The sequence below is a fragment of the Streptomyces sp. UF-297 genome (genome assembly GCF_058245575.1).
On record NZ_JBSIBZ010000055.1, the window covers coordinates 1 to 56467 of the forward strand.

The 56467-nt window shown below is 69.9% G+C and carries 52 protein-coding genes, 2 tRNA genes and 1 pseudogene (1 of these 55 cut by a window edge); 32 read left to right on the forward strand and 23 right to left on the reverse strand.

All coding sequences use genetic code 11. The features are described 5' to 3' along the window. Together AC4IJH_RS26970 and nudC are read left to right on the forward strand one after the other, a co-directional pair. A partial coding sequence (locus tag AC4IJH_RS26970; RefSeq protein ID WP_490854462.1) for a M20/M25/M40 family metallo-hydrolase occupies positions 1-1297 on the forward strand: 1297 nt, incomplete at its 5' end. 74 nt (positions 1298-1371) lie between these two features. Next, a complete protein-coding gene (gene nudC / locus AC4IJH_RS26975) occupies positions 1372-2307 on the forward strand; it encodes an NAD(+) diphosphatase (protein WP_490854463.1) in 936 nt (311 codons plus the stop codon). Positions 2308-2331: 24 nt separating this feature from the next. Here the strand turns inward: nudC and AC4IJH_RS26980 are convergent, their stop codons facing one another. Continuing rightward, positions 2332-3288: a trypsin-like serine peptidase gene (locus AC4IJH_RS26980; protein ID WP_490854464.1), complete on the reverse strand. Its 957-nt coding sequence runs from the start codon at positions 3286-3288 to the stop codon at positions 2332-2334. 112 nt (positions 3289-3400) lie between these two features. Continuing rightward, positions 3401-3496 (reverse strand): annotated as a pseudogene (locus AC4IJH_RS26985) (thioredoxin domain-containing protein); the annotation flags it as partial. 68 nt (positions 3497-3564) lie between these two features. Between AC4IJH_RS26985 and AC4IJH_RS26990 the strand changes: the two are divergent. The 5 genes from AC4IJH_RS26990 (at position 3565) to AC4IJH_RS27010 (ending at position 10791) form a co-directional block, all read left to right on the forward strand. Beyond that, on the forward strand, positions 3565-5154 hold the full coding sequence (locus tag AC4IJH_RS26990) for a recombinase family protein (protein ID WP_490854465.1): 1590 nt from the start codon (positions 3565-3567) through the stop codon (positions 5152-5154). An 876-nt stretch (positions 5155-6030) separates the two neighbouring features. Continuing rightward, a complete protein-coding gene (locus AC4IJH_RS26995; RefSeq protein ID WP_490854466.1) occupies positions 6031-6336 on the forward strand; it encodes a hypothetical protein in 306 nt (101 codons plus the stop codon). 1686 nt (positions 6337-8022) lie between these two features. Next, the gene (locus AC4IJH_RS27000) at positions 8023-8505 is read left to right on the forward strand and encodes a hypothetical protein (protein ID WP_490854467.1); all 483 of its coding nucleotides are present in this window, start codon (positions 8023-8025) and stop codon (positions 8503-8505) included. 2 nt (positions 8506-8507) lie between these two features. Beyond that, positions 8508-9347, forward strand: coding sequence for a hypothetical protein (locus AC4IJH_RS27005; RefSeq protein WP_490854468.1), 840 nt, complete (start codon positions 8508-8510; stop codon positions 9345-9347). Positions 9348-10581: 1234 nt separating this feature from the next. Then, the gene (locus AC4IJH_RS27010; RefSeq protein ID WP_490854469.1) at positions 10582-10791 is read left to right on the forward strand and encodes a hypothetical protein; all 210 of its coding nucleotides are present in this window, start codon (positions 10582-10584) and stop codon (positions 10789-10791) included. A gap of 236 nt (positions 10792-11027) precedes the next feature. On the opposite strand, the gene AC4IJH_RS27015 is transcribed toward AC4IJH_RS27010, so the two are convergent. From AC4IJH_RS27015 to AC4IJH_RS27030, 4 genes are all read right to left on the reverse strand, one after another. Beyond that, positions 11028-11858, reverse strand: coding sequence for a helix-turn-helix domain-containing protein (locus AC4IJH_RS27015; RefSeq protein ID WP_490854470.1), 831 nt, complete (start codon positions 11856-11858; stop codon positions 11028-11030). Then, complete coding sequence (locus AC4IJH_RS27020; RefSeq protein ID WP_490854471.1) at positions 11855-12367, reverse strand: DUF6879 family protein; 513 nt, start codon at positions 12365-12367, stop codon at positions 11855-11857. Before AC4IJH_RS27020 ends, AC4IJH_RS27015 begins: the two co-directional genes overlap by 4 nt. Beyond that, the gene (locus AC4IJH_RS27025; RefSeq protein WP_490854472.1) at positions 12351-12557 is read right to left on the reverse strand and encodes a hypothetical protein; all 207 of its coding nucleotides are present in this window, start codon (positions 12555-12557) and stop codon (positions 12351-12353) included. The genes AC4IJH_RS27020 and AC4IJH_RS27025 overlap by 17 nt, the downstream gene beginning before the upstream one ends. Before the next feature lie 199 nt (positions 12558-12756). Next, positions 12757-13014 (reverse strand): mycoredoxin, encoded by a 258-nt coding sequence (locus AC4IJH_RS27030; RefSeq protein ID WP_490854473.1) that lies wholly within the window; start codon positions 13012-13014, stop codon positions 12757-12759. A 117-nt stretch (positions 13015-13131) separates the two neighbouring features. Between AC4IJH_RS27030 and AC4IJH_RS27035 the strand changes: the two genes are divergently transcribed. From AC4IJH_RS27035 to AC4IJH_RS27055, 5 genes are all read left to right on the forward strand, one after another. Then, positions 13132-15522 (forward strand): ATP-dependent DNA helicase UvrD2, encoded by a 2391-nt coding sequence (locus AC4IJH_RS27035; protein WP_490854512.1) that lies wholly within the window; start codon positions 13132-13134, stop codon positions 15520-15522. 142 nt (positions 15523-15664) lie between these two features. Next, complete coding sequence (locus AC4IJH_RS27040; RefSeq protein ID WP_490854474.1) at positions 15665-15988, forward strand: hypothetical protein; 324 nt, start codon at positions 15665-15667, stop codon at positions 15986-15988. 120 nt (positions 15989-16108) lie between these two features. Further along, a complete protein-coding gene (locus AC4IJH_RS27045) occupies positions 16109-16462 on the forward strand; it encodes a WhiB family transcriptional regulator (RefSeq protein WP_490854475.1) in 354 nt (117 codons plus the stop codon). Continuing rightward, the gene (locus AC4IJH_RS27050; protein ID WP_490854476.1) at positions 16459-16776 is read left to right on the forward strand and encodes a putative WhiB-interacting protein; all 318 of its coding nucleotides are present in this window, start codon (positions 16459-16461) and stop codon (positions 16774-16776) included. Before AC4IJH_RS27045 ends, AC4IJH_RS27050 begins: the two co-directional genes overlap by 4 nt. A 132-nt stretch (positions 16777-16908) precedes the next feature. Next, entirely contained in the window at positions 16909-17121 is a 213-nt protein-coding gene (locus tag AC4IJH_RS27055; protein WP_490854517.1) for a hypothetical protein, read from the forward strand. A gap of 230 nt (positions 17122-17351) precedes the next feature. Here AC4IJH_RS27055 and AC4IJH_RS27060 read toward each other — a convergent pair whose 3' ends face one another. Both AC4IJH_RS27060 and AC4IJH_RS27065 read right to left on the reverse strand, forming a co-directional pair. Beyond that, positions 17352-18737, reverse strand: a complete 1386-nt coding sequence (locus AC4IJH_RS27060; protein WP_490854477.1) for an ABC1 kinase family protein — start codon at positions 18735-18737, stop codon at positions 17352-17354. Between the two features lie 34 nt (positions 18738-18771). Continuing rightward, positions 18772-19920: a ThiF family adenylyltransferase gene (locus AC4IJH_RS27065; RefSeq protein WP_490854478.1), complete on the reverse strand. Its 1149-nt coding sequence runs from the start codon at positions 19918-19920 to the stop codon at positions 18772-18774. Positions 19921-20251: 331 nt separating this feature from the next. Between AC4IJH_RS27065 and AC4IJH_RS27070 the strand changes: the two genes are divergently transcribed. From AC4IJH_RS27070 to AC4IJH_RS27085, 4 genes are all read left to right on the forward strand, one after another. After that, the gene (locus tag AC4IJH_RS27070; RefSeq protein WP_490854479.1) at positions 20252-20878 is read left to right on the forward strand and encodes a M48 metallopeptidase family protein; all 627 of its coding nucleotides are present in this window, start codon (positions 20252-20254) and stop codon (positions 20876-20878) included. A 204-nt stretch (positions 20879-21082) separates the two neighbouring features. After that, positions 21083-22855 carry a TerD family protein gene (locus AC4IJH_RS27075; RefSeq protein WP_490854480.1) on the forward strand — a complete coding sequence of 591 codons (1773 nt, stop codon included), beginning with the start codon at positions 21083-21085 and terminating at the stop codon, positions 22853-22855. A gap of 23 nt (positions 22856-22878) precedes the next feature. Continuing rightward, the gene (locus AC4IJH_RS27080; RefSeq protein WP_490854513.1) at positions 22879-23559 is read left to right on the forward strand and encodes an AIM24 family protein; all 681 of its coding nucleotides are present in this window, start codon (positions 22879-22881) and stop codon (positions 23557-23559) included. 16 nt (positions 23560-23575) lie between these two features. Beyond that, complete coding sequence (locus AC4IJH_RS27085) at positions 23576-24334, forward strand: AIM24 family protein (RefSeq protein ID WP_490854481.1); 759 nt, start codon at positions 23576-23578, stop codon at positions 24332-24334. Between the two features lie 86 nt (positions 24335-24420). Here the strand turns inward: AC4IJH_RS27085 and AC4IJH_RS27090 are convergent, their stop codons facing one another. Together AC4IJH_RS27090 and AC4IJH_RS27095 are read right to left on the reverse strand one after the other, a co-directional pair. After that, positions 24421-24951 carry an NUDIX hydrolase gene (locus AC4IJH_RS27090; RefSeq protein ID WP_490854482.1) on the reverse strand — a complete coding sequence of 177 codons (531 nt, stop codon included), beginning with the start codon at positions 24949-24951 and terminating at the stop codon, positions 24421-24423. Further along, a complete protein-coding gene (locus AC4IJH_RS27095; protein ID WP_490854483.1) occupies positions 24948-26423 on the reverse strand; it encodes a zinc-dependent metalloprotease in 1476 nt (491 codons plus the stop codon). The genes AC4IJH_RS27090 and AC4IJH_RS27095 overlap by 4 nt, the downstream gene beginning before the upstream one ends. A 192-nt stretch (positions 26424-26615) precedes the next feature. Here AC4IJH_RS27095 and AC4IJH_RS27100 point away from each other — a divergent pair, with 192 nt between their 5' ends. From AC4IJH_RS27100 to AC4IJH_RS27115, 4 genes are all read left to right on the forward strand, one after another. Then, positions 26616-27794, forward strand: coding sequence for an SDR family oxidoreductase (locus AC4IJH_RS27100; RefSeq protein ID WP_490854484.1), 1179 nt, complete (start codon positions 26616-26618; stop codon positions 27792-27794). A 121-nt stretch (positions 27795-27915) separates the two neighbouring features. Beyond that, complete coding sequence (locus tag AC4IJH_RS27105) at positions 27916-28386, forward strand: molybdenum cofactor biosynthesis protein MoaE (protein WP_490854485.1); 471 nt, start codon at positions 27916-27918, stop codon at positions 28384-28386. A gap of 261 nt (positions 28387-28647) precedes the next feature. Beyond that, positions 28648-28818, forward strand: a complete 171-nt coding sequence (locus AC4IJH_RS27110; RefSeq protein WP_490854486.1) for a hypothetical protein — start codon at positions 28648-28650, stop codon at positions 28816-28818. 112 nt (positions 28819-28930) lie between these two features. Next, positions 28931-30031, forward strand: coding sequence for a YlbL family protein (locus AC4IJH_RS27115; protein ID WP_490854487.1), 1101 nt, complete (start codon positions 28931-28933; stop codon positions 30029-30031). 18 nt (positions 30032-30049) lie between these two features. On the opposite strand, the gene AC4IJH_RS27120 is transcribed toward AC4IJH_RS27115, so the two are convergent. Beyond that, positions 30050-30604, reverse strand: a complete 555-nt coding sequence (locus AC4IJH_RS27120; protein WP_490854488.1) for a PPA1309 family protein — start codon at positions 30602-30604, stop codon at positions 30050-30052. A gap of 136 nt (positions 30605-30740) precedes the next feature. Between AC4IJH_RS27120 and AC4IJH_RS27125 the strand changes: the two genes are divergently transcribed. From AC4IJH_RS27125 to AC4IJH_RS27140, 4 genes are all read left to right on the forward strand, one after another. Beyond that, positions 30741-33641, forward strand: coding sequence for a UPF0182 family membrane protein (locus AC4IJH_RS27125; RefSeq protein WP_490854514.1), 2901 nt, complete (start codon positions 30741-30743; stop codon positions 33639-33641). A gap of 50 nt (positions 33642-33691) precedes the next feature. Beyond that, positions 33692-33765, forward strand: a tRNA-Met gene (locus AC4IJH_RS27130). 205 nt (positions 33766-33970) lie between these two features. After that, positions 33971-35791 carry a tetratricopeptide repeat protein gene (locus tag AC4IJH_RS27135; protein WP_490854489.1) on the forward strand — a complete coding sequence of 607 codons (1821 nt, stop codon included), beginning with the start codon at positions 33971-33973 and terminating at the stop codon, positions 35789-35791. A gap of 100 nt (positions 35792-35891) precedes the next feature. After that, positions 35892-35965, forward strand: a tRNA-Met gene (locus AC4IJH_RS27140). A 133-nt stretch (positions 35966-36098) separates the two neighbouring features. Here the strand turns inward: AC4IJH_RS27140 and AC4IJH_RS27145 are convergent. Next, a complete protein-coding gene (locus AC4IJH_RS27145; protein WP_490854490.1) occupies positions 36099-36515 on the reverse strand; it encodes a Fur family transcriptional regulator in 417 nt (138 codons plus the stop codon). A gap of 139 nt (positions 36516-36654) precedes the next feature. Between AC4IJH_RS27145 and AC4IJH_RS27150 the strand changes: the two genes are divergently transcribed. Beyond that, positions 36655-38136 (forward strand): catalase, encoded by a 1482-nt coding sequence (locus AC4IJH_RS27150; protein ID WP_490854491.1) that lies wholly within the window; start codon positions 36655-36657, stop codon positions 38134-38136. 68 nt (positions 38137-38204) lie between these two features. On the opposite strand, the gene AC4IJH_RS27155 is transcribed toward AC4IJH_RS27150, so the two are convergent. From AC4IJH_RS27155 to hisN, 4 genes are all read right to left on the reverse strand, one after another. Then, positions 38205-38606 (reverse strand): CBS domain-containing protein, encoded by a 402-nt coding sequence (locus AC4IJH_RS27155; RefSeq protein WP_490854515.1) that lies wholly within the window; start codon positions 38604-38606, stop codon positions 38205-38207. Between the two features lie 224 nt (positions 38607-38830). Then, on the reverse strand, positions 38831-39709 hold the full coding sequence (locus tag AC4IJH_RS27160; protein ID WP_490854492.1) for an alpha/beta fold hydrolase: 879 nt from the start codon (positions 39707-39709) through the stop codon (positions 38831-38833). 91 nt (positions 39710-39800) lie between these two features. Further along, positions 39801-42770, reverse strand: coding sequence for an AfsR/SARP family transcriptional regulator (locus AC4IJH_RS27165; RefSeq protein WP_490854493.1), 2970 nt, complete (start codon positions 42768-42770; stop codon positions 39801-39803). Between the two features lie 11 nt (positions 42771-42781). After that, the gene (hisN, locus tag AC4IJH_RS27170; protein WP_490854494.1) at positions 42782-43576 is read right to left on the reverse strand and encodes a histidinol-phosphatase; all 795 of its coding nucleotides are present in this window, start codon (positions 43574-43576) and stop codon (positions 42782-42784) included. Positions 43577-43777: 201 nt separating this feature from the next. Between hisN and AC4IJH_RS27175 the strand changes: the two genes are divergently transcribed. After that, on the forward strand, positions 43778-44446 hold the full coding sequence (locus tag AC4IJH_RS27175) for a TetR/AcrR family transcriptional regulator (protein WP_490854495.1): 669 nt from the start codon (positions 43778-43780) through the stop codon (positions 44444-44446). A 13-nt stretch (positions 44447-44459) separates the two neighbouring features. Here the strand turns inward: AC4IJH_RS27175 and AC4IJH_RS27180 are convergent, their stop codons facing one another. From AC4IJH_RS27180 to AC4IJH_RS27195, 4 genes are all read right to left on the reverse strand, one after another. After that, positions 44460-44783, reverse strand: a complete 324-nt coding sequence (locus tag AC4IJH_RS27180; protein WP_490854496.1) for a DMT family transporter — start codon at positions 44781-44783, stop codon at positions 44460-44462. Positions 44784-44873: 90 nt separating this feature from the next. Beyond that, on the reverse strand, positions 44874-45881 hold the full coding sequence (rsgA, locus tag AC4IJH_RS27185) for a ribosome small subunit-dependent GTPase A (protein WP_490854497.1): 1008 nt from the start codon (positions 45879-45881) through the stop codon (positions 44874-44876). A gap of 13 nt (positions 45882-45894) precedes the next feature. Beyond that, positions 45895-47259 carry a 3-phosphoshikimate 1-carboxyvinyltransferase gene (gene aroA, locus AC4IJH_RS27190; protein ID WP_490854498.1) on the reverse strand — a complete coding sequence of 455 codons (1365 nt, stop codon included), beginning with the start codon at positions 47257-47259 and terminating at the stop codon, positions 45895-45897. Between the two features lie 150 nt (positions 47260-47409). Next, the gene (locus AC4IJH_RS27195) at positions 47410-48123 is read right to left on the reverse strand and encodes a M50 family metallopeptidase (RefSeq protein ID WP_490854499.1); all 714 of its coding nucleotides are present in this window, start codon (positions 48121-48123) and stop codon (positions 47410-47412) included. 35 nt (positions 48124-48158) lie between these two features. Between AC4IJH_RS27195 and AC4IJH_RS27200 the strand changes: the two genes are divergently transcribed. Together AC4IJH_RS27200 and AC4IJH_RS27205 are read left to right on the forward strand one after the other, a co-directional pair. Continuing rightward, positions 48159-48977 (forward strand): SOS response-associated peptidase, encoded by an 819-nt coding sequence (locus tag AC4IJH_RS27200; protein ID WP_490854500.1) that lies wholly within the window; start codon positions 48159-48161, stop codon positions 48975-48977. Positions 48978-49033: 56 nt separating this feature from the next. Beyond that, complete coding sequence (locus tag AC4IJH_RS27205; RefSeq protein WP_490854501.1) at positions 49034-49663, forward strand: alpha/beta hydrolase family protein; 630 nt, start codon at positions 49034-49036, stop codon at positions 49661-49663. 14 nt (positions 49664-49677) lie between these two features. Here the strand turns inward: AC4IJH_RS27205 and AC4IJH_RS27210 are convergent, their stop codons facing one another. Further along, positions 49678-50277: a helix-turn-helix domain-containing protein gene (locus AC4IJH_RS27210; protein ID WP_490854502.1), complete on the reverse strand. Its 600-nt coding sequence runs from the start codon at positions 50275-50277 to the stop codon at positions 49678-49680. A gap of 399 nt (positions 50278-50676) precedes the next feature. On the opposite strand from AC4IJH_RS27210, the gene AC4IJH_RS27215 reads away from it, so the two are divergent. From AC4IJH_RS27215 to def, 4 genes are all read left to right on the forward strand, one after another. Continuing rightward, the gene (locus AC4IJH_RS27215; RefSeq protein ID WP_490854516.1) at positions 50677-51381 is read left to right on the forward strand and encodes a sigma-70 family RNA polymerase sigma factor; all 705 of its coding nucleotides are present in this window, start codon (positions 50677-50679) and stop codon (positions 51379-51381) included. Further along, positions 51378-51743, forward strand: a complete 366-nt coding sequence (gene rsrA, locus AC4IJH_RS27220) for a mycothiol system anti-sigma-R factor (RefSeq protein WP_490854503.1) — start codon at positions 51378-51380, stop codon at positions 51741-51743. The genes AC4IJH_RS27215 and rsrA overlap by 4 nt, the downstream gene beginning before the upstream one ends. A 711-nt stretch (positions 51744-52454) precedes the next feature. Beyond that, a complete protein-coding gene (locus AC4IJH_RS27225) occupies positions 52455-53450 on the forward strand; it encodes a tetratricopeptide repeat protein (protein ID WP_490854504.1) in 996 nt (331 codons plus the stop codon). Between the two features lie 94 nt (positions 53451-53544). Then, on the forward strand, positions 53545-54183 hold the full coding sequence (gene def, locus AC4IJH_RS27230; protein ID WP_490854505.1) for a peptide deformylase: 639 nt from the start codon (positions 53545-53547) through the stop codon (positions 54181-54183). A 28-nt stretch (positions 54184-54211) separates the two neighbouring features. On the opposite strand, the gene AC4IJH_RS27235 is transcribed toward def, so the two are convergent. Both AC4IJH_RS27235 and AC4IJH_RS27240 read right to left on the reverse strand, forming a co-directional pair. Continuing rightward, complete coding sequence (locus AC4IJH_RS27235) at positions 54212-56089, reverse strand: transglycosylase domain-containing protein (RefSeq protein WP_490854506.1); 1878 nt, start codon at positions 56087-56089, stop codon at positions 54212-54214. Positions 56090-56163: 74 nt separating this feature from the next. Further along, positions 56164-56467: the final stretch of a ribonucleotide-diphosphate reductase subunit beta gene (locus AC4IJH_RS27240; protein ID WP_490854507.1), read on the reverse strand. The gene runs 764 nt beyond the window's last position; 304 of the gene's 1068 nt are visible here — the last part of the coding sequence; the start codon falls outside the window, past its right edge; the stop codon is at positions 56164-56166.

Consider the following 56467-nt stretch of genomic DNA (forward strand, 5'->3'; position numbering starts at 1 on the left):
CCCCCCCCCCCCCCCCCCCCCCCCCCGCGCCGAATGGCTCGCCGCCAAGCTCTCGGACACCGGCTTCCCGACCGCCGAGATCTGGGAGACCGAGGGCGACGGCCTGCCCGCCGTCTTCGCCGAATGGCCCTCGGGCGACCCCGGCGCGCCCACGGTGCTCGTCTACGGACACCACGACGTCCAGCCCGCCGCCCGCGAGGACGGCTGGCACACCGACCCCTTCGAGCCGACCACCGTCGAGGGCAGGCTCTACGCCCGCGGCGCCGCCGACGACAAGGGCCAGGTCTTCTTCCACACCCTGGGCGTGCGCGCCCACCTCGCCGCCACCGGCCGCACCGCGCCCGCCGTCAACCTCAAGCTCCTCATCGAGGGCGAGGAGGAGTCCGGCTCCCCGAACTTCCCCGCCCTCATCCAGCGCCACGCCGACCGCCTGGCCTGCGACGCGGTCATCGTCTCCGACACCGGCATGTGGGCCGAGGACACCCCCACCGTCTGCACGGGCATGCGCGGCCTGACCGACTGTCAGATCGACCTGTACGGCCCCGACCAGGACATCCACTCCGGCTCCTTCGGCGGCGCGGTCCCCAACCCCGCCACCGAGGCCGCCCGCCTGGTCGCCGCCCTGCACGACGAGGACCGCAGGGTCACCGTCCCCGGCTTCTACGACGGCGTGGTCGAACTCACCGACCGCGAGCGCGAACTCTTCGCCGAGCTGCCCTTCGACGAGGAGCGGTGGCTGCGCACCGCGCACTCCCACGCCGCCCTCGGCGAGGCGGGCAACACCACCCTCGAGCGCATCTGGGCCCGCCCCACCGCCGAGGTCAACGGCATCGGCGGCGGCTATCAGGGCCCCGGCGGCAAGACCATCGTCCCCTCCGCGGCCCAGCTCAAGCTCTCCTTCCGGCTGGTCGCGGGCCAGGACGCGGAAAAGGTCCAGCAGTCCGTACGCGACTGGGTCGCCGCCCGCCTGCCCGACGGCATCCGCCACGAGATCACCTTCTGGGGCGCCACCCGCCCCTGCCTGACCCCGCTGGACCACCCCGCCCTGCAGTCCGTCGTACGCGCCATGGGCCGGGCCTTCGAGACGAAGATCCGCTTCACCCGCGAGGGCGGCTCGGGCCCCGCCGCCGACCTCCAGGACGTCCTGGGCGTACCCGTCCTCTTCCTCGGCATCTCCGTCCCCTCCGACGGCTGGCACGCGCCGAACGAGAAGGTCGAGCTGGACCTGCTGATGAAGGGCGTGGAGACCGCCGCCCACCTGTGGGGCGACCTGGCGGAGAACTGGCGCCCCGCCTGAGCCCGCCCGCCTTTCCCGCGCTCCACGCTCGTACGCAGCAATCACCTTTGCCACAGGGGGAGTTGGAAACCGCAGTGACCACCTGGACCGACCACAGCGCCGACCGGCCGATCACCTTCAGCGCGGCCAGCGGCATCGACCGCTCCGCCCACCACCGCCTGGACGAGGCCTGGCTCGCGGCGGCGTGGAGCCACCCCACGACCCGCGTCTTCGTGGTCTCCGGGGGCCAGGCGCTCATCGACGACACCCCCGACGGCCGCACCGAACTGGTCATGACGCCCTCCTTCGAGGCGCCGCCCACCGAGACGCACCGCTACTTCCTCGGCACCGACGAGGACGGCGTGCGCTACTTCGCCCTGCAGAAGGACTCGCTGCCGGGCCGGATGGACCAGTCCGCGCGCCCGGCCGGGCTGCGCGAGGCGGGCCTGCTGCTCTCCGAGCGCGACGCCGGGCTCCTCGTACACGCCGTCGCACTGGAGAACTGGCAGCGGCTGCACCGCTTCTGCTCGCGCTGCGGCGAGCGCACCGTCATCGCCGCGGCAGGCCACATCCGCCGCTGCCCGGCCTGCGGCGCCGAGCACTACCCGCGCACCGACCCGGCCGTGATCATGCTGGTCACCGACGAGGAGGACCGCGCGCTGCTGGGCCGTCAGGTCCACTGGCCCGAGGGCCGCTTCTCCACCCTGGCCGGCTTCGTGGAGCCGGGGGAGTCCATCGAGCAGTCGGTGGCCCGCGAGGTCTTCGAGGAGGCGGGCGTGGTCGTCGGCGACGTGGAGTACGTCGCCAGCCAGCCCTGGCCCTTCCCCTCCAGCCTGATGCTCGGCTTCATGGCGCGCGCCACCTCCTCCGAGATCCGGGTGGACGGCGAGGAGATCGAGGAAGCGCGCTGGTTCTCCCGCGAGGACCTGCGGGCCGCCTTCGAGTCCGGCGAGGTACTGCCCCCGTACGGCATCTCCATCGCCGCCCGCCTCATCGAGATGTGGTACGGCAAGCCCCTGCCCAAGCCCTGACGCCGCCCGCCGCCGAGGCCCCCTTCAGGAGGCCTCGGCGGCCCTGCGGAACAGACCGCCCACCTCGTCACCGAAGTAGCTGCTGTACGAGGTGGTGTCGTCGCCGCCCTCGTCGTGGCCGCCCACGACCCCAACCACCGTGCCCAGCCCCGTATCCGGGTCGATACCGGTGAGCAGGGGCCCGCCGCTGGTGCCGTCGGGCAGCCCCTGGCAGCCGAGGCGCAACTGCGCCGGGCCGAGCGCGCCGGTGGTGTTCTGACAGGCGACGGGGCGCTCCTGGCCGTCCGGGTAGCCGATGACCCGGGCGGGGCGCCCGACGGGCGGGCGCAGCCCCAGCCGCTCGGCGCCGGTGACGTCCTCGATCCGGGCGTCGCCGCCGCCCGCCTCGCGGACGGTGAGGAACGCCACATCGCGGTCCGGGTCCCGGTCGCTGACCCAGCGCGGGTCCACGACGATCCGCGAGGGCACCCAGACCCCGTACGGCGCGCGACCGTCGTGATAGCCCGGCACGAACGCCAGATCCGTACGGAAACCGCCGGAGTGCACACAGTGCGCGGCCGTGACCACCACCGTGCCCGAGGCGGAGCGCACCACGCTCGCGGTGCACTCGTGGTCCGCGCCGCCCCTGCCGGGCGAGAACAGGGCGCCGACGGCGGGCACCGGCGCGGTGGGCGCGGCCCGCAGCGGACCGGAGGCCGCCAGTGCGAGCGCACTGCCGGACGGCGCACGGCCGGCGTCCGCACGCGGGCCGGGACGGCCGCCATCGAGAGCGGACCGCACCGCGGCCCCGGTCGCATCGCCCTCGGCGGCAGGCTCCACGTACACACCCGTCACCGGATCGCCCTCGGCGAGATGCCCGGCGTGCGCGGGGGACTGGTGCAGCAGGGTCAGCCCGGCCACCAGCAGGACGATCACGCTCGACGGCACGAGGGAGACCGTCGCCAGGCGCCGTTGGCGACGCAGCCGCTGCAAAGGGTGCACAGTCCCGATTCTCGCCGGGCCCCCACCCGCGCCGGTACGGACGAACGTCCCCCGCACCGGCGCACTGCCGGTCCGGGGGACGTTCGCCCGCGGCGCCGAGGACCTACCGGCCTCAGACCCCCAGCGCCTGCTTGACCTGCGCCAGCGACGGGTTGGTCAGCGTCGAGCCGTCGGGGAAGAGCACGGTCGGCACGGTCTTCGGGTTTCCCATCGACTGGCCCTGTCTGGGGTGCGTTGGTTTCCCGCCCATCTGACGATGGGACACAGGGAGCGATCATGGACACGGTTACGGGAGCCCGGCGGGCGCTTGGGGTCGTCCGGCTGAGCGTCGGCAGAGGCGGCCAGACTGGTGATGCCACGCAGCGCAAGCGAATAGGTAAGCGCGCTGATGCTGACGACTGCACTCTAGTCGGGTGGGCTGAGGACATCGACGTAAGCGCGTCCCTGTCCCCGTGGCACCGGCCGAAGCTAGGGGAGTGGCTGAACACTAAGGCAGACGATTTCGACGTTCTGTACGTGTTCAAGGTGGACCGAATAGCGCGGTCTGTGAAAGACCTCTCGGACCTTATTGAGTGGTGCGACAAGCACGGCAAGTCTCTGGTGTCGATTGAGGAAGGCTTCGACCTCTCGACCACATGGGGCCGGATGGTCGCGAAGATTCTCGCGGTGCTGGCAGAGGCAGAGTTGGAAAGCATCAAGGCCCGTATCCGGGCTTCTCGTGAGGCGATGCGGGAATCTGGTAGGTGGCCGGGTGGGCTGGTGCCGTTCGGCCGTGTAGCGGTCAAGGACGGCGACGGATTCACACTCGGTATCGATCCGGTGTATGGGCCGGTCCTGGATGAGATGATCCGCTTGTTTATGGCGTGCCGGTCGTTCGCGGTGGTAGCTGACTGGCTGAACGCGGGGGAAGTACCTACGACTCAGGATGTTGCCCGTATCCGTTCTGCGAAGGGTGAGTCCACTACTCGCCTCAATGAGGAGAAGGCCAAGCCTCGTGGCCGTAAGTGGTCTACGTCGGCTGTGAAGTCGATTCTTAGTAGTCGTTCTTTGTTGGGGGAGTATCAGAGGGCTGATGGGACGGTTGTGAGGAATCCGGATGGCACGCCGGTTATGCGTTCGGTGCCGGTGCTCACAGAGCCTGAGTTTCTGCGGTTGCAAGAGGTGATCGCGGAAGTGTCCTATTCGAAGCCGCGTAGCGAGGGACGCTCGCCCATGTTGGGCGTGCTGTTCTGCAACGGTTGCGGGTACCCCTTGTACTACGTGAAGCCGGGGAAGAACGGGTCTCGTGCTCGTTTCCGGTGTCAGGGCAATAAGGCTCGGGGCATCCCGGCGTGTAAGGGTTTCTCTTTTGTGGCGCCTGAGCTTTACCAGATGGTTGCTGATTCTCTGATATCAACAATCGGAGATTGGCCGGTGATGGAAGAGGTAACGGCGGATACGGATACGACCAGTGTTCAGCTAGCGGTGTTGGATGCCCGCTTGCAACAGCTTGGGAAAGAGTTCAGCTCAGGCCGCATGGGTGCGGCTGAGTATGCGTCTCTGGTGGCAGAGACTGCTGCGGAGCGGGAAGAGCTAGCCAATGCCCCGAAGGCCGCTCCTGTGGCTGTTAAGCGGCTGGTGCGGGTGCATTCTGAGGAATGCTCGGCGCCGGAGACGGGTGCAGTGTGCGACTGCCCGGCGCTCACGTATCGGCAGTGGTGGGCGGCGGCTGATGTGCAGGAGCGTCGGGAGAAGCTTGTTAAGTGGGGTGTGAAGGCGAAGGCTGCTCCGCATGAGGTGCACATCGAGTTGGGTCACCTGGAGAAGGTGACTACTGATGACGATGTGGCGTGCGAGAGTTTGTGGCGCTTGGGGCTTCGGCCATAAGATCCCACGTAGCAATGTACTTGAGAACCGTATTGGTGGCTTTCCCAGCTCGCTTAGCGAACATGGTCGCGCTAACCTTGCTCACGTTCATTTCTGCACGCGGAGCTGAGCGACTGCCATTCCCCGGCTCGACGCATCGCGCGGCCAGCATCGACGTTCTAGCGGGGTGTGTGCCAAGTTCCGCGTGGGCCATGCACGGCCCCGAATTGTTCATATGAACAATTACACCAAGCCTGCGCATGTGCCGCGTATGACTCTAAATTAGCAGTTCCACTAATTCCACCGCTACACACAAGCAAGCACATACCGCCCCCACCAGGGGCACAGGGGTAGGTAGCTACCCTCAATCTGGTTGAGGGTAACGTGCCGGTCCGGTTCGAGGTTTTCCATATGGAAAACCCTGGTCACCGGTGCAGGGGTCCTTGGCGGCGCCGCCAAGAATGTGCTGACCTGCGGTTTCTCCGAGGACTTAGTAGTTTTACTAACTACATTAGGCCACCTAATGGCTACCCAAACCCTTTTCTCGGGACCTTCCAGGACCATAGTCCCGATCTTGGTGGTTCACCTGCGGGTTTTACCTTTCGGATTCCTTTATGGGACACCTTCTTGGGTTGCCTAGATTTCCGTGTAGGCGGAAAGTAGGAACCAACGCCCCGTGGTGACGCGGGTAGGTCGGCCACCAGCCTTGGCATTGGTGGAGCAAAAAAACAACGGACACGAGACTAGGGGCCCCGCCGTGGGCCCCTTTCTCATGAAAGGACCAGCCATGACCCCTATGCACATGCCCCGTAAGGGCAGACCCTCGAAGTACGTACAGGGCCGGTACGCGGCCGTAGCAGCGAGAAACAATCGGCGGGCTCATGAGGCGGCCCAAGCGTGGAAGGTGATGAAGCGGTGATATCCGAGAAGGAGTGGCGTGGGCGCGTCCTGTTTTCCGGGCTATCCCACTCCGCCGTGCGGATCGGTCTGGCTTTCGGGTACCACTCCGACTACAAGACGGGCCAGAACATTTTCGTCTCGGCCCAGTCCGTTGCCGATCTGGTCGGCATGGATGAGAGCAACGTACGCAAGTGGCGAAGCGTGCTGATCAAGGAAGGGTGGCTAGCCGAGTCGGGCAGCAAGGTCGGCAAGCGCGGAAACGTGCCGATCATGCACCTTCGGCTACCCGAAGACGATGCTTAAACCGGGCGCTCTTGATGCGATTAATCCGGGCGCTGACAACCCGGTACCTAAAGGTCTACCTAAGTAGACCTAAACAGTAGTAGCTAAACCGGGCGCTCAGGATGCGGTTACATCCTGGCGCAGAACGATAGGAGCAGACGTGTCCCACGTCAGCGATTGGCAGGCAGCCTTTAAGGCTGCGGACTACGACCGGGCCACGAAGAGGCTCGGGGTTGTACTGGCAGGTACGGCAGTAAGCCGGACCGGGATAGTACGGAAGATCAACCGTGGCCTTTTGGAGAAGGCCACTGGACTTACCACCGATGGCGTCTCGCAAGGGCTCGACACCCTCACCGCTGACGGCTGGCTAAAGCCGGAAGGTGGTAGTGGGGTGAAGGTAGTGATACCGGCAGCAGGTAGTAGCAGCGGCCGTACTACTACTGCCACCGAGGGGCCCGATCGCGGCCATTGGGCACGCGATGCGACAGAAACCCGCGAGAAGGGCTTTGAAGGCCCTTCTGAGGCTGTTACGGATACCCCTCGCCCGAATGGGTCGGGGAATGCCTGGAAGGCCCCTACAGGGCCGCACGCGGCTTTTAACGGCTCTGTCATCGCTGAGCCGTTCCAGGACCTGCTTAAGCCCCTCATGGGGCACGCGTGCTGTTCCCGGCACGGCATGTACGACGGGTGCTGTGATTCCCGCTGCCCGCGCTACCACATGTACGCGAAGTGGTGCGGTGACGATGCCGCGCATTTGGCGCGGGAGATAGCCATCAGCCGCAGCGTTGCTCTCCAGCACGTAAAGGGGCAGCCGTGTAATTGCTCCGGGTACTGCGACTACCCGCCGTTCTGAGCGAACTCGCGGGCCGAAGTCTTGGAAGTGTTCATTTCTGGACGGTTCCCTTCGCCATGCCCGCTCGCTCTGCGAACTGTCGAGTGCTGACCTTAACTGCGGAAAATTCCGCAGTCCGAGGCCCCCCAGTGCCAGGCTCTACGCACCGCGCAGCCAGCATGGCGAAGTACGGCTTAGAGCCCTCCTTGCCGAACAGCACTCTTAGCTTATGAAGTGCATCACAAAATGGGTGCTTTCGTACCTGAATCCGGAATCGGTCATCTATTAACCAGGTGAGGGTGTGAGCCCTTACCTATGTGTTGGGTGTGTCACATTTGGCGTTGTTTTGCGTCAGAAACCAAACATGCACGTCTATTAACCTAGTGAGAGTCGGCCCTACTGCTCTACTCCCGACGTTCCCGCGTCGTGTTGCTTTGTGCGGCCACAGTACATTCCTTGCCCGGAACCCTGTGGCCGTTCATGGCGGCATCAATCGGTGTCGTCTTGTTTGGCTTCGCTGAGAGTGTTCTCGGCTTCCCCAAACGTTTACGTGCAAAGTTTCCCCCGCCCGATCCCAGCGGGCGGGGGTTTCTTTTTGCCCTCGTGTTCCTTTCTACCCGTCTACCCGTTGGAGGTGACACCAGGATGCGTCAGTGCGTTGTGTGTGCTGCTGAGATTTTCTATGACCACCCCAAGGGTGGGCGTCCGCCTATGGCATGTTCTAGCCGTCGCTGTGCTCGTGTCGTTGACCGTATTCGTAAGCGTGCCCGTGTGAATGGCTTTGGCCCCTATGAGGCGCCCACTACGGCTCGTGAGTGGCGTTCGGTGTACCGGAAGCATTCCCGGCCCGGTGAACTGAGTGGAGTGATCTCGGAATGATTGAGAAGAGTCCTGATGGCCTGCGAGCTGTCTTTTTCAGGCCGCTGTCTGATGACAGGGCAATGATTCCGGTGAAGGCGTTTGAGAATGAGCGGGGAGTGGGGCTCAATACTCTGATTGACATCTGCCCTGTAACGCATTTGATGGTTGCCGAGAATCCGAAGGCTGCTAGTGGCGGGAATGTCGGTGCGTGTTATGTGTTGTGTCGTGATGGTGCGGTGCGTGGCTATACGCAGCCTGACAAGTTTGTTCCTTCGACGCCGGGTATCAATCCGGTGTTTTTGGGAATTCTGTTTCCGGGTGAGAGTCCGGGCCCTTTTGCTCGTAAGGCCCGCGCCATGGGCAAGGCTCAGGCTGTGGCGTTTCAGGCACGCAAGGCTAAAGAAGCTGAGGTACAGAAGAAGATAGCCAATGAGGCTATCACGGAAATCGCTGAGGGCAACGGCTCGAAGCTTGCTAATGCTGATGAGGAGATCTGATTATGAGTAACGTTTCGCTTTATGGGATGTGGGATGAGATTGAGCGCGAAGACGAGTTCCAGCGCATCAAGGCTGAGCTTGACCGGGTAACCGATCCGACTTACCGAAAGCGGTTCGATCTCCCCGGTGTTTCCAGTAAGTATGTGGCTCATTGCACTGACGACAAGGGTGTGAAGGATGCGGCGAAGGCGATGGATGCCGCTATCTCATACCTCAAGGGGCTTGAGGATTCCCACCGTGTGCAGTCGGATGCTTTTGAGAAGCTGGCGGCCGATCGGCGGGAGGCTGAGAGCGTCTATAGGGAAGCCGCTAATGCGGCTGTGGTGGCCGGTAAGCCGGTGCCGGATGCCCCGGACTACACCAAGTCCGATAAGGCCCTCAGTGAGGCGCACAGGGCGTTGGACAAGCTTGAACTGTCTATACCCATGGCTGAAAAGCGCGAGCGGGAGTGTGTTGCAGCGTTCAACGCTGAGCGGGAGCGTCTGTATACGACTGCTGGTTACCGGAAGTGGGCTGATGCTGAGGCCGTGAAGATGACTGATGCGATGGCTAAGGCGATTGGTGAGTTTAAGCGGGTGCAGGCTGAGCGTGCCCGCATCTTTGGCAATCTCGGTAATTCTGCTCATGCGGACGCTGAGGGCGTGGCTTTCGTGGAGCCTGCTAGTCATAACAGTTTCATCAGTATCGGTGATTATGATCCCCGTACGCCTATTCAGCAGGTTGAAGATGAGGTGATTGTTGGTAATGGTGTGCGGCCGTGGATGCTTTCCCAGCTCACTCCGGAGCAGCAGGAGGATTACAAGAAGCGTGTGGCTAAGCGTGCGGCTGAGGGTGTTCATTGATGGACGGGCGTACATGGCTTCAGGATCAAATCGATTGGGAGACGATCACTGCGTGGCGGCGGGATCATGACCACCTTGTTCCTAAGGAACTCAAGCCCGATTTTGAGGGCCCGTATGAGTATGGCTCGTTTGACCCTAAGGCGTTCGTTCTTAAGCACCGGAGGCACCGGTGACGCTTACTACCCCTGCCAGTGATTGCGGTAATGAAATGGATTCGCAGGAAGAGAGTCGCTTTGTTCGTGCCCCGGCTACTTTCAACCGGATACCCCTGCATATTCCTGCCACACCGCAAGCCATAGCGTCTATGAAGCTGCTGGCTGCACTCAGCCTGAAACGTACATGGACCGACTGATAGCAGGTGATGACCGGCCCACCGGTCGTGAGGGTAGTGGGTAGGCAGGTAGGTGGTGTGCCTGCCTGTCTGCCTGCATCGTTATTGCTTCAGCTCAAACACTTTTTGATCAATTGAAACTGTTTGTTCAAGACTTTTCTGGCGAATGCAGCGTGTAGGGGGTGGGGGGTAACCCCCTTCAGCCCTCTCATGAAGACCGCAACGTGAATGCAGCCGGGTTTGCGTGCGGTGAGGCATGGACCCCCCTTTTCGACTTTGAGGCTCTATTGAGCCTTGATCTTCTTTAGGAAGGAGTTTTTGGTATGGCGAGAACACAGGAACAGATCTTGGCTGATCTGCGCGGGAAGTATGAAGAGCAGCAGATGACGCTAGACCCTCACGAGGTGACTTATGTGCAGCTTGCGGCTAGCCATCTGGCTGCGGCTGAGGGTCTGGAAGGTCAGGTGAGCCGGGATGGGCGCATGATTCCGGGTGGCAATCGTGCCGGGATGTTTGTTCTTCATCCTGCTATTGCTGAGGCCCGTATGTGTCGGGAGGCTGCTGCCCGGATTCTCGGTAAGGTGCGAATCCCTGAGGAGGGGGCTTCTCGTTCTTCCGGCCGTTTCACTTCGGATAGTGCTAGGCATGCCGCTGTGGTGCGGCATCACGGAAAGCGGGGTGCCTGACATGGCTAGGTTTATGCGTGAGCAGGGTGACGGGCCGTGCGAGTGGCATAAGGCGTTTGCCCGCGAGATGGTGAAGTGCCTTGATGATTTGTGGCCGGGTGAGAAGTCCGTTGAGGAATACGAGGCAGAGTGCCCGTTTGTGGGCGGCCGTCATGATGGTTGTAATGGTGGGCGTAAGTCGGTTCCCGTGGAGTGGCTTGACCTGTAGACTCTGGGCATGGCTGAAAAGATGGACATTGAAGTCCGTGTCAGGCAGGGAAACAAAGACCTGAACATCTCCTTTAGGGAGAAGGGAGGTGAGCCTCAGCGTATCGGGGCGAGTCTGCATGTGGATGTGGCCCACATGGCGCATATTGGCCCGCTGACGAAGGAAGAGGCTGAGGGTTTGCTATCGGACCTTGCGGAAGCCATTGGGCGGCTGGAATAGCGCGTCAGAAATCGATGCCGGTACCGTATGGGTTGGGTACAAGGTCAGCCACTGGCCGTTGTTCTTCGGGGCCGAGTGGTTGTCGGCAGTGAACGCACTTGCTGTCTGCGCTTGCGTTGTCCCAGATGATTAGGGCGCCGCATCGTGGGTTGGGGCATTTACGTACCGGGGGCATATCCATATCTTGCCCCCGGCCGTAGGGGTGGAGTTCAAATATGCGCGTTGTGGACTAAAGATCATCGTAGGGCTGATGCACAGTCCCGGAAGAACTGTCTAGCGTTCTCGCCCAAAAGGGCCCGCGCTTCGTATCCGGTGAACTCGTCAAGGTAGCTGCGAACGTCCCGTGCATCCCTGAACACCATTGCCCCCGTGGATATCTCCACTGTCGCTATGCGTTCGTCGTAGATGGTGAAGGTGTTTAAAGGCGCGGGGGTGATCCTCTCCCCGAGTGGGATTACTCCTAGCCGCACATTCGGCAGATGTGTGAGTGACGCCAGCCGGTCAATCTGTATGGCCATGGCGTGAGAGGTCACTAGCGGCCATCTAACGGCCTGTTCGGTAAGGATGAAGGTAAACCGCTTGGAAGTGTCGTATAGGACTTCCTGACGCTCCAGCTTCTTACTGATGGTCTTGCTGTGGTCTCCGGGGATGTGGGCGAGGCTGGCCCGAATGTATTCGGGGGTTGAGAGTAGGCCGGTAATCATGGACAGCATGAAGTACCGGAACTCTGTTGATGACTGTTCGAGTCCGGCTAGCTCTAGCTGTTTCTTGTCCAGGCCCTTTCGCCTGAGGGCTTTAGCGTCCTGCCATTCGGTGTTTGCGATCCTGGCCAGTGCGGTGATCTCCCCTACCAGGTTGGCGGGGGCGTCGCAGGCTCTGAGGATTTGTTCAACGTCTACGAGGGATGGGCGGACTTTGCCGTTCTCGATCCTGCTGATTTTGGATTGAGACATGTTGCAACGCTTTGCGAGCCGTTCCCCGGGGAGACCGGCCCGCTTGCGTAGGTCTTTCAGCATGGCCGCTAGTTCCTGTGTGGACTGGCCAAGCTGCCCTGGCTCGAACGTCACTCTCGGATGTACTCCAGGAACGGCACGGACTCAGCAACTGCAATCCGCTGGTATTCGAGGAACGGGGAAACGTCACCTTCGAATAGTTGCCGGTTGATCTGTGTCCCGTCCGGCTCATAGTTCATGAGGACGACGGTGGACCGGTCGAACATCCAGAAGTCTTGGACGCCGTGGAGTGGGTTTGGCCTGTCGGTGACGTCGAGGATTCGGATGTTTTCGCCGATGGGTGCTTGGTGCTGGTAGTAGCGCTCGAACTCGAACCGGAGATAGTCGGAGAGTGGACGGGTCACGATGTGGACTCTTCCGATGCTGCCCCCGGCGGCTGTGTGCTTCTGGATTAGTGCTGTCCAGGAGTCTTCGTACGGTCCGGGGAATCGCTCTCCGTTGAGGAACCTGGTGTATTCGTCTGCTTCCTGCGGTACCCGGTATTGGGGCAGGGTCTCAAGCCTCCATGCTTCCGTCTGGAAGTCTCGGAACTTGGCTTGCCATTCGTCACCAGCCAAGAGCATGGAAAGCCTCCCTCATGACGCTCTCAGGGATCTCTACGAGCCCTTCCCCGGCGGGGGCCTGGAAGGCGTTGGATACGTCGCCCTGGACGACGAAGGACCCTGTGGTGGTGCGGTAGACGTTGGGGCAGTCGTTCTGCCCGCACTCGTCGTCGCCTTCGCCGGTTAACCGTGTCAGTTGCTCGCGTGCCATGCTGAACCCCCTTTGTTGGGGCCCTTGTTGGGCCTCGGCAGGGACGTGTCCCGTCCCTGTTGACCTTGACGGTACGAGCGTCGGCTACGGGGGTCTATGCGTGGGCGCGACTATGCGCGTGTTGGCATAAACAGGGTCTGGGCATGAGAGACCCCCCGCCAGCCGTGCCGACGGGGGGTTGTCTCTGTATATAGGGGCCTCAGACCCCGAGTGCCTGCTTGACCTGGGCAAGGCTGGGGTTGGTCATCGTGGTACCGTCCCCGCCAGAGGCGGGAATCACAACGACGGTCGGCACGGTCTGGTTGCCGCCGTTGGCCTTCTCCACGAACTCCGCCGAGGCCGGGTCCTCCTCGATGTTGATCTCCTTGTACGAGATCCCCTCCCGGTCCATCTGGCTCTTCAGACGACGGCAGTAGCCGCACCAGGTGGTGCTGTACATCGTCACGGTGCCCGCCATAGGTCTCGCGCTCCTTCATGCGTGTGGACGGCCCGGGGCCGCTCGGCGTGATTGCAGGGGTCATGCAAAAGGTGAATGCAGAGGTAGAACGCGCATCCACTCCCGGCCATTCCCGCACTGGTACGACTTACAAGCCGCGCCTGTGGACAACTTTCCCGGCGGCCCCCGTGGACCTGGCAGCATGGCGGGGTGACATCAGCACCGGACCCCACTCTCTTCCCGCAGGCCCCCGGCCCCGCCCCGTACTCCCCCCAGTACGGCGCCGTGCCGCAGGACGCCGACGCGGTGCTCGAGGGGCTCGACCCCGAGCAGCGTGAGGTGGCCACCGCCCTGAGCGGCCCGGTCTGCGTGCTGGCCGGCGCCGGCACGGGCAAGACCCGCGCCATCACCCACCGCATCGCCTACGGGGTCAGGGCCGGCATCCTCCAGCCCGCCAGCGTGCTGGCCGTCACCTTCACCAACCGCGCCGCCGGCGAGATGCGCGGCCGGCTGCGCCAGCTCGGCGCCGGCGGCGTCCAGGCCCGTACCTTCCACTCCGCCGCGCTGCGCCAGCTCCAGTACTTCTGGCCCAAGGCCGTCGGCGGCGAGGTGCCCCGCCTGCTGGAGCGCAAGATCCAGGTCGTCGCCGAGGCCGCCGCCCGCTGCCGGGTGCGCCTGGACCGCAACGAACTGCGCGATGTGACGGCCGAGATCGAGTGGTCCAAGGTCACCCAGACCGTCCCCGCCGACTACCCCGCCGCCGTCGCCAAGGCAGGCCGCGAGGCGCCCCGCGACCCCGCCGAGATCGGCCAGATCTACGGCACCTACGAACAGCTCAAGCGCGAGCGCGGCACCATCGACTTCGAGGACGTCCTGCTGCTGACCGTCGGCGTCCTGCAGGACCGGCACGACATCGCCGAGCAGGTCCGCAGCCAGTACCAGCACTTCGTCGTGGACGAGTACCAGGACGTCAGCCCCCTCCAGCAGCGGCTGCTGGAACTGTGGCTGGGCGAGCGCGACAACCTCTGCGTGGTCGGCGACGCCAGCCAGACCATCTACAGCTTCACCGGCGCCACCCCCGACCACCTGCTCAACTTCCGCACCCGCCACCCGGGCGCCACGGTCGTCAAGCTGGTGCGCGACTACCGCTCCAGCCCGCAGGTCGTGCACCTGGCCAACGGACTGCTCTCCCAGGCCAAGGGCAGAGCCGCCGAGCACCGCCTCGAACTGGTCTCCCAGCGCGAGACGGGCCCCGAGCCGGCCTACACCGAATACGCCGACGAGCCCGCCGAGGCCGAGGGCACCGCCCGCCGCATCCGCGAGCTGATCGCCTCCGGCGTCCCCGCGAGCGAGATCGCGGTCCTGTTCCGCATCAACGCCCAGTCCGAGGTCTACGAACAGGCCCTGGCGGACGCCGGAGTGCCCTACCAGCTCCGCGGCGCCGAGCGGTTCTTCGAGCGGCCCGAGGTGCGCAAGGCCGGCATCGCGCTGCGCAGCGCCGCCCGCTTCGGGCACAACGACTCCCTCCTGGACGACGCCGTCGACCTCCCCTCCCAGGTACGCGCCGTCCTCAGCGGCGAGGGCTGGAGCTCCGAGCCCCCGGCCGGCTCCGGCGCCGTACGCGACCGCTGGGAGTCCCTGGCCGCCCTGGCCCGCCTCGCCGAGGACTTCCACCGCGCCCGGCCCCAGGCCACCCTCGCCGACCTCGTCGCCGAGCTGGACGAGCGGGCGAGCGCCCAGCACGCACCGACGGTCCAGGGTGTGACACTCGCCTCACTTCACGCCGCCAAGGGCCTGGAGTGGGACGCCGTCTTCCTGGTCGGCCTCACCGAAGGCATGATGCCGATCACATACGCCAGGACGGACGAACAGATAGAGGAGGAGCGCCGGCTGCTGTACGTCGGCGTCACCCGCGCCCGCCAGCACCTCGCCCTGTCCTGGTCGCTGGCGCGCTCCCCGGGCGGCCGCGCGGCGCGCCGCCCCAGCCGCTTCCTGAACGGGCTGCGGCCCGGCTCCACGGGCGCGGCCCGCCGTACGGCAGGCGGGGGCGGCGGCATCGAGCGCGGCAGCGGCGGCGGCCCGACCGGCACGAGAAAGCGCCGGGAGCGCCGTCCCGCCCACTGCCGGGTCTGCGGCAGGACGCTGACCGAAGCGGGCGAGATGAAGCTGATGCGCTGCGAGGACTGCCCCTCCGACCTCGACGAGGCGCTGTACGAGCGGCTGCGCGACTGGCGCGCCGAACAGGCCGCACAGCTGGGCCAGCCCGCCTACTGCGTCTTCACCGACAAGACCCTGATGGCCATCGCCGAGGCCGTGCCCGGCACGGACGCGGAGCTCGCCGTCATCCCGGGAGTAGGGGCGCGCAAGCTCGGCAGATTCGGCGCCGACGTGCTCGCGCTGTGCGCGGGCCAGGAGCTCGGGGGAGCGGCAGAGGCCGGGGAAGCGGAGGAAGCTGCCCCGGAGCAGACAGTGGAAGGGGCCGTTCCGGTGAGCGATCACAACGGCGCACAAAAGTCATCGGAAAAATAGTTTGCGCCCGCGGAGCGCATCCCCATAGCCTTCACAGGCACGGAGACAACGGGCCTTCCGGGATCCGATGGATTCGTGTTGTACTGAACAAGCTTGGACCGGCTTTCCCGGTCCCCCTAGACGCCGAGAGGAGGCGAGACCAGTGATCAGCTTCAACACCACCACCAAAATGACCGATCGCTCGGTCGTTGCCACCTGCTCCCTCGGCGGTTCGCTCCTGGGCACCGGTCTGTCCGGCTCCGGCCTCCTGGCCGCTGCCGAGGCCGCGCGTCCGGCGTCCCTCGCAATCCTGCCGATTCGCGAGCGGAGCGAACGACCGACACAGGCACCTGCGGTAGTGGCGAAGGCGGCTCAGGCGTATGCCCATGCCTTTGCGTCCATCAATGGTGCCGGATCCGTCGAGCAGCACAACCAGCGCAACATGTGGGCCTTCCGTGGCCTCGAACCCTGGAGAGATCCAGCCTGATCGGCATGATCAGGTCGGCACCTTCCAGGGCCGCGGAACCCACACCGGGATCCGCGGCCCTTTTGTTTTGCCAATGAGCCCAGCCACCAGCCGGGCCGAACAGACGAGGAACACACCACCGTGCAACTCCAGACGCACACCCCGTCCGTCGCCACCGACCTGATCCCCCCGCCCGACTCCCAGGAGACCTCCTTGCTTCCCCTCACCGAGCTCGACGACGAGATCGACCGCCTCGGCGCTGCCGTCCCGTGCCGCACGTACGACCCGGAGGTCTTCTTCGCGGAGTCCCCGGCCGACGTCGAGTACGCCAAGTCGCTGTGCCAGACCTGCCCGGTACGCGAGGCCTGCCTGGCCGGCGCCAAGGACCGGCGCGAGCCGTGGGGCGTCTGGGGCGGGGAGCTCTTCGTCCAGGGTGTCGTCGTGGCCCGCAAGCGTCCGCGCGGCCGCCCGCGCAAGAACCCGGTTGCGGCATGAACACCTTCGGCACAGGAACGATCGACCGTCCCGCCACCCGGGACCCCCAGAAGCAGGACCCGACCATGACCCTATTCCTCACCGACACTCCCGCCCCCGCGAACTCCGACGCGACCACCTCGCGTCAGAACAGGACCCGTGAAATGCAACTCATCCCAGAAGCCCTGGCCCGTGCTCATATCCAAGAAAGGCTGCAGGAGGCCGAGTCCGAACGCAGGGCTCACCGGCTGATCACCGCCCGGCGGATGCAGCGCCGAGCCGAGCGCGCCTCGCTCCGCGCCCGCCGGGCCCTGGCCATGGCCGTCATGCAGTAACCCGCCGGAAAGCGGCGCGGCTGGGCACCAGGGCAGCGTGAATGTCTGCGGGGTCCGCCCGACAGGGCGGACCCCGCAGCGCATGGTGCGTGGTGCCCCGCTTCACGAGGTTGACGGGGATATCGTCGGCTGGTGGACCACACGACGCAGGACCATGAGACGCCTGGACAGGCGGAGTTGGCGGCCCGGACCACCGAGTGCGCCCGCTGCGGCGCGACCGCCGAGGGCACACCGCCCACCTGGACCTGTTCCGTGGAGAACGGCACCCGCCACTACTTCTGCGACGACTGCGCGCGGGCCAACCTCCGCTCCATCGAGGGCCGCCTCGACTCCACCTTGTGGTAACCCCCTTCCCCCGGGGGCCCTCCCCCCGCCCACCCACCCCTCCCCACCCCACCAAACAGGCAGGCCCAGCCCGCCCCGCCCCACCACCCCGCTAACAGGCAGGCCCAGCCCAGCCCGCCCTCGTCCAGCCCCGCCCCGTCAGGCCGTGTCCGTGCCCGAAGGGGCGCGGGGGACCGCGTGACCAGCCACGATGTGCTCGCAGACGGCACGCCGCACATCCAGCGGAGCGCTTACGCGGTGCCCTCCTCCAGTGGCTCCAGGGTGTCGGGTTCGTCTTCGTCGGCCGTGAAGCCGGGGACCCACGCCTGGAGTTCGTCGCGCAGGCGTACCGTGGCGCCCAGCTGGCACAGGACGCCTATGGTGCTCAAGGTCACACGGTGTATCAGCAGGTACGAGGGCGGCAGGTTGAGCTGTTTGCCGAGCTGGTGGGCCGGTGAGCGGGGGTCGGCGATACGGGCCGCCTGGGAGCGCATCCAGGCGCGGGTGAAGGTGAACTCCTCGGCCTGGGCCGGCTCGATGATCGGCAGCAGGTACTCCAGTACCGCCTCGGGGTCCAGCTCGATGGAGTCCTTGACGAAGCCCTCCTCGCACAGCTGCTCGTAGACCGCGTTCGCCTCGCCCTGGAGCGTCATCCGCAGGGAGGTCCCGATCGTGGACGGCAGGCCGTCGGGCAGCCGGTCGACCGTGCCGAAGTCCAGGACGCCCAGCCGCCATTCCTCGGCGGGGCCGTCCGGCGCGTGGCCGGTCAGGAGGCGGAAGTTGCCCGGGTGCGGGTCGGCGTGCAGCAGGCCCGTGCGCGCGGTGCCGGAGAAGAGGAAGCGGGCCAGCAGCTGTCCGGCGCGGTCCCGCTGCTCCTGGGTGCCGTCCGCGATCACCTCGGAGAGCGGTATTCCCTCCATCCATTCGGTGACCAGCACCTGGTCGCTCTGGTGCACCACTGCCGGGACCAGCACATCCGGGTCGTCGGCGAACTCCTCGGCGTGGGTCTGCTGGGCCTCGGCCTCCAGGGCGTAGTCCAGCTCCTCCGAGACCCGGTCGCGCAGCTCGGTGATGAGCGGCTTGACGTCCATGCCCGGGATCAGCGGCCCCAGCAGCCGGGCGAACCGGCCCAGTTGGGCCAGGTCCGACAGCAGGGCCTTGCCCGCCCCCGGATACTGCACCTTCACCGCCACTTCGCGGCCGTCGTGCCACACCGCGCGGTGCACCTGTCCGATGGAGGCCGCCGCCGACGGCTTGTCCTCGAACTCCTCGAACAGGTCCTGCCAGTTCTCGCCGAGGCGTTCTTCCAGCACGGAGTGCACCGTGCTCGTCGGCATCGGCGGCGCCGCCTCCTGCAGCTTGGTCAGCGCCGCGCGGTAGGGCCCGGCGACATCCTCCGGAAGCGCCGACTCGAAGACGGACAGCGCCTGCCCGAACTTCATCGCACCGCCCTTGAGCTCGCCGAGCACCTTGAAGAGCTGCTCGGCGGTGCGCTGTTGAAGCTCCCGGCCGACGATCTCGGCCGATCTCCCGCCGATCCGCTTGCCCAGCCCCCATGTGGCGCGGCCGGCGAACCCCAGCGGCAGCGCGGCCAGCTTGGCGGTACGGGTGACCGCCTTGCGGGGAAGATCTGACATGCGCCCCTCCAACTCACACTGTCCCCAACCGGGGTTACTCCGTCATTGTCGCGTGTCGCCGACCAGGATCCGAGGGATGCCCGGCACTTACGGAACCGGCCGCGCCACAGACGCACTCCGGATGCGGCGTGATCCGCTCCGTTTCCCAGCCGCCGCACGGCAGCGACAGCTCCATCCGGGCCCCCGTGCACGGCGGGAGCCGCCCGTCCAAAAAGGTGAGGGCCTGTACGGCGGCCAGCCCCGCCACCATCGTCGCCAGCGCGACATCGCAGGCCGCGACCGCAGAGGAGCCACGGCCCGAGCGCCACTGGGCCAGCAGCCGGGGCCAGGCGGGCTCCTGGTCGGTGCGCCGCAGCTCCCAGCAGCGGGCACAGGCCGAACTGCCCGGCAGCACCAGCGGCCCCACCACTCCCGTGCCCTCCACCACACCCGCGTACAGATGAGGGATTCCGGCCGAGAGCAATGGCTCGGACAGCACGGGGTCGGGGGCATAGGCCGCCAGGCCGTCCCGCGGAGCGATCACCACCAGTGCCAGCCCCGGCTCGGCGCCCCCGGACGCCACCGCGCCGTCCGGCCGCGGTCTGCGCGACCAGGGCGAGGCACGGTGCACCAGCTGCCGCGCGCACGCGTCCCTGCGCTCACCGACCCGGTCGGCCGGAATGCCCGCGGGCGCCACGTCCCACGGCTCGACCTGCCCGCCGTCCAGCACCTCCACCCGGCCCACCCCCGCGGCCGACAGCAGTGCCGCCACCGACGCGCCCACCCGTCCCGCGCCCCGCACCCGAGCCCGTACGGCCCGGCGCGCCCCCAAGCGCTCCAGTCCGCCCGCCGGCTCGGGATGCTGCACGGTCAGCGACGCCAGGTCGGGGCGGAGCCGGTCGAACGCCGTGGCGTCGGCCCGCACGGCACCGGCCGCGGGACCGCCGGCCGAGGGCGCGTCCAGCAGTCCGGCCCGCTCCAGGCGCGTCACCACCTCCCGCGCCCGCCCGTCCGTCAGCCCCAGTGACCTGGCCGCCTCCTCCAGCTGGCCCATCGTGCGCGTACCGTCCAGCAGGTCCAGATAGCTGCCGGTCGCGGTGTCCACCGGGCCCAGCACCACCGCGTGTGCCGGGGCCACCCCGAACCGCACCGTCTCCCTGTCCCGCCAGCCGCGCCGCAGCGCGGGCTTGATCATCGGATGCATGAGCGCCCCCCCGTTGTCCCTGTTGTCGCCGTCGTCCCGCTGTCCTCGTAGTGCTTTCGTGCCGTCTGTGTGCCGACCGCGTGCTGACCGCGTGCCGACTTCGCGTCGTACGCGTACCGAACCCGCCCGGTCGTGCGGGTGCCGGTGCCCGTCGATGGCGGTCGCTCGTCATCGACAGGGCTTCAGCATGGGGCCGGCGGCGGTCGAGCGCGGAGAGTTATCCACAGTCGGCGGGTAATAGTCGTACAAGCCGTGCACGCCAAGGGGTGTTTCCCGCGCCAACCGTCCGAGGGGCGGGACTTCACGCACTGACAGCGGGTAACGTCAGGGCGTGCCCGCCGACCCTTCCCCCCGGTTTGCCGGGGAGACGCCATTGCACCGTGCCGCAGACACACCGAGCAGGACCGCTCCCAGCCCCCGCACCCGCGGCTCCGGGACGAGCGCGGTAGAGGTGCGCCGGAGCTCACGGCGGCGCAGAACGGTCTCCGCCTACCGCGAGGGCGACCGCACCGTCGTCCTGATCCCCGCCCGTATGTCCGAGGCCGAGGAACAGCGCTGGGTGACGGTCATGCTGGACAAGCTCGCCGCCCAGGAGAGCAAGCGCATGCTGGGCGACAGCGAGCTGGCCGAGCGCGCCGAGCGGCTCTCCGGCCAGTACCTGGAGGGCCGGGCCCGCCCCGCCTCCGTACGCTGGGTCACCAACCAGAACACCCGCTGGGGCTCGTGCACCCCCGCCGAGGGCAGCATCCGCCTCTCGCATCGCCTGCAGGGCATGCCGGAATACGTCATCGACTACGTCCTGCTGCACGAGCTCGCGCACCTGCTGGTCCCAGGACACGGCCCCAGTTTCTGGCGGCTGCTGGAGTCCTACCCGCGCACCGAGCGCGCCCGCGGCTACCTCGAAGGGGTCGTCTCGGCCGACCGGCTGCCCCACCTGCCCGCCGCCCGCGGCGAATAGCGCCGCGGCGAATAGCGCCGCGGCCCGGAAACGCCCGCGGCCCCCGTACCGTCCCCGCCCCGGGATCGCCCGCTGTCGTCGCCAGCGGTTAGCCTGACGCGCAACGCACTCAACGCATCACCGGGCGACGTACGCACCCTGCGCCACGTCCGGCCCGGCACAGCACAGACGTACACGGAGCGGAACGGGGGACGGTCGTTACGTATGGCCAGGGAATTCCAGCGCGGCCACAAGGCCAGGATCAGTGACCTGACGGCGGGGACGGATCTGTACGTAGGCGTACGGATCGCCGGCTCCGGCCTGACCATCGACATCGGCTGCTTCGGGCTCGACGGCGACGAGCGGCTGTCCGACGACCGGTACTTCGTCTTCTTCAACCAGCCCGCCTCGCCCGAGGAGTCCCTCCAGCTGCTCGGTGCGCAGGCCGGTGACACCGAGTCCTTCAGGGTCACCCTCGACCGCATTCCGCAGCACATCCGGAAGCTGTCCTTCACCGCGGCCATCGACGGCGCGGGCCAGATGTCGCAGATCGGCCCCGGCTACATCCGGATCGTCGCGGGCGGCGAGGAGGTCGCCCGCTACGCCTTCGACGGCAGCGAGTTCTCCACCGAACGAGCCGTGATGCTCGGCGACTTCTACCTCAAGGACGTCTGGCGGTTCGCCGCCGTGGGCCAGGGCTTCGACGGCGGCCTGGAAGCGCTGCTGCGCAACTTCGGCGGCGAGGTCGCCGAGGAGGAGCCCGCCGCCGCGCCGCCCGCCGAGGCCCCGGGCTTCGCCCCGCCCTCCGGGCCCGCCCCGGGCTTCGCCGCCCCGGCCGCGCCCGCCACGCCCCAGCCCGCGCCCGACTTCGGCCCGCCCCAAGGCGCGCCCCAGCCCCAGCCCCAGAGCCCGCCCCCGGCACCGCAGCCACAGCCCCAGCCGCAGCACAGCGCTCCCACCCTGGCCGCCCCTCTGGCGCCCCCGGCCGGCCCCGTCCCGCCCCCGGCCCAGCCGCCCCAGCACGGCGGCCAGGGCCAATTCCCGGGCCAGCAGCCGCAGTTCGGCCAGCCCGCCCCCGGCCAGCAGCAGCCCGCCCCCTATGGGGCTCCTCAGGGCCAGCCCGCTCCGCAGGCACCCCCGCAGGCCCCCGCCCCGTACGGCCAGCAGCCCCCGGCCCCCTACGGCGCGCCCCAGACCCCGCCCGCCCAGCCGGGCCCCTTCCCCGGCCGGCCCGCCCCCTACGGCCAACCCCCGCACCCCGGCGGACAGTTCCCCGCCCAGGGCCAGGGGTACGCCCCTGCCCAGGGGCAGGAGTACGCCCCCGCGCCGGCCGGCGGACCGGGCCTGGCGGTGGTGCTGGAGAAGTACCGCGAGGCCCCCACCGGGGCGCGCTGGACACCGCAGAACGCCAAGCTGATCCGCGCCGACCTCGGCATCGACGGGCAGCCGGTGCTCGCCCGCCAGGGCAGCATGGTGCTCTACCAGGGCAAGGTCGACTTCAGCTACAAGGGCGCCGGATTCCGCGGCCGTATCGTCGGCAACGCCACCGGCCAGGAGATGCAGCTGATGCGCTGCAGCGGCCAGGGCCAGGTCTTCTTCGCCGAGAACAGCGCCCATGTCCACCCCATCGAGCTCCAGGGCGAGGCGATCTGCGTCGCGGCCGAGTCCGTCCTGGCCTTCGACGAGTCGCTGCAGCACGAGGTCCGCCGCATCGAGGGCCACGGCATCCCCGGCGGCGCCCTGTTCACCATGCAGTTCCAGGGCACGGGCACGATCGTGGTCAAGACCCAGGGCACCCCCGTGGTCCTCCCGGTCACCCCGACCACCTTCGCCGACGCCAACGCCATCGTCGCCTGGTCCGCGGGCTCTCAGGTGATCATCTCCAGCCAGGTCAGCCTGCGCCGCAACGCCTACCCCGGCCACTCCGGCGAGACCGTGAACCTCCAGTTCCGCGGCGCGCCCGGCAATTTCATCGTCGTCCAGCCCTACGAGGTCTGAGGGAGCCCGAACTCATGCACCCCATGCACCAACAGCACCCGGGCTACGCCCCGGCCCCGTCCACCGCCCGTATGGAGAACCACGGCGAGGCGATGGTCAAGATCGCCATGCAGAGCGGTCAGGACGTCTTCGCCCGTACGGGATCGATGGTCGCCTACGAAGGCTTCGTCCAGTACGAGCCGAACCCGCCCGCCGTGCGCCAGATGGCCTCCCAGTGGCTGACCGGCGAGGGCGCGCCCCTGATGAAGTGCAGCGGCGACGGCCTGCTCTACCTCGCCGACTACGGCGCCGACGTCGTCTGCATCAACCTCGACGGCGACTCCCTGTCCGTCAACGGCACCAACCTCCTGGCCTTCGACGCCCACCTCCAGTGGGGCGTGCAGCGCGTCAAGGGCATGGCGAAGTTCGCCGGCCAGGGCCTGTTCAACGTCGGGATCTCCGGCACCGGCTGGGTCGCGCTCACCTCCCGCGGCACCCCGATCGTCGTCGACTGCGGCCGCGGCGAGGACGAGACCTACGTCGACCCGGACGCGCTGGTCGCCTGGTCGACCAACCTGAAGATGAAGGGCAAGCGCAGCTTCAAGGCGTCCTCGATGATCGGCCGCGGCAGCGGCGAGGCCTACCAACTCGGCTTCTCCGGCCAGGGTTTCGTCGTCGTACAGCCCAGCGAGGACAGCACCGACCGGCTCCGGGCCCGGGGCTGAGGGGGAAGAAGTCACCATGCAGAGCCCGCTTTTCGCCCACACCGAGGCACAGACCCAGGACCGCTACGCCCTCCAGAACCCCCAGCTGCTGCGGGTCGCCCTCCAGGGGCACGAGGACCTGCTCGCCCGTAAGGGCACGATGGTCGCCTACCAGGGGCTGCTGGAGTTCGACGGCAACTACCAGACGCCGGGGCAGCAGCACGCCCAGGCCGTCTCCGGCGAGGGCCTGGACCTGATGCGCGTCTCGGGCCAGGGCACGGTCTATCTGGCCAACCTCGCCCAGTACGTCCACATCGTCGACGTCGACCACGACGGCCTGACCGTCGACAGCAGCTACGTCCTCGCGCTGGACTCCACGCTCCACTGGGAGGTCATCTCCGTGGACAGCCAGTACGGGATCTCCGGCACCGGCAAGTACCAGCTCAACATCTCCGGGCGGGGCAAGGTCGTGCTGATGACCTCGGGCCGCCCGCTGATGCTCCAGGTCACCCCCGACAAATACGCCAACGCCGACGCCGACGCGGTCGTCGCCTGGTCCGCGTCCCTGCGCGTACAGATGCAGGCGCAGACGCACTCCTCGGGAGTGTGGCGGCGGCGCGGCGGCACGGGCGAGGGCTGGGAGCTGAGCTTCCTGGGGCAGGGCTACGCCATCGTCCAGCCCAGCGAACTGCTGCCGCCGCAGCACGCCGAGATCGGGCAGGGGGCCGCCGCGCAGTTCGGCATGGGCCAGCACGGCGCCCGCGGCGCCAACCAGGGCAACATCTTCACCAACTGACGCACACCGCACAGGAGAAGGCGCGGGTACGCAAAGCCGTACCCGCGCCTTCGAACGTCTCCATGGACCGCGGCCCCAGAGCCCGCCTACATCAGCGTCAGCGTCCGCTCCACCAGCCGCACGACCGACTCGTCGGCCACGTCCGCGACCTCGTCGTAGCCGAACCACTTCAGGTCCAGCGACTCCTCGCTGATCACCTCCGTGGCCCCTTCCGGCGCCAGCGCCGCGTACTGCACGTCCAAATGCCAGGCGCAGGGCGTCAGATGGCGGTCCAGACGCACCGGGCCGCCGGGGAGCAGCGTCAGGCCGCGCGCGATCCCCGACTCCTCACGCGCCTCGCGCAGCGCCGCGTCCGCGAGCGTGGCGTCCGCCGGCTCGCAGTGCCCGCCCATCTGGAGCCACATCTGCAACTTCCTGTGCAGCGTGAGCAGTACGCGCCCGCGCGCCGGGTCGATCACCAGCGCGCTCGCCGTGATGTGGCCGTCCTTGCAGGGCTTCCACATGCCGTCGGGATGCGCGGCCAGATGGTCCAGGTAGGCCTGGCGCAGGGCGTCCTGCCCGGATGTCGGCGCGGGCCACTCCTTGAGGACCCGCGCCGCGTCGTGGTGAAGGCTCACTTCTCCCCGTCGCCCTTGTCGTCCTTCTTCGGCTCGTCCTTCGCCGGCTCGTCCGCCTTGGACAGATCCGGCGTGCCACCGGCCTGAGGCTTCGCGCCGCCCGCCGCCTCGCCGAGCATCTTGTCCAGCTCGGAGAAGTCCAGCTGCTCGTGGTGGACAAAGCCGTCCGGGTCGTCCAGGTCCTGCGCGGTGGGCAGCATGTCCGGGTGCTCCCACAGCCCGTCACGGCCCTCCAGGCCCCGCGCGTCGGTCAGCGAGGCCCACAGCCGCGAGGCGTCCCGCAGGCGCCGCGGACGCAGCTCCAGACCGATGAGCGTGGCGAAGGTCTGCTCGGCCGGGCCACCGGAGGCCCGGCGGCGGCGCAGCGTCTCGCGCAGCGCGTCGGCGGAGGGCAGATGCGGCGCGGCCGCGGCGTGCACCACCGCGTCCACCCAGCCCTCCACCAGCGCCAGCGCCGTCTCCAGCCGGGCCAGCGCCGCCTTCTGCTCGGCGGTGTCCTCCGGCTGGAACATGCCCTGCTGCAGGGCGTCCTGGAGCTGCTCGGGGTTCTGCGGGTCCAGCTGGCCGACCAGGTCCTCCAGCTTGGCGGTGTCGACCTTGATGCCGCGGGCGTAGCCCTCCACCGCGCCGAACAGGTGCGAGCGCAGCCACGGTACGTGCGCGAACAGCCGCTGGTGGGCGGCCTCGCGCAGCGCCAGATACAGCCGCACCTCGTCCTCGGGGACACCGAGGCCCGCGCCGAAGTTCTTGATGTTGCCCGGCAGCAGCGCCGCCTTGCCGGACGGGCCCAGCGGCAGCCCGATGTCGGTGGAGCCCACGACCTCACCGGCCAGCACGCCCAGCGCCTGCCCGATCTGCGTACCGAACATCGCGCCGCCCATGGAGCGCATCATCCCCAGCAGCGGGCCCGCCATGGCCTGCATCTCCTCGGGGAGCACACCGCCCATGGCCGCGCCGACGCGCTCGGCGACCGGGTCCACCAGGTCCTTCCACACCGGCAGGGTCTCCTCGACCCACTCGGCGCGGCTCCAGGCCACGACCGTGCCCGAACCCGAGGGCAGGGAGGTCACACCGTCCAGCCACAAATCCGCCAGCCGCACGGCCTCCTCGACGGCCGCCCGCTCACCGGGCGTGACGCTGGCGTCCTTGGAACCGTTCTCGGTGCCCTGCGCGACGGTCTGGCGCGCGATGTCCTTGGCCATGTCCCAGTTCACCGGCCCGCCCTCGTAGGAGAGCATCTGGCCGAGCTTTTGGAACGCGGCGCCCAGGTCGCCAGGGTTCATCTCGCCGCCGGGGCCGCCCATGCCGCCGAAGAGCGCCGCGAACGGATTGTCCGCGCCACCGCTCCCGCCGCCGAACCCGAACGGGTTCGCGGGGTCCTGGCTACCTCCCTGGCCGCCCTTCTTCTTGCCGTTGTCGCCGTCCTCCGGCTCCTCCGGCGGAAGGCCGAATCCAAACGGGGTGTCACTCACGGGTTTCCTCGGCTCGTAGGGCCACCGGCTCGGCACCGGCGGCGACTGCCCGACATTCCCCTCCAGCGTAGACACCCGGGCCGCATAGGGGCTCGGTGCTCCGCCGTCCCGGTGCCTGCGGCAGGATGGACGCCACCTGGTACGTACGCGTCAGCACGCGTGCGTACTGAAGACAACCGCTGGAGACGCCCGGTGAGTTCCCCAGATCCGTCCGTTCGCGCAGCGCGAAACGCCGCCGACAAGACCGAGGCCAGGACCGAGAACCGGACCGGAGCCCGGACAGAAAGGGCAGAGGAGACACCAGGCGTGCCCCTGCGCCGCCCCGTCGTCGCGGTGACCGGCGCCGCCTGCGGCATCGGCGCCCTGCTGACCGCCGCCCTCGTCGAGTCCGACGAGGTCAGGCAGGTGGTGGCCATCGACGAGCGGCGCGGCGAGAGCGACGGCGCCCAGTGGCACGTCCTGGACGTGCGGGACCCGGCCATCGCCGACAAGCTGCGCGGCGCCGACGTCGTGGTCCACCTCGCCCTCGACCTGGACCTGGAGACCGACGCCGCGGCCCGCACCGCCTACAACGTGCGCGGCACCCAGACCGTGCTGACCGCGGCCGCGGCCGCCGGCGTCCACCGGGTCGTGCTGTGCACCTCCGCCATGGTCTACGGAGCGCTGCCCGACAACGACGTGCCGCTCTCGGAGGACGCCGAACTGCGCGCCACCGCGGACGCCACCGGAGTCGGCGACCTCCTGGAGATCGAGCGCCTGGCGCACCGCGCGCCCCGCGCCCACCCCGGCCTGAACGTCACGGTGCTGCGTCCCGCCGTCCTGGTCGGCGGCACCGACACCGCCCTGACCCGCTACTTCGAGTCCCCCCGCCTCCTGGTGGTCGCGGGCTCCCGCCCCACCTGGCAGTTCTGCCACGTCCAGGACCTGGTCAGCGCCCTTGAGTACGCGGCGCTGGAGAAGGTCGAGGGCGAGTTGGCGGTGGGCTGCGACGGCTGGCTGGAACAGGAGGAGGTCGAGGACCTGACCGGCATCCGCCGCATGGAACTGCCCTCCTCGGTGGCGCTGGGCGCCGCCGCCCGCCTGCACCGCATCGGCCTGACCCCCTCTCCCGCCGGGGACCTGGCGTACACCATGCACCCCTGGGTGGTCAGCGGAAGCCGCCTGCACGAGGCGGGCTGGCGGCCGCAGTGGACCAACGAGGAGGTCCTGGCCGAGCTGATGGAGGAGGTCGCGGGCCGCCACACCGTCGCGGGCCGCCGCCTGGGCCGCAAGGACGCCGCGACCGCCGCCGGAGCCGCGGGCGCCACCGTCGCCCTGCTGGGCACCGCCGCCCTGGTCCGCCGCGCCCGCAAGGCCCGCCGCCGCATCTAGCCCTGCCCGGCCCGCTCCACGGGGCTGTCCACCCGGCCTGTACGAGTCTCCATACGGGACCGCGCACGCCGGGTGGAACCGCCATTCCCCATCGCGCCCCCGGTACGGCACGATGGGGCCCATGTCTGGCACGAACGAGCCCCGCGGCGACCACCCCGGCGAGCGGGCCGCCCAGGACCCGGTCCGCCTCCTCGCCATCCGCGACACCCCGCTGTCGGTGGACGAGGTCTTCACGGCCGTCGGGGACGCGGCGGCCGGCGGCACCGCCCTGTTCGTCGGCACGGTCCGCTCCCACGACGGCGGCGCCGACGTCGACGCGCTCGGCTACTCCGCACATCCCACCGCCGAGGCCGAACTGCGCCGCGTCGCCGAGAAGGTGGCCGCCGACTTCCCCGTACGGGCACTGGCCGCCGTGCACCGCGTCGGCGACCTGGACATCGGTGACCTCGCGGTCGTCGTCGCCGTCTCCTGCCCGCACCGCGCCGAGGCCTTCGAGGCCTGCCGCCGCCTGATCGACGACCTCAAGCACACGGTGCCGATCTGGAAGCACCAGACATTCTCGGACGGCACAGAGGAATGGGTCGGCGCGTAGCGCCGTCATCTGGGGGTGGAGGTCGGGCGACGGGCGGGTGGGTCGGCGCGTAGCGCCGTCATCCGGGCGCGGTGGTCGGGCGACGGGCGGGTGGGCCGCCAACTGGGCGTGGCGGTCGGGTGGGAGGCTGCTGAACAGGGGTGAATCCCTGAGCGGTACGTTCCGGTTGCGTAACCCGCCCCCTGGCGTGAGCGTTGACCTGTCGGATGGTTAATCTGCTTATTCGTCGCTTGCGGTGGTACAAGGGGTCGGGAGGCCGCTATGGGTGCGCTTCTCTGGTTGTGCATTCCGGTTCTGGCCGCCATCGGGACCGCGGTGTGGAGCAGCTGGGCCTCGCGCAACCGCAAGACCGGTGATGTCGCCGAACTCGCCGGCTACGCCCGCTTCCGCGAGGCGATGGAGAAGTCGCACTCCGGTTCCGACGCGGCCTGACCCACTGCCCCGGATTGCCCGGCACCGGCGGCCGTACGCAACCGCAACGGCCCGGGCCCCGTACGGACGGCCCCGAAGGCCGCTTGTCACACCCGTCCCGTACTGTCGTTCCATGCCACGCCGCACCGCGACGCTGCTCGCTTCGACCCTGATGCTGATCGCGCTGCTCTGCGCCGGGGTGCTCATCCCCGTGCCGTACTCCGAGATGTCCCCGGGCCCCACGGTCAACACCCTCGGCGACCACGACGGCGAGCCGGTGCTGCAGATCTCCGGGCACAAGACGTATCCGACCACCGGCCATCTGAACATGACCACGGTCCGCGTCACCGGCCCCGAGTACTCCATGAACCTCTTCGAGGCGGTCTACGGCTGGCTCACCCGCGACAACGCCGTGGTGCCCCACAAGACCCTCTACCCCGAGGGCCAGACCCGTGAGCAGGCCGACCAGGAGAACGCCGAGGAGTTCAGCCAGTCCCAGGAGAGCGCCAAGGTCGCGGCGCTCAAGGAGCTGGACATCCCGGTGACGTCGCAGATCGTGGTCGGGTCGGTCACCAAGGACAAGCCGGCCGACGGCAAGCTGCACGCCGGCGATGTGATCAAGGCCGTCGACGGCACCCGCATCAAGAACGTCACCGACGTCGCGGGCCTGGTCACCCGGCACAAGCCCGGCGAGAAGACGGTCTTCACCATCATCCCCGCCAAGGAGGCGGCCGCGGCGGAGAAGAAGGGCCGCACCCCCGAGGGCGGCGAGCGGCAGGTCGCGATCACGACCGCCAAGGACGACAAGAGCGGGCGCACCGTGGTCGGTATCCGGCCCAGCGTGGACCACATCTTCCCGTTCCCCATCGACATCAAGCTCGCCGATGTGGGCGGCCCCAGCGCCGGGCTGATGTTCGCCCTGGGCATCATCGACAAGCTCACGCCCGAGGACATGACCGGCGGAAAGTTCGTCGCCGGTACGGGCACGATCGACGAGAAGGGCAAGGTCGGCCCGATCGGCGGCATCTCCATGAAGACGGTCGGCGCGCGGGCCAAGGGGGCGGAGTACTTCCTCACCCCCAAGGACAACTGCGCCACCGCCGCCAAGGACATCCCGGAGGGCCTCAGGCTCGTGAAGGTCGACACCATCCAGGACGCGCGCGCGTCCCTGGAGAAGATCCGCAAGGGGGACACGGCCGGCCTGCCGAGCTGCGGCACGACAGGCAAGCCGTAGTCCGGTACGGGCCCGGGGCTACGCCTCGAAGGTCGCCGCCAGGGCCTCGGCCAGGCCGGGGACGAGGTCGGAGCCGGTGAGGACCTCGGCGGTGGAGTCCTTCTCGCGCAGGCGCAGCGCCGACTCGCGGGCGCCGTCGCGCAGCACGGCCACCGTCATGCGCACCTCCTGGCGGTCGGGGTGCTGGGCCACCCACTTCGCCAGCTGCTTCTCGCTCATGCCCTGCGGCACGGAGTCCTCGGCGGACGGCGGCAGCATCATCCGCTCCACGGTCATCGCGCAGCCGGCCACCGCGTCCGGCCAGGCGATGGTGCCCAGGAACTCGTCCAGCGGGGTCCCGGCGGGGATCTCGTCCTGCTCGACGGGGGTCAGGGAGGCGGTGGCGTCCTCGTCGATGCCCAGCTGGGCGGCGAGCGAGGGTTCCTGCGTGCGCAGTTTGGCGGAGTCGACGAGGGCGAACAGGCGGGCGGGCTGGTCCCAGCCGAGCCCGGCCGCGTACTCGTCGATTTCGAGCACGGCGCGGGTCAGCGGGCTGGCGGCGAGCGGGGTGCCGTCAACGGGGAGGTTGGTCATGCTCAATATCGTGCCCTGTGGACCCCGGAAATCGGGAACCGAGTAAAGCCTTAGTAAGTTGCAAGGGTGGGTCCTACTATCGCCGGGCCTGCAATACACGACAGCGAACTTCGAGGTGCGCACCTTGGCTTTCCAGATGCCGGACCGCGGCGGAGGCCCGACAGGGCCACGGATCAGAGTCGGCCGACCGTCCCGGCGGATCCGGACCCTGCTCATGACACTGGGCGTACTGGCCGTCCTGGCCATGCTCTTTGTCATGTTTGCCGGGTTCTGGACCGACTGGCTCTGGTATCGCTCGGTCAAGTACTCCTCGGTCTTCACCACCACCCTGTGGACCAAGATCGGCCTGTTTCTCTTCTTCGGCCTGCTGATGGCCGCGGCCGTCGGATTCAATATCTGGCTGGCCCACCGGCTGCGTCCGCCGCTGAGCGCGATGTCGCTGGAGCAGCAGAGCCTGGACCGGTACCGGATGGGCATCGCGCCCTACAAGAAGTGGGTGCTGATCGCGGTCACCGCGGTGGTCGGGCTGATCGCCGGCGCCTCTTCTTCCGGACAGTGGCGTACGTGGCTGCAGTGGGTCAACGGCGTCCCCTTCGGCCAGAAGGACCCGCAGTTCGGCATGGACGTCGGCTTCTACGCCTTCGACCTGCCCTGGTACCGCTTCCTGCTCAGCTTCGGCTTCGCCTGCGCGGTGCTGTGCCTGATCGCCGCGGCGCTCACGCACTACCTGTACGGCGGGCTGCGGCTGACCAGCCCCGGCTCGCGCGCCACCGGCGCCGCCACCGGCCACCTCTCGGTGCTGCTGGGCATCTTCGTGGCGCTCAAGGCCATCGCGTACTGGCTCGACCGGTACGGCCTGGCGGTCAAGTCCAGCGGCCTGAAGTCCGCCGACGGCTGGACGGGCCTGCGCTACGTCGACGCCAACGCCTATCTCCCGGCGAAGACGATCCTGTTCTTCATCGCGGCGATCTGCGCGGTGCTGTTCTTCGCGACGCTGTGGCGCCGCACCTGGCAGCTGCCGGTCATCGGCTTCGGCCTGATGGTGCTCTCCGCCATCCTCATCGGCGGCCTGTACCCGGCCATCGTGCAGAAGTTCCAGGTCCAGCCCAACGAGCAGGCCAAGGAAGCCCCGTACATACAGCAGAACATCAAGGCCACGCGCGACGCGTACGGCATCTCCGATGTGAAGCCCGAGGGCTACAAGGGCGACTACAAGCCCGCCGACAAGGCCGCCAGTGAGAAGCTGCGCAACAGCGTGGACTCCACCGCCAGCATCCGGCTGCTGGACCCGAACGTGGTCTCGCCGACCTTCCAGCAACAGCAGCAGATGCGCGGCTACTACCAGTTCCCCTCCACCCTGGACGTGGACCGGTACAAGGACAAGGACGGCAACGAGCAGGACACCGTCATCGGTCTGCGCGAGCTGAACATCGCGGGTATTCCCGAGCGCAACTGGATCAACGACCACTTCAAGTACACCCACGGCTACGGCGCCGTAGCGGCCAAGGGCACCACCGCCGACGAGAACGGCGACCCGTCCTACACCGAGAAGAAGCTCCCCTCCGAGGGCCAGTTCGGCCCGTACGAGCAGCGGGTCTACTACGGCGAGAAGACCACCCAGTACTCGATCGTGGGCGGGCCGCAGCAGGAGCTGGACTACTCCGACAACAGCGGCGAGAAGCCCTACAGCTACAAGGGCAACAGCGGTGTGAGCCTGTCCAACCCCATCAACCGGGCCGCCTACGCCGTGGCCTTCGGGGAACCGCAGATCCTCTACTCCGGAGCGATCGGCAACGGCTCGAAGATCCTCTACAACCGCACGCCCAAGGAGCGCGTCGAGGCGGTCGCCCCCTGGCTGACCATCGACGGCGACGCCTACCCGGCGGTCGTCGGCAAGCGCATCCAGTGGATCGTGGACGCCTACACCACCAGCAACGGCTACCCGTACGCCTCGCGCACCACGCTCGGCGACACCACGGCCGACTCGCTGACCGACGGACAGCGGGCGGTGGTGGCCCAGCAGAACCAGGTCAACTACATCCGCAACTCCGTCAAGGCGACGGTGGACGCCTACGACGGCACGGTCAAGCTCTACCAGTGGGACGAGAAGGACCCGGTCCTGAAGACCTGGATGAAGTCCTTCCCCGGCACGGTCGAGAAGAAGAGCGCCATAAGCTCGGACCTGATGGACCACCTGCGCTACCCGCAGGACCTCTTCAAGGTCCAGCGCCAGCTGCTGACGACCTACCACGTCACCGACCCGAACACCTTCTACACGGGCAGTGAGCGCTGGCAGATCCCCAACGACCCGACGGCCAAGTCGGGCGACGCGGTGCCGCCGTACTACCTGAGCATGAAGCTGCCGGACCAGAAGAACCAGGCGTTCTCCCTGACCACCACCTTCACGCCCAACAAACGCGACAACCTCAGCGCCTTCATGGCCGTTGACGCCAACGCCAAGAGCGGCGAGTACGGCAAGATCAGAATCCTGCGGATGCCGTCGGAGAACGCTCCGCTGGGGCCCAAACAGGTCCAGTCGAAGTTCAACTCCGACGCCAAGATCGCCAATGAGCTCAACATCCTCAAGCGCGGCGACTCCGAGATCGAGTACGGCAACCTCCTCACCGTCCCCCTGGACGGCGGGCTGCTCTACGTCGAGCCGGTCTACCTGCGCGGCGCGGGCGTGAACTACCCGCGCCTGAAGAAGGTGCTGGTCAGCTACGGCGACGGCGACCCGGTCCTCGGCAACACCCTCACCGACGCACTGGACGTCGTCTTCGGCAAGAAGGCGCCGGACAGCGGGCCCAAGGAGCCGCCGCCGGGCGGCGACACCGGGCAGCAGCCGCCCGCCGACCAGTCCGTCGAGCAGGCCGTCAAGGACGCCCAGAAGGCGTACGAGGACGGCGAGAAGGCGCGCCAGGCGGGCGACTGGGCCGGCTACGGCGAGGCGCAGAAGAAGCTGAAGCAAGCGCTGGAGCGCGCCGTGGAGGCGGAGAAGAAGGCGAAGGAGAAGGGCGGTGGCAACACCGGCGGCTAGCGGCCGATGACGGCCCACCTTCGTACCGTGGTACTGTGGATACACAACGGCGCGGGGTGGAGCAGCTCGGTAGCTCGCTGGGCTCATAACCCAGAGGTCGCAGGTTCAAATCCTGTCCCCGCTACTGAAGATGAAGGCCCGGATCCTCAAGGATCCGGGCCTTCATCATGTGTGCATCCTGTGTGCTCCGTGATGGTCGGCCGCTACGGGGTAGGAGTGTCGCTGCGGAGGCGTTTGGGTTGTCTCTGTGTCGGGAAGTCGACAAAACGCTGAAGTGACCTCACAGGCTGCGGTATACCAGGTGTACGCGGGTTGCAGGTGGTGCGACGATGGCCCTTATGGGGGACAAGGCAAGGTTGTTGGAGACAGGCCGGTTTGTGCGTGCGCCCGCCGACGGGCGCGAATCCGAGCTGCCGGTGGACGAGATGGAGGCCGTGGAGGCCGCCGACACGTCCGACGCCGTGATCGAGACCGGCCACCGCCGGGCCGCCGAAGCGGGCGACCCTGCCGCCATGAGCGTGCTCGGCTCGCTGCTCCTGCGCCGCGGTGACCTGGACGGCGCCGAGGCGTATCTGCGCTCGGCCACCGCCGCCGGGGACCGCGCCGCCGCCAACAACCTCGGCGTCCTGCTCCACCAGCGCGGGTACGCGGACGAGGCCGCCAGCTGGTGGCGGATCGCCGCCGTCGCCGGCTCCGCCGCGGCCGCCCACGCGCTGGGACGGCACTACCGCGAGCGCGGGGACGAGCCCGCCGCCGAGTACTGGCTGCGCCAGTCCGCCGAGTGCGGGCACTGCCTGGGCGCGTACGCCCTCGCCGACCTCCTGGAGCACCGCGGCGACGTGGGCGCCGAGCGCTGGTTCAGGGCCGCCGCCGAGCGCGGGCACCGCGAGGCCGCCTACCGCCTGGCCCGGGTGCTGGACGACCGCGCGGCCGCGGGGCGGGCCCAGGGCGGCGGCGAGCCCGCGGTGCAGGAGGAGGCCGAGCAGTGGTACCGCCAGGCGGCCGCCCGCGGACACCGCCGCGCCGCGCTGCACCTGGGCACGCTCCTGGAGGAGCGCGGCGACACCCAGGAAGCGGCCCGCTGGTACCTGTGCGCGGCCAAGGACGGCGAGGCGCGGGCCGCCTGCGCGCTGGGCTTCCTGCTGCGGGACGCGGGCCAGGAGGAGAGCGCGGCGGAGTGGTGGCGGCGCGCGGCCCAGGACGGCGACGGCAACGCCGCCAACGCGCTGGGCGCGCTGCACGCCGACCGCGGCGAGCTGCAGAGCGCCGAGCGCTGGTACCGCGCCGCCCTGGACGCCGGCGACATCAACGGCGCGTACAACATCGGCCTGCTGTGCACCGAGCAGGGCCGGGCCGGACGCGGCGAGCAGTGGTACCGCAGGGCCGCCTACGCCGGGCACCGCGAGGCCGCCAACGCGCTGGCCGTCCTGCTGCTCCAGCGCGGCGACTCGGCCGGCGCCGAGCCGTGGTTCTCCAAGGCCGCCGAGGCGGGCAGCGTGGACGCGGCGTTCAACCTCGGCATCCTGTACGCCGGGCGCGGCGAGGAGCGGATGGCCCGCCAGTGGTACGAGCGGGCGGCCGCCGCCGGGCACACCGAAGCCGCCCTCCAGGTCGCCATCGCCCAGCAGCGCGACGGTGAACTGGCCGACGCCGAGCGCAATTTGCGCAGCGCGGCGGGCGGCGGCAGCGCCGAGGCGGCCTTCCGGCTCGCCGACCTACTGGACCGCAGGGCCGAGGGCGGCGCCCACGAGGACGACGAGTGCGTGCAGTGGTACGAGCGGGCCGCGCGCCAGGGGCACCGCCGCGCCCAGGTCAGAGTTGGCATGTTCGCGGCGGCCCGGGGTGAGGTCGTCGAGGCCGCGCGCTGGTACCGGGCCGCGGCCGAGGCCGGCAGCCGCAACGGGGCTTTCAACCTCGGGCTGCTGCTGGCCCGCGAGGGGAGCCTGCCGGAGGCCGCCCTGTGGTGGACGCGCGCCGCGGAGGCCGGGCACGGCAGGGCCGCGCTGCGCCTGGCCCTGCTCGCCGCCCGGCGCGGGGCGCTGGCCGAGGGGCAGCAGTGGTGCGCGCGGGCCGGGGAGCTGGGCCCGCCGGAGGTCGCCGAACGCGCGGCCCGGCTGCGCGCCGCGCTCCAGGAGGAGCTGACCGCGTGAGCCCCCCCCGGGGGCGTACGGGCCCCGGGGGGCTCACGGGGCCCGTGTGCACGGGATTTGCGCTGGTCGTCGGCCTGGGGCTAGAGTAAAGACACAACAGCGCGGGGTGGAGCAGCTCGGTAGCTCGCTGGGCTCATAACCCAGAGGTCGCAGGTTCAAATCCTGTCCCCGCTACTCAAAGACAAGGCCCGGATCCTTCAGGATCCGGGCCTTCGTCGTGCTGCGGGCCCGTGCGGCCGGCATGGAGGGGGGCAGGCCGAGAAGCCCGCGGCCCTGGGGGTGCGGGCTCAGGGCCGTGCGCGCGGGGTCAGGCGGAGGAGCAGTTCGGGCAGATGCCGCGGTAGGTCACCGTGACCTCGGAGACCTGGAAGCCGAAGCGCTCCGGCACGGGCAGGGCGGCCAGCGGGTCGCCCTCGACGTGCACATCGCGGATCGTGCCGCACCGCGAGCACACCAGGTGCTGGTGGTCGTGGTGGGCGTTGGGGTCGTAGCGCTTGGCGCGGCCGTCCGTGCTGACCTCCATCACCTCGCCCAGCGAGACCAGCTCGCCGAGGGTGTTGTAGACGGTGGCGCGCGAGATCTCCGGGAGGCGTTCGGCCGCCCGGGCGTGCACTTCGTCAGCGGTGTAGTGGACGTGGTCCCCGTCGAGGACCTCGGCGACGACGCGACGCTGTGCGGTCAGCCGCCAGCCGCGTCCCCGGAGCCGTTCCAGCAGGTCACTCATGCCAATCACCTATCAGTCAGATAAGGGCCAGGGTAGCAGCGACTCGTCCATCACCGGATCCGGTACGAGTTTCGGGTTCTTCTTGACTTAGACAATGTCCAATGTAGGATCGGAAGCGGCGCAAGCCAAGGGCAGGTAGATGACTCAGGAGGCGCACGTGTCGGTAGAGAGCACCACCGGACCGCTGACCACGGAGGCCGGGGCTCCGGTCGCGGACAACCAGAACAGCGAGACGGCCGGCATCGGCGGCCCCGGCCTCATCCAGGACCAGCTCCTGATCGAGAAGCTCGCGCACTTCAACCGTGAGCGCATCCCGGAGCGCATCGTGCACGCCCGCGGCGCCGGTGCGTACGGCACCTTCACGGTGACCGCCGACGTCACGAAGTACACCCGCGCCAAGTTCCTCTCCGAGGTCGGCAAGCAGACCGAGACCTTCCTGCGGTTCTCCACCGTCGCCGGCAACCTCGGCGCGCCGGACGCGGTGCGCGACCCCCGCGGCTTCGCGCTGAAGTTCTACACCGAAGAGGGCAACTACGACCTCGTCGGCAACAACACCCCGGTGTTCTTCATCAAGGACGCCATCAAGTTCCCCGACTTCATCCACACCCAGAAGCGCGACCCGTACACCGGCTCGCAGGAGGCGGACAACGTCTGGGACTTCTGGGGTCTGTCGCCCGAGGCCACCCACCAGGTGACCTGGCTGTTCGGCGACCGCGGCATACCGGCGTCCTACCGCCACATGAACGGCTACGGTTCGCACACCTTCCAGTGGAACAACGAGGCGGGCGAGGTCTTCTGGGTCAAGTACCACTTCAAGACCGACCAGGGGATCAAGAACCTCACCGCCGAGGAGGCCGAGGTCCTGGCGGGCAAGGACCCCGACAGCCACCAGCGCGACCTGCGCGAGGCCATCGAGCGCGGCGAGTTCCCGACCTGGACCGTGCAGGTGCAGATCATGCCGGCGGACGAGGCGGCCACCTACCGCTTCAACCCGTTCGACCTGACCAAGGTCTGGCCGCACGAGGACTACCCGCCGATCGAGATCGGCAAGCTGGAGCTGAACCGCAACCCGCAGAACATCTTCGCCGAGGTCGAGCAGTCGGTCTTCTCCCCGCACCACTTCGTGCCGGGCATCGGCCCCTCGCCCGACAAGATGCTCCAGGGCCGCCTGTTCGCCTACGGCGACGCGCACCGCTACCGCGTCGGCATCAACGCCGACCACCTGCCGGTGAACCGCCCGCGCGCCGCCGAGGCGCGCAGCCACGGCCGGGACGGCGTGATGTACGACGGCCGCCACGGCGGCGCGAAGAACTACGAGCCGAACAGCTTCGGCGGCCCGGTCCAGACCGGCCGTCCGCTGTGGGTCTCCTCCGCGGTGACCGGCGCGACCGGCACCCACGAGGCGCCCTCGCACCCCGAGGACAACGACTTCGTCCAGGCGGGCGACCTCTACCGCCTGATGTCGGAGGGCGAGCGGGAGCGTCTGATCAACAACCTGGCGGGCAGCATCGCCGGGGTCTCCCGCGACGACATCGCGCAGCGCGCGATCGCCAACTTCCGCAGTGCGGACGCGGACTTCGGCAAGCGGCTGGAGGCCGCGGTCCAGGCCCTGCGCGGCTGACCCACCGTTTACCGAAAGACCGAAGAGGCCGGACGCCAAGGGGCTCCGGCCTCTTCGCGTACGGGTCGTCAGGCAGGGACCGGACTCACCCGCTCACGGACGGTCGAGCGGCACCGGATGATGTCGCGGACCGACACGATCCCGATCGGCTCCACACTGTCGAGCACGATCAAGTGGCGGAAGCCGCCGTGCACCATCGCCGCCGAGGCCTCGTCGAGCGTCCAGCCGGGGGCCGCGAAGACGATGTCGGTGGTGGTGTGTGCCTGAGCGGTCTCCTGGTCGGGGTTTTCGCCCGCGCCCAGGGAGTTGAGGATGTCGCGCTCGGTGAGAATGCCGAGCCCACTGGTGTCGGGGTCGAGGACGACGGCGGCGCCCACCCGGCGTGCCGACATCAGTTGTGCTGCCTGTCGGAGCGTATGGGCGGGCCCGATGGTGAGGACCACCGTGCTCATGGCGTCGCGGACGTACATGGGCATGGAGTGGAGCCACCTCCTTGGCGAATGCGCCGTGCGGACTTGGGAATCCCTTTGCGAAAGAATTCACAAGTTCACAAGCGGGGGGGATTCTCATGTTCACATGCCGCCGGGAAAGCGACAAGGGGCGCGGGAAGGGCGGTTCCTCTTCACCGCGCCCCCGCGCGCCCGTTTCCAGTCCGTGCCCCGGGGTGCGCTCCTAGGGCCTGTCGTCAAAGTCCCTAGCGGGCCAGCAGCTCCCGCAGTGTCGTGATGACCAGTGCCGGGTCCTCCTCGGCCATGAAGTGGCCGCAGCCGACCGTGGTGTGCCGCAGGTCCGGCGCCCAGGCCCGCCAGATCGCGGCGGCGTCGTACCCGAGCCGCGCGCCGAAGTCCTGCTGGAGCACGCTCACCGGCATCCGCAGCCGGCGCCCCGCAGCCCGGTCCGCCGCGTCGTGCTCCACATCGATGCCCGAGGAGGCGCGGAAGTCCGCGACGATCGAGGTCACCGCCGCGCGCGAGGCCTGGAGGTAGGCGGCGCGCACCGGTGGGGGCATGGCGCCGGCGTCCTTGCACCAGACGTCCAGGAAGTGCCCGAAGAACACCTCGGGGCAGGCGGCGATCAGCTGCTCGGGCAGGCCGGGCGGCTGCGCCATCAGGTAGAGGTGGAAGCCCACGGCGGCCGAGGTGCCGTGCAGCGCCTCCCACATGTCCAGGGTCGGCGGCGCGTCCAGCGGCGCGAGATGCGTGACGGCCTGCGGGTGGTCCAAAGCGGTGCGGAAGGCCACCAGCGCGCCCCGGTCGTGGCCCGCCAGCGCGAACCGGTCGTGCCCCAGCGCCCGGGCCAGCGCGACGACATCGGCGGCCATGGTGCGCTTGGCGTACGCCGAGCCGTCGAGGTCCGCCGGCTTGTCGCTCGCGCCGTAACCGCGCAGATCGGGGCAGATCACGGTGTGATCGGCGGCGAGATCCGCCGCGATGTGCCGCCACATCAGATGGGTCTGCGGAAAGCCGTGCAGCAGTACGACGGGGCGGCCGCTGCCGCCCACGGCCACATTCAGCTCCACGTCGGGGGCGACGGTCACACGCCGGTAGTCGAATCCGGCAATCTGCGGGGTCACACGATCTCCTTGCTCGTTCACGAACGAGCACCACCGTGCGACGGACCGATCAGCGGCCGATCAACACCGGATGTCAGCTCAACGCCGGATGTCAGCGCGCGTTCGCTGCCCCGGCCGCCAGCAGGGCGGTCACCTCGGCCGCCTCCTCCCGCGCGCCCCTGCCCTCCAGTACGGCCAGCGCCTCCAGCAGCCAGTCCCGCCCGGAGGCCGTCTCGCCCAGCCGCAGCAGCGCGTGCCCGCGCGCGTACTGGGCCAGCCCCCGGCAGAAGGCGTCGCCCAGCTCGCTCTCGGCCGCCAGCGAGCGGTCGGCGCAGTCCACGGCGTCACGATGGCGGCCCTGGGCCACCCGGCAGTGCGCGAGCCGCGCCCAGGCCAGGGCCGGCCAGCGCGGGCCGCTGTCCGCCCGCTCGAACAGGGCCAGCGCCTCACGCAGGCTCGGCGCGGCCGCATCGGGCAGCTGGGCCCGCAGCTGCGTACAGCCCGCCTGGTACAGGACGTGGGCGAGCGTCTCGGCGCGGCCCAGGGCGCGGGCCCGGTGCACGGCGCCGGCGGTGGCCTCCAGGGCGCAGGCCGTGTGCTGTGCGCGGGCCGCCCGCTCATCCGCCGTACCGCCGGGCCCCGGGTGCGCCAGGGCGATGTGCGCGCGGGCGGTGTGGGACAGCGCCCGCACGGCGCGGCCCGCCGCGCCCAGCTCCGCGAACCCCTCGCAGGACGCCGTCAGCAGCGGCAGCGCCTCGCCGGGGCGGCCCATCGCCAGCAGCACCACCCCCAGCTCCTGGCGCGCCAGGGTGCGGGTGACCGCGTCCCCGGCGGACTCGGCGAGGTGCAGGCTCTGGCGCAGGACGCCCTGTGCCCGCTCGAAGGTGTCCGAGCCGTAGTGGGGCGCGGCCAGCAGCCGCAGGGCGCGGGCGGCGGCCACGTCGTCGCCCCCGCCGCGGGCCGCCTCCAGGGCCCGCCGCAGCAGCGGGTCCAGGTCCTGGTGGAGCGCCGTGCCCAGGGTCAGCTGCGCCCACGCCGCCAGCAGGTCCACCGCAGGGCGCAGCCCGTGCTCCGGTACGCACGCGAGGACCTGGCCGACGGAGGCGAGCAGTGACGGGTGCGCGGCGGGCGCCCAGGCGCGGGCGGCGGCCTCGTCCGGGAACGGGACGGGGCCGCTCGCGGGTCCGTGTACGGCGGCGTCCTCGGGTTCGAGGAGGTTCAGGGCCGAGACGGCGCGGGACAGCTGGTGGTCCAGGAGGCGGAGCAGGACGGCGTCGCGGTCCGTGGCCGTATCGCTCTCCTCGCCGCGCTGCCGGGCGAAGAGGCGGACCAGGTCGTGGAAGCGGTAGCGGTCCGGCCCGTAGGTGTCCAGGAGGCCCGCGTCCACCAGGTCTTCCAGGGCCTGTTCGGCCGCGGCGGGGCCGGTGTCCAGCACCGCGCGGGCGGCGTCGGCGTCCAGGACGGGGGAGTCGGGGAGCGCGAGCAGGCGGAAGGCGCGGGCGAGGCCGGCGGGCAGCGCGCGGTAGCCGAGCCGGAAGGCGGGCTCCACGGCCAGGTCGCCGATGTGCAGCTCGGCGAGCCGGCCCCGCTCGTCGCGCAGCCGGGCGGCCAGGGACGCCAGCGAACGGGCGGGGCGGGCCGCCAGGCGGGCCGCGACAACACGGACCGCGAGCGGCAAGTGCCCGCAGGCGGCGGCCAGTTCGCGCGCGGCCGCCGGCTCCCGCGCCACCCGGTCCTGGCCCGCGACGGCGGCGAGCAGCGCCACCGCCTCCGCCTCCTGGAGCACCCCCACGTCCAGCACGCGCGCCCCCGGCAGCGTCAGGGCGCGCGAGCGGCAGGTGACCAGCACGGCGCAGCCCGGGGCGCCCGGCAGTAGCGGGCGCAGCTGGGCCGCGTCGTGGGCGTTGTCCAGGAGGACCAGGACGCGGCGCCCGGCCAGCGCGGAGCGGTAGCGCGCGGCCCGCTCCTCGGTGCCCTGGGGCAGCGTGCCGTCGTCCTGGCCCAGCGAGCGCAGGAAGTGCGCCAGAACGCCGCCGGGCGCGGCCGGGGCCGGGTCGGCGCCGCGCAGATCGGCATACAGCTGCCCGTCGGCGAAGGCGTCGCGCACGGCGTGCGCGACATGCACGGCCAGCGCGGTCTTTCCCGCGCCGCCGAGCCCGGTGAGCTGGGCCACGGCCAAGGCGCCGGTGCCGTCGGTGAGCCAGCCGGCCAGGCGCCCGGACAGCTCCTCGCGGCCGGTGAAGTCCGCGGTGTCGGGCGGGAGTTGGGCGGGAGGGGCGGGGGCGGGGCGCTCGGTGTGCGGCGCGGCGGACAGGCCGGTGTCGCCGCTCAGGACGCGCGCGTGCAGCCGCCGCAGCCCGGATCCCGGATCCACGCCCAGCTCCTCGGCCAGCAGGCGGCGGGTGTCGTCGTAGACGGCGAGGGCTTCGGCCTGCCGCCCGGACCGGTGCAGGGCGAGCATCAGCAGGGCCCGCGGACGCTCCCGCAGCGGGTGTTCGGCGGCCAGCGCCCGCAGTGCGGCCACGGCGTCGGCGTGCAGCCCCAGTTCGAGGGCGCAGCCGTACAGCTCCTCCCGCGCGCTCAGGCGCAGCTCGCCGAGCCGGTCGCGCTCCCGCTCGGCGTACGGCCCCGGCAGCCCGGCCAGTGCGGCGCCCTCCCACAGGGCGAGCCCGTCCCGCAGCAGCCCGTACGCACGCGAGAAGGCGCCCTGCTCGCGGGCCGACGCCGCCTGCGCCAGCGCCGCCTCGAAGCGGGCGCTGTCCACGGCGCCCTCCGGTGCGCGCAGCGCGTACCCGTCACCCGCCGACAGCAGGAGCTTTCCCGGGGTCCGGGCCGCCCGCTCCGGCTCCAGTACGGCGCGCAGCCGCGAGATGTACGTACGCAGCGCGCCGACCGCCCGCGGCGGCGGCTCCTGGCCCCACAGCGCGTCGACGAGCTCGCCGGTGGAGACCGCCCGGCCGCCGCGCAGCAGCAGGACGGCCAGCGCCGCGCGCTGCTGCGGCGGCCCGAGCGCCAGCGGCCGGCCCCCGCGCTCCGCGCGCACCGGCCCCAGCAGGTGGAAGCGCAGTTCTCCGGCGGACACGGGGGAGGGCGTCAGCCGCGGAGGTAGTTGAGCAGCTCCTCGTGGAGCAGGCCGTTGGAGGCCGCGGCGTTACCGCTGTGCGGGCCCGGCACCCCGTCCAGACCGGTGAAGCGGCCGCCGGCCTCCTGCACGACCACGGCGCACGCCGCCATGTCCCACAGCGACAGCTCCGGCTCGGCGCAGATGTCCACCGACCCCTCGGCGACCATCATGTACGGCCAGAAGTCCCCGTAGGCGCGGGTGCGCCAGCAGTCCCGGGACAGGTCCATGAAGCCGCCGAACCTGCCGAGCTCCTCCCAGCCGCCGAGCGAGGAGTACGCGAACGACGCGTCCTGGATACGCCCCACCTTGGACACCTGCAGCCGCGAGGCCGAGGTGAGACTGCGCCCGGTGTACGCGCCCAGGCCCTCGGCCGCCCACCACCGGCGGTTCAGCGCCGGCGCCGAGACCACGCCGACCACCGGCCGGTCGCCGCCCTCGCCGCGCTCCATCAGCGCGATCAGCGTGGCCCACACCGGCACCCCGCGGACGTAGTTCTTCGTGCCGTCGATCGGGTCGATGATCCAGCGGCGCGGCCCGGCCCCCTGGCTGCCGAACTCCTCGCCCAGCACCGCGTCCCGGGGCCGGGCGCGCTGCAGATGGCCACGGATCAGCTCCTCCGCCGCCTTGTCGGCCTCGCTCACCGGCGTCATGTCCGGTTTGGTCTCGACCTTGAGGTCCAGCGCCTTGAACCGCTCCATGGTCGCTGCGTCGGCGGCGTCGGCCAGGACGTGGGCCAGACGCAGATCATCGTGATAGTCGGGCATGTGCGAACACTATCGGGGGTTGGGGCGCGGCCCGGTGACAAGCCGTCGAGGGCACGGTGCGGCGCGGCGGGGCCGTTCTGCCGCGGGCAGCGGGCGGGCAAGGGGCCCGACGGCAGCCGTAGGGCCCCTTGACAGCCCCTGGCGGTGAGTCAATTCTGTGCGCACACCGGCCATATGGGCCGTGCGGCCTGGGAGGCGACGATGCCTACAGCGCGTGAATCCTTGCTGGACGCAGCCTATGCGGCACTGGAGGCCCGGCCGTGGGCGGGCGTCCGAATGGTCGATGTCGCTGCCGCCGCCGGGGTGTCCCGGCAGACTCTCTACAACGAGTTCGGCAGCAAGGAGGGGCTGGCCCGCGCCCTGGTGCGCCGGGAGACCGACGGCTATCTCGCGGGGGTGGAGCGGGCCCTTCAGGAGGCGGCGCCAGCGGACGGGGAAGCCGTCCAGGCCAGGGCGGAGGCCCGGGTCGCGGCGGCGGCCTCCTGGACGCTGCGGGCGGCCCGCGCCAACCCGCTGGTACGGGCCGCGCTGACCGGCTGCTGGAGCGAGCGGCTGCCGGCGCCGGCGGAGGTGGCACGGGAGCCGGGGGTGCCCGCGCAGCGCCCGGGAATGGGCCCGCCGGGCGCGCGGTTCGCCGAGGCGCCGCTGCTGGGACCCGCCGATCTGGTGGGCCGGTTCTGCGACCGGGCGGTGGCCGCGCTGGAGGCGGAGTGGCCCAAGGAGGAACTGCCCGAGCTGTGCACCGTCTGCACCGCCGCCGCCCGTCTGACCCTGTCCTGCGTGGTGGCGCCCGCGGCGCCCGAGGAGGTGACCCGCCTGGTCCACGACGCCTTCGCCCGCCTCCCGCGCAACGCGGGGGCAGGCGAGTGAGGAGCCCTGGGGATCAGTGCGCGGAGCCCGACAGCTGCAGGCCGATGACGCCGATGATGACCAGGGTGATCGAGACGAGCTTGAGGACGGAGACGAGGTCGCCGAGGAAGACCATGCCGTAGATCGCGGTGCCGGCCGCGCCGATGCCCGTCCACACCGCGTACGCGGGGCCGACGTCGAGCTTCTTCAGGGCCAGCGTCAGCAGACCGAAGCTACCCAGGGCGAAGCACGCGAAGGCGATGGTCGGCCAGATTCTCGTGAAGCCGTGGGAGAGCTTGAGGCAGACCGCGAAGCCGGTCTCCAGGATTCCAGCCACCACGACGAGCAGCCACGCCATGTCCATTGCCTCCTTCGGTCGGTGACCGCGTCGTCATTCTTGGTGTGATTATGCATTTACCTCGGAAGATCGGCAGCAAAACTCTGAGGGTCAGTCACCTTCGCGCCGCTCGCGCGTGGCGAGCAGACGCCTGAGGGAGTAGAGGCGCGCGGGGTCGGCGTGACCGTCGGCCACCCACTGGTCCAGCGCGCAGTCCGGCTCGTCGTGACTGCACGCCCGCGGGCAGTTCACCGTGCCCGGCGCCAGGTCGGGGAAGGCGTGGATGACCCGCGACGGGTCGACGTGGTGCAGGCCGAAGGACCGCACGCCGGGAGTGTCGATCACCCAGCCCGTGCCGTCGGGGAGCGGCAGGGCCAGCGCCGAGGTGGTGGTGTGCCGGCCTCGGCCGGTAACGGCGTTGACATGTCCCGTGGCGCGCTGCCGCTCGGGCACCAGCGCGTTGACGAGCGTCGTTTTTCCGACACCCGAGTGCCCCACAAAAGCGGTCATGTGTCCCGACAGCCGCTCGCGCACCCGGTCGGCCGCCGTCCCCGAGGACAGTTCGTCCCGGTTGGTGACGACGTACGGGACGCCGAGCGCGCCGTACATCTCCAAGAACGCGTCCGCCGGGGCCAGGTCGGACTTGGTCAGCACCAGCAGGGGGGAGAGCCCCGCGTCGTACGCGGCCACCAGGCAGCGGTCGATCAGCCGCGGCCGCGGCTCGGGGTCGGCCAGGGCGGTGACGATGGCGAGCTGGTCGGCGTTGGCGACGACCACCCGCTCGAAGGGGTCGTCGTCATCGGCGGTGCGCCGCAGCGTGGAGGTGCGCGGCTGGACGCGCACGATCCGCGCGAGGGTGTCCTTGGCGCCGGAGAGGTCGCCGACGACCGCGACGCGGTCGCCGACCACCGTGCTCTTGCGGCCCAGCTCGCGGGCCTTCATCGCGGTGACCGTGCGGTCCTCGATGAGACAGGTGATGCGGCCGCGGTCGACGGTGAGGACCAGGCCCTCGCTGGCGTCCTCGTGCTTGGGCCTGATGTTCGTCCGGGGCCGGTTGCCCTTGCGGTTGGGGCGGACGCGGACGTCGTCCTCGTCGGGGTTCTTGCCGTAGCGGCGCATGGGGGCGGAACTCTCAGATTCTCCGGGCGGGTGCGGCAGCCGGGCTGAGCATGTCCGTCCACATGGCGGGGAAGTCGGGCAGGGTCTTGGCGGTCGTCGCGACGTTCTCGACCTGGACGTCCTTGACCGCGAGGCCGATGATCGCGCCGGCGGTGGCCATGCGGTGGTCCTCGTAGGTGTGGAAGACGCCGCCGTGCAGCTTGCGCGGGCGGATGCGCAGACCGTCCTCGGTCTCGGTGACATCGCCGCCGAGTTCGTTGATCTCCTTGGTCAGCGCGGCCAGCCGGTCGGTCTCGTGCAGGCGCAGGTGGGCCACGCCGCGCAGCACGGACTCGGAGTCGGCCAGCGCCGCGACCGCGGCGATGCCGGGGGTCAGCTCGCCGACGTCGCCCAGGTCGATGTCGATGCCGTGGACACGGCCCGAGCCGGTGAACGTCAGCCCGTGCTCGGTCAGTTCGCAGCTGCCGCCCATGGCGGTGAAGATCTCGCGCAGCGCGTCGCCGGGCTGGGTGGTGTGCTCGGGCCAGTCGGGGATGGTGACCCGGCCGCCGGTGATCAGCGCCGCGGCCAGGAACGGCTGGGCGTTGGACAGGTCCGGCTCCACGACCAGGTCGCGGCCGAGCAGGGCGCCGGGGGTGACCCGCCACACGTTCGGCTCGCCGCCGGACTCGGGGGTGTCCACCTGGGCGCCGACGCTGCGCAGCATGTCGACGGTCATGCGGATGTGCGGCAGCGAGGGCAGGGCGGAACCGGTGTGGCGTACCTCCACCCCCTGGTTGAAGCGCGGGGCCGACAGCAGCAGGGCGCTGACGAACTGGGAGGAGGAGGAGGCGTCGATCTCGACGGGGCCGCCGTCCAGGGCGCCGCTGCCGTGCACGGTCATCGGCAGGGCGCCGCGCGAGTCGTCGTCGATACGGGCGCCCAGGGCGCGCAGCGCGTCGATGACGCCGCCCAGCGGACGCTCGTAGGAGCGCGGGTCGCCGTCGAAGCGGATGGGGCCGTCGGCCAGCGTGGCGACGGGCGGCAGGAAGCGCATGACGGTGCCGGCGTTGCCGACGTCGACGGTGGCGGGGCCGTGCAGACCGGCGGGGATGACCCGCCAGGCCTCGCCGCTGCCGTCGGGGCCGCCCGCGACGGAGGAACTGGAGTCTGCGGTTTCCTCGATGCCCACGCCCAGGGTGCGCAGCGCCTCGGCCATCAGGACGGTGTCGCGCGAGCGCAGCGGGCGGCGCAGCCAGCCGGGCTCGGAGGACAGGGCTGCCAGCACCAGGCCACGGTTCGTGACCGATTTGGAGCCGGGCACGGTGACGGTCGCGTCGACCGCCCCGGCTGCGAGGGGGGCGGGCCAGAGTGCAAGATGCGCGGGGCTCTCGGTCATGTCCCTCACTTTAATGGCTGCACAAGGGTGAGGATCTTGATCAAATGTGGCGCAACCTGCATGAAACACAGCACTGGTAGTGCGAGCTGCGTCAAGTCCCGCGCGCGGCCCGGTTCATGGTCCGGCGCGGGCCGCTGCGCGCGCCGGACCTCATACGCCCAGCAGCATGCGCCCGCCGCCGATCAGCGAGCAGAGCGTCACGACGTGGAAAAGTCCCAGCCAGGCCGCGGCCGGCAGGTGGGTGAGCCGGGCCAGCTGGTCGGGGTCGGAATCCACCGCACCACCGCGCCGGCGCTTGCCCTGGAGCTCGAAGGGCGGCCGTACGCCCCCCAGAAGCAGGAACCAGACCACCGCGTACGCGAAGGCCGCCTGCACATCGGGGGTGGTCATCCAGGACACCAGGAAGAAGGCGGCGCCCGCCAGGACTACGGTCAGCACGCCGTACGCGTTACGGATCATCACCAGCATCGCCAGCAGCAGCGCGACGGCGCCCCACAGCAGGGCGGTGATGTGGCCCGAGGCCAGCAGCCAGGCGCCCAGCAGGCCCAGCAGGGAGGGCGTGATGTAGCCCGCGGCGGCGGTGAGGATCATGCCGAGGCCGGTGGGCCTGCCGCGGCTGACGGTCAGCCCCGAGGTGTCGGAGTGCAGCCGGATGCCGTCCAGGCGGCGGCCGGTCACCAGCGCTATGAGGCCGTGGCCGCCCTCGTGGGCGATGGTGATGGCGTTACGGGCCAGCCGCCAGGCGCCATAAGGCACGACCACGGCCAGGGCGGCGACGGCGGTGGCCACGACCAGCCAGGTGGACGGGTCGGGCTGGGTGCCGAAAACCCTGTCCCATACGTCGGTGATGTGCTGGGTGTCCATCTCTCCCCTTGCTCTGGCATGGCAGTGTGGCATCCATGTGCGGACGGTATGCAGCGAGTCGCCGGCCCGAGGACCTGGCGGGGCTCTTCGAGGCCGAGAAGTGGGAGCCGCAGGAGACCCTGGCGCCCGACTGGAACGTGGCCCCGACCAAGAGTGTGTACACGGTTCTCGAACGCCCCCTTAAAGACGCGGAGGATCGCCGTCCGGTTCGCCAGCTCAGGGCGCTGAAGTGGGGCCTCGTGCCGTCCTGGGCCAAGTCCCCGGACGGCGCCGCGAAGATGATCAACGCTCGCGCCGAGACGGTCCACGAGAAGCCGTCCTTCCGCCGCCCCTTCGTCGCCCGGCGCTGCCTGATACCGGGCGACGGCTACTACGAGTGGGTCACCGCCGCCTCCGAGCGGCAGCTGGAGGAGCAGGGCAGGAAGAAGCGCCCCCGCAAGCAGCCCTACTTCGTCACGCCCGCCGACGGGCAGGTCATGGCGATGGCCGGGCTGTACGAGTTCTGGCGGGACCGGACGCTGCCGGACGACCACCCGCAGGCGTGGTGGGCGACCTGCACGGTCATCACCACCGAGGCCGAGACCACGCCGCTGGCCGGGGCGGACGGCGGCGAGGGCCCGCAGAGCCTGGCCGAGATCCACCCGCGGATGCCGCTGATCATGACGCCGGACCGCTGGGACGCCTGGCTGGACCCCTCCCGTACGGACCCCGACGAGCTGCGCGGCCTGCTGCAGCCGCCGCCCGCCGGGCTGATGCGGGCCTATCCGGTCTCCACGGACGTGAGCAACGTCCGCAACAACGGCCCCGAGCTGCTGACGGAGCTGGACGGGCCGGAGGCCGGGACCCTGTTCTGAGGCGGCGCCGATGTGGCGCGGTCCGCCGGTGACGGGCGGGACGGCAGGATGGGCGTGTGACTGCTGAGACTGTTCAGACCCCGGTAGGCCCCGCACGGATCACCTGGCACCGCGCCGGGCGCCCGCGCGCCGTGCTCGCGGTGAGCCACGGCGCCGGCGGCGGCATCGAGGCCCGCGACCTGAAGGCCCTGGCGGCGGCGCTGCCCGCGCTCGGCTGGAGCGTGGCGCTGGTGGAGCAGCCGTGGCGGGTGGCGGGCAAGAAGGTCGCGCCCGCGCCCAAGACCCTGGACGTGGCCTGGCGCGCGCTGTGGCCCGCGCTGGCCGCGCCCGGGCTGCCGGTGGTGGCCGGCGGGCGCAGCGCGGGCGCGCGGGTGGCCTGCCGCACCGCGGCTGACCTGGGCGCGCACGCCGTGCTCGCGCTGAGCTTCCCGCTGCACCCGCCCGGCAAGCCGGAGAAGTCCCGGGTGGAGGAGCTGACCGGGGCCGGGGTGCCGGTCCTGGTGGTGCAGGGCGCGCGGGACCCCTTCGGCCGGCCCGGGGAGTTCCCCGCCGGTACGCACCTGGTCGAGGTGCCGTACGGGGACCACGGCTTCGCGGTGCCGAAGAAGGCGGAGACCGGCGAGGAGGCGGCGCTGGCCGTGATCACGGACGCGGTGGGGAAGTGGCTCGAAGAGCTCTTCGGCTGAGGGCCCGGGCGCGCTCAGTCGCCCTTCCCGGCGCGCGGGCGGGCGCGTACGTGCATCCGCTCGCCCTGGCGCCCGAAGAGGCTGAGCAGCTCGACCGGCTCGCCGCCCGCCGCGCCGAACCAGTGCGGCAGGCGGGTGTCGAACTCCGCCGCCTCCCCGGCCCGCAGCGCCACGTCGCGCTCGCCCAGCAGCAGCCGCAGCCGTCCGGACAGGACGTAGAGCCACTCATAGCCCTCGTGGACGCGCTGCTCGGGCTCGGCGGCGGTCGGCTCGATGACGAGCTTGTAGGCCTGCAGGGCGCCGGGCTGCCGGGTGAGCGGCATGTACGTCATGTTCTTCCTGCGCCGCGGTACGGACCGCACCCGCGGATCGCCGACCTCGGGGGCGCCCACCAGCTCGTCCAGCGGTACCTGGTGGGCCTGGGCCAGCGGCAGCAGCAGTTCCAGGGAGGCCTTGCGGCCGCCGGACTCCAGCCGCGAGAGCGTGCTCACCGAGATACCGGTCGCCTCCGAGAGCGCCGCCAGCGTCACTCCACGGGACTGCCGGATGCGGCGCAGCCGGGGCCCCACACTCTCCAGAACGCGCGCGTGGTCCTTCGTGCCGTCGTCCGTCACGTCGTCATTCCCCGCTTCCTGATATCCGGTCCGGTCCGTGCCGCTTCCATTACTCTCACTGCTCCATTCCCGGCGAGCGGTATTCCTTTGCCGAAGTGGCAACGCGCGGCGCCCGTCCGGTCCAGAAGCGCTCGAGGCGGCGCACGCGAGGGAATGCGGTGGCGGATACCGCTGTTGTGCGAGTCGTAGGTACGCGCAGTTGCGCACCGCCACGTCACAGGAATGGGAGTCCGCCGCATGGGAATCGCTTGCCCGGCCCGCCCGCAGGCCGCTGAACTGCAGTGGTCGCAGCTGCAGGCACCGCAGGCCGCCATGGCTGGAGCGGCGGCAGTACCGGATCGTCGTCTATTCTCCGATTCGAGCGGGTCCGCTTCCGGGCCCGGCACGGTGTTGGAGGAGGTGGGTCCGGTCACTGGGACCGACGCAGGGGCGGACGGCACGGCAGAGGAACACTCTGGGAGCCGGGAAGCGGTGAAGGAGACGGACGCCGAGCGCAGTGCGCGCTTCGAGCGGGACGCCCTCACCTTCCTGGACCAGATGTATTCGGCCGCGCTGCGCATGACGCGCAATCCGGCCGACGCGGAGGACCTGGTGCAGGAGACGTACGCGAAGGCGTATGCGTCCTTCCACCAGTTCCGCGAGGGTACGAACCTCAAGGCGTGGCTGTACCGCATTCTCACCAACACCTTCATCAACTCCTACCGCAAGAAGCAGCGCGAGCCGCAGCGCAGTGCCGCCGAGGAGATCGAGGACTGGCAGCTCGCGCGCGCCGAGTCGCACATGTCCACGGGTCTGCGTTCGGCCGAGTCGCAGGCACTGGATCATCTGCCTGATTCGGATGTGAAGGAAGCGCTTCAGGCCATCCCCGAGGAATTCCGTATCGCGGTCTATCTCGCGGATGTCGAGGGCTTTGCGTACAAGGAGATCGCGGACATCATGGGAACACCCATCGGCACGGTGATGTCCCGTCTGCACCGCGGCAGGCGCCAACTGCGCGGCATGCTGGAGGACTACGCCCGCGAGCGTGGGCTGGTCCCCGCCGGGGCAGGCGCTGCGGCTGAGCCCAACGGGCAGTCGCACGATCGGAAAGGCTCGGGATCATGAGCTGCGGAGAGCCGCACGACACGGACTGCTCGCAGGTCCTCGACCACCTGTACGAATATCTCGACCGTGAGATGCCGGACGGGGAGTGCGCGAAATTCCAGGAGCACTTCGACGAGTGCTCGCCCTGCCTGGAGAAGTACGGCCTGGAGCAGGCCGTGAAGAAGCTGGTCAAGCGCTGCTGCGGGCACGACGACGTACCCACCGACCTGCGGTCGAAGGTCATGGGCCGGATCGAGCTGATCCGGGCGGGCGAGGCGGTGCCCGAGCAGAGCGTGCTGGAGCAGGCGAAACAAGAACAGGCAGCACAGGCGGCACAGGCCGCGCGGGCCGCGCAGGCGGGACAGGCTGCGCGCGCCGAATAGGGCGCCGGGCCGGTGCGTGCGCACGCCCGCCGCATCGAGGACCAACGCGCTCTGCCCGTACGGGAGTTCCCCCGCTGCCTTGCCGGCCGCGGTCAACTCCTGGCGCATGCCGCGTGGTTGGAGTGGGTGACGGGCGCGAGGGCCGTTCGGGTGCTGTTTCCGGCCCGGGCGGCCCGCTTTGTCTGTGAGGGTGGTTGCCAACTGGGGTCCGGGGGAGCCGAGTTGGGTGTGCCGGTGTGCGCCGCGCGGCCGGCGGGTGCCGTTCCGCGGCGGACCGGTGTGCCCGCCGCGGTCGCGGGCGGTGGGCGGCGGGCGAATCCGTAGCGCGAGCGGCCGGTCACGGCCCGTACGGTGCGCGCCGTCAACCTTTGATGCCCTGATGGGACGCATGGGCCCGCACGGCCCCGTCAGGGCGCGCGGGCGGGCCCCGGCCGGCCGGTGCGCCAGCTCACGGAACCCATGGGTAATGAGCGGCCTTCGAGATGGGCATGGTTGGATGCGAAGGAACCCCCGCCAAGGGGGATTCAGGGGGTCCGCGGCAGGCAAGGAGCCGCATGGAGCACAACAGGGCGAGGCCACGGGGAGCACCACCGGGCTGAGCCCGGCGGCAATCTGTGGCAGGTTGTCGAGTGGGCCCCCGTCAAGGGCCCAGGAAGCCGCCCAGGACAGCGTCCGCGGCGGCGACGAGCGAGCGACCGGCAGGCGGGAATCGTGAGGATCTTCGGCAAGGTGAGGCACCGGCCCTCCGCCTCGTGGCGGCAGGCGACCGACCGAGCTTTCACGCTGATCGGCGACGGCCGTTACGAGGACGCGGGCGCACTGCTGACCCGCGCAGCCGACATGGAGCCGTGGCTCTCGGAGTCCTGGTTCAACCTCGCCCTGCTGCACAAATTCCGGCACGACTGGGAACAGGCCCGCACCGCCGGGCTGCGCGCGGTGGCCCTTTTGGACCGCGAGGCCGGGGCCCCCGACTGGTGGAACGTGGGCATCGCCGCCACCGCCCTGCAGGACTGGCCGCTGGCCCGCCGCGCCTGGCAGGCCTACGGCCTCAAGGTGCCCGCCGAGGGCTCGCCCTCCGGCGCCCCCGTCGGCATGCAGCTGGGCAGCGCCGCCGTCCGCCTCTCTCCCGAGGGCGAGGCGGAGGTCGTCTGGGGCCGCCGTCTGGACCCGGCCCGTATCGAGGTGCTGTCCATCCCGCTGCCGTCCTCCGGGCGGCGCTGGGGCGAGGTGGTGCTGCACGACGGCGTACCGCACGGCGAGCGCACCACGACCGCCTCCCCGGACGGCGCCACCCGCGCCTACCCCGTCTTCGACGAGATCGAGCTGTGGGCGCCCTCCCCGGTCCCCACCTGGGTCGTCCTGCTGGAGGCCGCCACCGAGGCCGACCGGGACGCCCTGGAGCGGCTGGCCGCGGACGCCGGCTATGCCGCCGAGGACTGGTCCTCCTCGGTGCGCCTGCTGTGCCGTACGTGCTCGGAGAGCCGGATGCCCAGCGACGAGGGCGACGGCGAGCACCTGGACCCGCACGACCACAGCGAGCCGGGCCACCCGGGGCCGCTGGGCCACCGCACGGCCGGGGCCCTGTGGGTGCCCGAGCGCGAGTGCGGCATCGCGGCGCCCGCCGGGCTCGTACGGGGCCTGCTGGACAGCTGGGTCGCCGACAGCCCGGACAGCCGGGAGTGGCGGGACCTCGAAGAGGTCTGTTGACGCAGAGGTCTGCTGAGCCCGTCCGCCGCCGCGCCGTACCCTGTACGGGCATCGATTACGAGATTTGGTATTTCGCGGAAGGCGTGCGGCGGACATGGCGCAGCAAGACAGTGAGCAGGCCGGGCAGCAAGTGGACACGGAGTTCATCGACGACGTCACGGACGCCGAGGAGCGGGAGACGGCACACCGCGAGCGCGGCACGTCCCGCCCGATCACCGTCGTCGGCAACCCCGTCCTGCACAAGGAGTGCAAGGACGTCACCGAGTTCGACGAGCAGCTGGCCCAGCTCATCGACGACATGTTCGCCAGCCAGCGCACCGCCGAGGGCGTGGGCCTGGCCGCCAACCAGATCGGCGTGGACCTGAAGGTCTTCGTCTACGACTGCATGGACGACCAGGGCGTGCGGCACGTCGGCGCGGTCTGCAACCCGGTCCTGGACGAACTGCCGGCCGAGCGCCGGGTGCTGGACGACTCCAACGAGGGCTGCCTGTCGGTGCCCGGCGCCTACGCCGAACTGGCCCGCCCCGACTACGCCGTGGTGCGCGGCCAGGACGCCAAGGGCGAGCCCATCGCCGTCGAGGGCACCGGCTACTTCGCGCGCTGCCTCCAGCACGAGACCGACCACCTCTACGGCTACCTCTACATCGACCGCCTCTCCAAGCGCGACCGCAAGGACGCCCTGAAGCAGATGGCCGAGCGCGAGCCGCGCTACCCCGTCGTCGCCAACGACTGACGCGCCTGTTCTCCGCTGTCGCCCGCCCCTAGGCGGCAGCGGCGGTATAGGCGGCCCACACGCGCGGCGGCAGGGCGTTGCCCCGCTCCGTGTCCGGGCCGCCCACACCCTGCAGCGGGAGCAGCTGCGGTGCGCCCGGCTTGCTGCGAAAGAGCGTCACCGCGGTGGTCAGCCGCCCGTCGTTGCCGATGAACCAGGCCGACCGCATCCGGTCGTGCGCGCCGGTGCCGCCCGCGGAGACGTCCTGAAGAGTGTCGACGGCCCGCGGTGGCAGGGTCTTCCAGGCGAAGGCCCGCAGCGAGCGCTCGATGCCGCGTGCCACCGCCCTCTCCAGCACCCGGCGCACCCGCGGCTTGACGAAGCCGTCCACCGGCCTGCCGTCCCTGAGCACCCGGGTCACCGAATAGGGCTCGGCCCGGGTGCCGCCGTTGGGGAAGAGCGTGTACGCGCCCGCCAGCCGGATCGCGCTGGGGGTGGAGCTGCCCAGCGCGAACATCGGCTCCAGGGGTGCCATGCTCTCCTCGCGCAGCCCGGCGGCCACCGCCGTCTCCTTGACCTTGTCCAGGCCGATGCGCTTGCCGGCGGCGACGAAGGGGGCGTGGGCGGAGGTGACCAGCCCCTCGGAGAGTTCGGAGCCGGCCTCCGGCCCCTCGTCGGGCCGGCCGGGCGCCGGGTAGGCGGCGCGCGGACCCTGGTCCTGGAGGGCGGCGGCCATCACGAACGGCTTGAAGGCCGAGGCGGCCGGGACGCCCGAGGTGTCCGCGTTGTTGCTGAAGTGCTCGATCGCGTTCGCGCCGCCGTACAGTGCCACGACGGCTCCGTCCGAGGGCCGTACCGAAGCCGCGCCGAATTCCACGTACGTATCGGTCGGCTTCCGCTTCTTCGGGTCGATGTCCCGCTTGCGTACCTGGGTGACGGCCTTTTCCAGCTGCGCCACCCTGGCCTTGTCGAAGGTGGTGTGAATGCGGTAGCCGCCGCGTGCCAGATCCCGGTCGGTAAGGCCCGTACGGGACTTGATGTATTTGTTGGCGACATCGACGAGATATCCGGTCTGGCCTGCCTGGCTGGTCGGCTTGGCGGGTTTCCTCGGCTCCGGGAACTCCCGGTAGCGGTCCCGCTCCTGACGGGTCATCAGGCCGACCTCGACCTGGCGGTCCAGAATCCATTCCCAGCGCTCCACCGCGCGCTGGTGATTCTTGCCGCCGCCCGCCGGGTCGTACTGCTCGGCGCCCTTGAGCGTGGCGGCCAGAACGGCTGCCTGGCTCGGGTTCAGTTCCCGGGCGGGAATGCCGTAGTACGCGTTCGCGGCGGCCTGGATTCCGAAGGAACCGCGCCCGAACCAGCTGGTGTTGAGATATCCCTGAAGGATCTCGTCCTTGGACTTGCGGTTGTCCAGCTTCAGCGCGATGAAGAACTCCTTCACCTTGCGCTTGAGGGTCTGCTCCTGCGAGAGATAGGTGTTCTTCACATACTGCTGGGTGATGGTGGAGCCGCCCTGCGCGTCCCCGCCGGTGACCATGTTCACCGCGGCGCGGGCGATGCCCTTGAGGGAGACGCCGGAGTCGCTGTAGAAGCTCTCGTTCTCGGCGGCTATCACGGCATTGCGTACGGATTGCGGGACTTGGGCGAGGGGCACGTTCTGCCGGTTGACGGCGCCCACGCTCACCATCTGGCTGCCGTCGGCCCAGTAGTAGACGGACGCCTGCTGCCGGGACTCGGCGTTCTCGTCGGGGATGTCGACGTTCGCGTACACCACGGCGAACAGCCCGCTCAGCGCGCCGATGCCGAGCGTGCACAGGCTCAGCAGCTGTCTCCACGACGGCACAAAGCGGCGCAGGCCGCCGCGCCCGCGCCGCGGACAGTCGAAACGCCCGATGAACCGCCCTGTCTTCTTCGCATCGTTCACACAACAGCAGAGCGGGTGAGGGGCGGCCGGGTTGCCGCTCCTCACCCGCTCGTCATCAACTCATCATCTACGGGCTAGAACTCGTCGTCGAAGGAGACCGAGCCCTCCACGGCGACCTGGTAGGCCGAGGCGCGCCGCTCGAAGAAGTTGGTCAGCTCCTGGACGTTCTGCAGCTCCATGAAGGAGAACGGGTTCTCCGAGCCGTACACCGGCGGGAAGCCGAGCCGCTGCAGGCGCTGGTCGGCGACGCACTGGAGGTACTCGCGCATCGACTCGGTGTTCATGCCCGGCAGGCCGTCGCCGCACAGGTCGCGGCCGAACTGCAGCTCCGCCTCGACGGCCTCCTTGAGCATGTCGGTGACCTGCTGCTGGAGTTCG

Coding starts and splice junctions, on each gene's coding strand:
- AC4IJH_RS26990 (WP_490854465.1), top strand. CDS start 3,565: ATGGACACGGTTACGGGAGCCCGGCGGGCGCTTGGGGTCGTCCGGCTG.
- AC4IJH_RS27000 (WP_490854467.1), top strand. CDS start 8,023: ATGATTGAGAAGAGTCCTGATGGCCTGCGAGCTGTCTTTTTCAGGCCG.
- AC4IJH_RS27005 (WP_490854468.1), top strand. CDS start 8,508: ATGAGTAACGTTTCGCTTTATGGGATGTGGGATGAGATTGAGCGCGAA.
- AC4IJH_RS27010 (WP_490854469.1), top strand. CDS start 10,582: ATGGCTGAAAAGATGGACATTGAAGTCCGTGTCAGGCAGGGAAACAAA.
- AC4IJH_RS27020 (WP_490854471.1), bottom strand. CDS start 12,367: ATGCTCTTGGCTGGTGACGAATGGCAAGCCAAGTTCCGAGACTTCCAG.
- AC4IJH_RS27025 (WP_490854472.1), bottom strand. CDS start 12,557: ATGGCACGCGAGCAACTGACACGGTTAACCGGCGAAGGCGACGACGAG.
- AC4IJH_RS27030 (WP_490854473.1), bottom strand. CDS start 13,014: ATGGCGGGCACCGTGACGATGTACAGCACCACCTGGTGCGGCTACTGC.
- AC4IJH_RS27050 (WP_490854476.1), top strand. CDS start 16,459: ATGAACACCTTCGGCACAGGAACGATCGACCGTCCCGCCACCCGGGAC.
- AC4IJH_RS27060 (WP_490854477.1), bottom strand. CDS start 18,737: ATGTCAGATCTTCCCCGCAAGGCGGTCACCCGTACCGCCAAGCTGGCC.
- AC4IJH_RS27065 (WP_490854478.1), bottom strand. CDS start 19,920: ATGCATCCGATGATCAAGCCCGCGCTGCGGCGCGGCTGGCGGGACAGG.
- AC4IJH_RS27075 (WP_490854480.1), top strand. CDS start 21,083: ATGGCCAGGGAATTCCAGCGCGGCCACAAGGCCAGGATCAGTGACCTG.
- AC4IJH_RS27080 (WP_490854513.1), top strand. CDS start 22,879: ATGCACCAACAGCACCCGGGCTACGCCCCGGCCCCGTCCACCGCCCGT.
- AC4IJH_RS27085 (WP_490854481.1), top strand. CDS start 23,576: ATGCAGAGCCCGCTTTTCGCCCACACCGAGGCACAGACCCAGGACCGC.
- AC4IJH_RS27105 (WP_490854485.1), top strand. CDS start 27,916: ATGTCTGGCACGAACGAGCCCCGCGGCGACCACCCCGGCGAGCGGGCC.
- AC4IJH_RS27110 (WP_490854486.1), top strand. CDS start 28,648: ATGGGTGCGCTTCTCTGGTTGTGCATTCCGGTTCTGGCCGCCATCGGG.
- AC4IJH_RS27115 (WP_490854487.1), top strand. CDS start 28,931: ATGCCACGCCGCACCGCGACGCTGCTCGCTTCGACCCTGATGCTGATC.
- AC4IJH_RS27120 (WP_490854488.1), bottom strand. CDS start 30,604: ATGACCAACCTCCCCGTTGACGGCACCCCGCTCGCCGCCAGCCCGCTG.
- AC4IJH_RS27125 (WP_490854514.1), top strand. CDS start 30,741: ATGCCGGACCGCGGCGGAGGCCCGACAGGGCCACGGATCAGAGTCGGC.
- AC4IJH_RS27135 (WP_490854489.1), top strand. CDS start 33,971: ATGGCCCTTATGGGGGACAAGGCAAGGTTGTTGGAGACAGGCCGGTTT.
- AC4IJH_RS27145 (WP_490854490.1), bottom strand. CDS start 36,515: ATGAGTGACCTGCTGGAACGGCTCCGGGGACGCGGCTGGCGGCTGACC.
- AC4IJH_RS27150 (WP_490854491.1), top strand. CDS start 36,655: ATGACTCAGGAGGCGCACGTGTCGGTAGAGAGCACCACCGGACCGCTG.
- AC4IJH_RS27155 (WP_490854515.1), bottom strand. CDS start 38,606: ATGTACGTCCGCGACGCCATGAGCACGGTGGTCCTCACCATCGGGCCC.
- hisN (WP_490854494.1), bottom strand. CDS start 43,576: ATGCCCGACTATCACGATGATCTGCGTCTGGCCCACGTCCTGGCCGAC.
- AC4IJH_RS27175 (WP_490854495.1), top strand. CDS start 43,778: ATGCCTACAGCGCGTGAATCCTTGCTGGACGCAGCCTATGCGGCACTG.
- AC4IJH_RS27180 (WP_490854496.1), bottom strand. CDS start 44,783: ATGGCGTGGCTGCTCGTCGTGGTGGCTGGAATCCTGGAGACCGGCTTC.
- rsgA (WP_490854497.1), bottom strand. CDS start 45,881: ATGCGCCGCTACGGCAAGAACCCCGACGAGGACGACGTCCGCGTCCGC.
- aroA (WP_490854498.1), bottom strand. CDS start 47,259: ATGACCGAGAGCCCCGCGCATCTTGCACTCTGGCCCGCCCCCCTCGCA.
- AC4IJH_RS27195 (WP_490854499.1), bottom strand. CDS start 48,123: ATGGACACCCAGCACATCACCGACGTATGGGACAGGGTTTTCGGCACC.
- AC4IJH_RS27200 (WP_490854500.1), top strand. CDS start 48,159: ATGTGCGGACGGTATGCAGCGAGTCGCCGGCCCGAGGACCTGGCGGGG.
- rsrA (WP_490854503.1), top strand. CDS start 51,378: ATGAGCTGCGGAGAGCCGCACGACACGGACTGCTCGCAGGTCCTCGAC.
- def (WP_490854505.1), top strand. CDS start 53,545: ATGGCGCAGCAAGACAGTGAGCAGGCCGGGCAGCAAGTGGACACGGAG.